Origin of the sequence: Shewanella sp. HL-SH8, assembly GCF_051165765.1 — a bacterium.
In the GTDB taxonomy this organism is placed as follows: Bacteria; Pseudomonadota; Gammaproteobacteria; order Enterobacterales; family Shewanellaceae; genus Shewanella; species Shewanella glacialimarina.
The window spans coordinates 2,112,400-2,170,070 of record NZ_CP195039.1 but is presented as its reverse complement, the minus strand read 5'-3'; the positions used below and the strand labels follow the sequence as shown (position 1 = coordinate 2,170,070).

General features: G+C 40.7%; 44 protein-coding genes and 1 tRNA gene (2 of these 45 only partly in view). 27 read left to right on the top strand and 18 right to left on the bottom strand.

Features of this window, described 5'->3' with window-relative positions; all coding sequences use genetic code 11:
* Both ACRWQN_RS09610 and ylqF read left to right on the top strand, forming a co-directional pair.
* Positions 1–334, top strand: the 3' end of a protein-coding gene (locus tag ACRWQN_RS09610; RefSeq protein ID WP_434937451.1) for an isopenicillin N synthase family dioxygenase. 506 nt of this gene lie to the left of the window's left edge; only the last 334 of its 840 coding nucleotides appear in the window; the start codon falls outside the window, past its left edge; its stop codon occupies positions 332–334.
* A 104-nt stretch (positions 335–438) separates the two neighbouring features.
* Positions 439–1,380: a ribosome biogenesis GTPase YlqF gene (gene ylqF / locus ACRWQN_RS09605; RefSeq protein WP_434925914.1), complete on the top strand. Its 942-nt coding sequence runs from the start codon at positions 439–441 to the stop codon at positions 1,378–1,380.
* Positions 1,381–1,505: 125 nt separating this feature from the next.
* Here the strand turns inward: ylqF and ACRWQN_RS09600 are convergent, their stop codons facing one another.
* Positions 1,506–1,997, bottom strand: coding sequence for a low molecular weight protein-tyrosine-phosphatase (locus ACRWQN_RS09600; protein ID WP_434937449.1), 492 nt, complete (start codon positions 1,995–1,997; stop codon positions 1,506–1,508).
* A 50-nt stretch (positions 1,998–2,047) separates the two neighbouring features.
* A complete protein-coding gene (locus tag ACRWQN_RS09595) occupies positions 2,048–2,983 on the bottom strand; it encodes a DNA ligase (protein ID WP_434925912.1) in 936 nt (311 codons plus the stop codon).
* Between the two features lie 127 nt (positions 2,984–3,110).
* Here ACRWQN_RS09595 and ACRWQN_RS09590 point away from each other — a divergent pair, with 127 nt between their 5' ends.
* Entirely contained in the window at positions 3,111–3,482 is a 372-nt protein-coding gene (locus ACRWQN_RS09590; protein ID WP_434925911.1) for a diacylglycerol kinase, read from the top strand.
* Positions 3,483–3,551: 69 nt separating this feature from the next.
* Here ACRWQN_RS09590 and ACRWQN_RS09585 read toward each other — a convergent pair whose 3' ends face one another.
* Positions 3,552–4,412, bottom strand: coding sequence for a LysR family transcriptional regulator (locus tag ACRWQN_RS09585; protein WP_434929924.1), 861 nt, complete (start codon positions 4,410–4,412; stop codon positions 3,552–3,554).
* Between the two features lie 106 nt (positions 4,413–4,518).
* Here ACRWQN_RS09585 and ACRWQN_RS09580 point away from each other — a divergent pair, with 106 nt between their 5' ends.
* The 3 genes from ACRWQN_RS09580 to ACRWQN_RS09570 all read left to right on the top strand — a co-directional run bounded on the left by ACRWQN_RS09580 (position 4,519) and on the right by ACRWQN_RS09570 (position 7,470).
* Complete coding sequence (locus tag ACRWQN_RS09580) at positions 4,519–4,956, top strand: DUF413 domain-containing protein (protein ID WP_434925909.1); 438 nt, start codon at positions 4,519–4,521, stop codon at positions 4,954–4,956.
* Positions 4,957–5,411: 455 nt separating this feature from the next.
* Positions 5,412–6,332 (top strand): hypothetical protein, encoded by a 921-nt coding sequence (locus ACRWQN_RS09575; protein ID WP_434937447.1) that lies wholly within the window; start codon positions 5,412–5,414, stop codon positions 6,330–6,332.
* Between the two features lie 112 nt (positions 6,333–6,444).
* Positions 6,445–7,470, top strand: a complete 1,026-nt coding sequence (locus ACRWQN_RS09570) for a GGDEF domain-containing protein (protein ID WP_226410199.1) — start codon at positions 6,445–6,447, stop codon at positions 7,468–7,470.
* A gap of 12 nt (positions 7,471–7,482) precedes the next feature.
* Here the strand turns inward: ACRWQN_RS09570 and ACRWQN_RS09565 are convergent, their stop codons facing one another.
* The 3 genes from ACRWQN_RS09565 to pdsO all read right to left on the bottom strand — a co-directional run bounded on the left by ACRWQN_RS09565 (position 7,483) and on the right by pdsO (position 11,057).
* On the bottom strand, positions 7,483–8,109 hold the full coding sequence (locus tag ACRWQN_RS09565; protein WP_434937445.1) for a class GN sortase: 627 nt from the start codon (positions 8,107–8,109) through the stop codon (positions 7,483–7,485).
* Between the two features lie 4 nt (positions 8,110–8,113).
* Positions 8,114–10,249 (bottom strand): marine proteobacterial sortase target protein, encoded by a 2,136-nt coding sequence (locus ACRWQN_RS09560; RefSeq protein ID WP_434937443.1) that lies wholly within the window; start codon positions 10,247–10,249, stop codon positions 8,114–8,116.
* Positions 10,250–10,316: 67 nt separating this feature from the next.
* The gene (gene pdsO / locus ACRWQN_RS09555) at positions 10,317–11,057 is read right to left on the bottom strand and encodes a sortase-associated OmpA-like protein PdsO (protein WP_434925904.1); all 741 of its coding nucleotides are present in this window, start codon (positions 11,055–11,057) and stop codon (positions 10,317–10,319) included.
* A 221-nt stretch (positions 11,058–11,278) separates the two neighbouring features.
* Between pdsO and pdsR the strand changes: the two genes are divergently transcribed.
* The 3 genes from pdsR to ACRWQN_RS09540 all read left to right on the top strand — a co-directional run bounded on the left by pdsR (position 11,279) and on the right by ACRWQN_RS09540 (position 15,492).
* Entirely contained in the window at positions 11,279–11,968 is a 690-nt protein-coding gene (pdsR, locus tag ACRWQN_RS09550; protein ID WP_434937441.1) for a proteobacterial dedicated sortase system response regulator, read from the top strand.
* A 5-nt stretch (positions 11,969–11,973) separates the two neighbouring features.
* A complete protein-coding gene (gene pdsS / locus ACRWQN_RS09545) occupies positions 11,974–14,199 on the top strand; it encodes a proteobacterial dedicated sortase system histidine kinase (protein ID WP_434940573.1) in 2,226 nt (741 codons plus the stop codon).
* Between the two features lie 102 nt (positions 14,200–14,301).
* Positions 14,302–15,492: a cystathionine beta-lyase gene (locus ACRWQN_RS09540; protein ID WP_434940631.1), complete on the top strand. Its 1,191-nt coding sequence runs from the start codon at positions 14,302–14,304 to the stop codon at positions 15,490–15,492.
* A gap of 92 nt (positions 15,493–15,584) precedes the next feature.
* Here ACRWQN_RS09540 and ACRWQN_RS09535 read toward each other — a convergent pair whose 3' ends face one another.
* The 4 genes from ACRWQN_RS09535 to topA form a co-directional block, all read right to left on the bottom strand.
* The gene (locus tag ACRWQN_RS09535; RefSeq protein ID WP_434929931.1) at positions 15,585–16,064 is read right to left on the bottom strand and encodes a CreA family protein; all 480 of its coding nucleotides are present in this window, start codon (positions 16,062–16,064) and stop codon (positions 15,585–15,587) included.
* A complete protein-coding gene (yegD, locus tag ACRWQN_RS09530; protein ID WP_434940572.1) occupies positions 16,064–17,461 on the bottom strand; it encodes a molecular chaperone in 1,398 nt (465 codons plus the stop codon). The genes ACRWQN_RS09535 and yegD overlap by 1 nt, the downstream gene beginning before the upstream one ends.
* Positions 17,462–17,798: 337 nt before the next feature.
* Positions 17,799–18,512 (bottom strand): substrate-binding periplasmic protein, encoded by a 714-nt coding sequence (locus ACRWQN_RS09525; RefSeq protein WP_434940571.1) that lies wholly within the window; start codon positions 18,510–18,512, stop codon positions 17,799–17,801.
* A 150-nt stretch (positions 18,513–18,662) separates the two neighbouring features.
* Positions 18,663–21,308, bottom strand: coding sequence for a type I DNA topoisomerase (gene topA / locus ACRWQN_RS09520; RefSeq protein WP_434940570.1), 2,646 nt, complete (start codon positions 21,306–21,308; stop codon positions 18,663–18,665).
* A gap of 358 nt (positions 21,309–21,666) precedes the next feature.
* Between topA and astB the strand changes: the two genes are divergently transcribed.
* On the top strand, positions 21,667–23,001 hold the full coding sequence (astB, locus tag ACRWQN_RS09515; protein WP_434940569.1) for an N-succinylarginine dihydrolase: 1,335 nt from the start codon (positions 21,667–21,669) through the stop codon (positions 22,999–23,001).
* Between the two features lie 169 nt (positions 23,002–23,170).
* Here astB and ACRWQN_RS09510 read toward each other — a convergent pair whose 3' ends face one another.
* The gene (locus ACRWQN_RS09510) at positions 23,171–25,642 is read right to left on the bottom strand and encodes a hypothetical protein (protein WP_434940568.1); all 2,472 of its coding nucleotides are present in this window, start codon (positions 25,640–25,642) and stop codon (positions 23,171–23,173) included.
* Positions 25,643–25,866: 224 nt separating this feature from the next.
* Here ACRWQN_RS09510 and ACRWQN_RS09505 point away from each other — a divergent pair, with 224 nt between their 5' ends.
* The 4 genes from ACRWQN_RS09505 (at position 25,867) to ACRWQN_RS09490 (ending at position 30,083) form a co-directional block, all read left to right on the top strand.
* On the top strand, positions 25,867–27,195 hold the full coding sequence (locus ACRWQN_RS09505) for a dicarboxylate/amino acid:cation symporter (RefSeq protein ID WP_434940567.1): 1,329 nt from the start codon (positions 25,867–25,869) through the stop codon (positions 27,193–27,195).
* Between the two features lie 126 nt (positions 27,196–27,321).
* Positions 27,322–27,993 carry a LysE family transporter gene (locus tag ACRWQN_RS09500; protein WP_434940566.1) on the top strand — a complete coding sequence of 224 codons (672 nt, stop codon included), beginning with the start codon at positions 27,322–27,324 and terminating at the stop codon, positions 27,991–27,993.
* 72 nt (positions 27,994–28,065) lie between these two features.
* A complete protein-coding gene (locus ACRWQN_RS09495) occupies positions 28,066–28,740 on the top strand; it encodes a response regulator (protein ID WP_434940565.1) in 675 nt (224 codons plus the stop codon).
* On the top strand, positions 28,731–30,083 hold the full coding sequence (locus tag ACRWQN_RS09490; RefSeq protein ID WP_434940564.1) for an ATP-binding protein: 1,353 nt from the start codon (positions 28,731–28,733) through the stop codon (positions 30,081–30,083). Before ACRWQN_RS09495 ends, ACRWQN_RS09490 begins: the two co-directional genes overlap by 10 nt.
* Positions 30,084–30,105: 22 nt before the next feature.
* Here the strand turns inward: ACRWQN_RS09490 and ACRWQN_RS09485 are convergent, their stop codons facing one another.
* The gene (locus ACRWQN_RS09485; protein ID WP_434940563.1) at positions 30,106–30,819 is read right to left on the bottom strand and encodes a 2OG-Fe(II) oxygenase; all 714 of its coding nucleotides are present in this window, start codon (positions 30,817–30,819) and stop codon (positions 30,106–30,108) included.
* A 141-nt stretch (positions 30,820–30,960) separates the two neighbouring features.
* On the opposite strand from ACRWQN_RS09485, the gene ACRWQN_RS09480 reads away from it, so the two are divergent.
* On the top strand, positions 30,961–32,214 hold the full coding sequence (locus ACRWQN_RS09480; protein ID WP_434940562.1) for an HD-GYP domain-containing protein: 1,254 nt from the start codon (positions 30,961–30,963) through the stop codon (positions 32,212–32,214).
* 76 nt (positions 32,215–32,290) lie between these two features.
* Here the strand turns inward: ACRWQN_RS09480 and corA are convergent, their stop codons facing one another.
* Together corA and yejK are read right to left on the bottom strand one after the other, a co-directional pair.
* Positions 32,291–33,238: a magnesium/cobalt transporter CorA gene (corA, locus tag ACRWQN_RS09475; RefSeq protein ID WP_434925893.1), complete on the bottom strand. Its 948-nt coding sequence runs from the start codon at positions 33,236–33,238 to the stop codon at positions 32,291–32,293.
* A gap of 269 nt (positions 33,239–33,507) precedes the next feature.
* Positions 33,508–34,536 (bottom strand): nucleoid-associated protein YejK, encoded by a 1,029-nt coding sequence (gene yejK, locus ACRWQN_RS09470; RefSeq protein ID WP_226410217.1) that lies wholly within the window; start codon positions 34,534–34,536, stop codon positions 33,508–33,510.
* A gap of 152 nt (positions 34,537–34,688) precedes the next feature.
* Here yejK and ACRWQN_RS09465 point away from each other — a divergent pair, with 152 nt between their 5' ends.
* From ACRWQN_RS09465 to ACRWQN_RS09455, 3 genes are all read left to right on the top strand, one after another.
* A complete protein-coding gene (locus ACRWQN_RS09465) occupies positions 34,689–34,901 on the top strand; it encodes a YejL family protein (RefSeq protein WP_226410218.1) in 213 nt (70 codons plus the stop codon).
* Positions 34,902–34,970: 69 nt separating this feature from the next.
* Positions 34,971–36,758 (top strand): DUF3413 domain-containing protein, encoded by a 1,788-nt coding sequence (locus tag ACRWQN_RS09460; protein WP_434940561.1) that lies wholly within the window; start codon positions 34,971–34,973, stop codon positions 36,756–36,758.
* 180 nt (positions 36,759–36,938) lie between these two features.
* Positions 36,939–37,015, top strand: a tRNA-Pro gene (locus ACRWQN_RS09455).
* Between the two features lie 325 nt (positions 37,016–37,340).
* On the opposite strand, the gene ACRWQN_RS09450 is transcribed toward ACRWQN_RS09455, so the two are convergent.
* Entirely contained in the window at positions 37,341–38,162 is an 822-nt protein-coding gene (locus ACRWQN_RS09450) for a hypothetical protein (protein WP_434940560.1), read from the bottom strand.
* Positions 38,163–38,590: 428 nt separating this feature from the next.
* Positions 38,591–39,094 carry a hypothetical protein gene (locus ACRWQN_RS09445; RefSeq protein ID WP_434940559.1) on the bottom strand — a complete coding sequence of 168 codons (504 nt, stop codon included), beginning with the start codon at positions 39,092–39,094 and terminating at the stop codon, positions 38,591–38,593.
* A gap of 855 nt (positions 39,095–39,949) precedes the next feature.
* On the opposite strand from ACRWQN_RS09445, the gene ACRWQN_RS09440 reads away from it, so the two are divergent.
* Complete coding sequence (locus tag ACRWQN_RS09440; RefSeq protein ID WP_434940558.1) at positions 39,950–40,294, top strand: hypothetical protein; 345 nt, start codon at positions 39,950–39,952, stop codon at positions 40,292–40,294.
* Between the two features lie 40 nt (positions 40,295–40,334).
* Here the strand turns inward: ACRWQN_RS09440 and msrQ are convergent, their stop codons facing one another.
* Both msrQ and msrP read right to left on the bottom strand, forming a co-directional pair.
* On the bottom strand, positions 40,335–40,940 hold the full coding sequence (gene msrQ, locus ACRWQN_RS09435) for a protein-methionine-sulfoxide reductase heme-binding subunit MsrQ (RefSeq protein WP_434940557.1): 606 nt from the start codon (positions 40,938–40,940) through the stop codon (positions 40,335–40,337).
* Positions 40,940–41,974, bottom strand: a complete 1,035-nt coding sequence (msrP, locus tag ACRWQN_RS09430; protein WP_434940556.1) for a protein-methionine-sulfoxide reductase catalytic subunit MsrP — start codon at positions 41,972–41,974, stop codon at positions 40,940–40,942. Before msrP ends, msrQ begins: the two co-directional genes overlap by 1 nt.
* Before the next feature lie 179 nt (positions 41,975–42,153).
* Between msrP and rmuC the strand changes: the two genes are divergently transcribed.
* The 8 genes from rmuC to recD all read left to right on the top strand — a co-directional run.
* A complete protein-coding gene (gene rmuC, locus ACRWQN_RS09425) occupies positions 42,154–43,644 on the top strand; it encodes a DNA recombination protein RmuC (protein WP_434925883.1) in 1,491 nt (496 codons plus the stop codon).
* Between the two features lie 125 nt (positions 43,645–43,769).
* A complete protein-coding gene (locus tag ACRWQN_RS09420) occupies positions 43,770–45,713 on the top strand; it encodes a transglycosylase SLT domain-containing protein (RefSeq protein ID WP_434940555.1) in 1,944 nt (647 codons plus the stop codon).
* An 88-nt stretch (positions 45,714–45,801) separates the two neighbouring features.
* Complete coding sequence (locus tag ACRWQN_RS09415) at positions 45,802–46,713, top strand: AAA family ATPase (protein WP_434940554.1); 912 nt, start codon at positions 45,802–45,804, stop codon at positions 46,711–46,713.
* An 11-nt stretch (positions 46,714–46,724) separates the two neighbouring features.
* A complete protein-coding gene (locus ACRWQN_RS09410; RefSeq protein WP_226410227.1) occupies positions 46,725–47,810 on the top strand; it encodes a DUF58 domain-containing protein in 1,086 nt (361 codons plus the stop codon).
* Positions 47,800–49,866 (top strand): transglutaminaseTgpA domain-containing protein, encoded by a 2,067-nt coding sequence (locus ACRWQN_RS09405; RefSeq protein WP_434940553.1) that lies wholly within the window; start codon positions 47,800–47,802, stop codon positions 49,864–49,866. Before ACRWQN_RS09410 ends, ACRWQN_RS09405 begins: the two co-directional genes overlap by 11 nt.
* 75 nt (positions 49,867–49,941) lie before the next feature.
* Positions 49,942–53,550: an exodeoxyribonuclease V subunit gamma gene (recC, locus tag ACRWQN_RS09400; protein WP_434940552.1), complete on the top strand. Its 3,609-nt coding sequence runs from the start codon at positions 49,942–49,944 to the stop codon at positions 53,548–53,550.
* A gap of 87 nt (positions 53,551–53,637) precedes the next feature.
* Entirely contained in the window at positions 53,638–57,447 is a 3,810-nt protein-coding gene (locus ACRWQN_RS09395) for a UvrD-helicase domain-containing protein (protein ID WP_434940630.1), read from the top strand.
* Between the two features lies 1 nt (position 57,448).
* Positions 57,449–57,671: the beginning of an exodeoxyribonuclease V subunit alpha gene (recD, locus tag ACRWQN_RS09390; protein WP_434940551.1), read on the top strand. 1,976 nt of this gene lie beyond the right edge of the window; 223 of the gene's 2,199 nt are visible here — the first part of the coding sequence; the start codon lies at positions 57,449–57,451; its stop codon lies off the right edge, out of view.

Sequence of the window (57,671 nt, the reverse complement as noted above, 5' to 3'; positions counted from 1 at the left end):
CGCTGCAGCACATGAGGATATCAACCTTATTACCGTTTTACCGGCTGCAAATGAACCCGGTTTACAGGTTAAGAATAAGCAAGGCGAATGGGTGGATGTACCCAGCGACTTTGGTAATATCATCATCAATATTGGCGATATGTTACAAGAGGCCTCAGGGGGATATTTTCCATCCACATCACACCGAGTAATAAACCCACAAGGAGCTGACAAAACTAAGTCACGTATTTCACTGCCTTTGTTTCTTCATCCTAATCCGGAAGTGGTGCTGTCTGAGCGGCACACCGCTGACAGTTATTTAATGGAAAGGTTGCGTGAATTAGGCGTAATTTAAACAATTAAGCTTCCACAAAGCGCCTTAAGGCGCTTTTTTTATGCTTTTCATTTGGGTTCAAGGTACAATATTGGCATTGTTACTCAGTAGTAAAAGGCAACATCATGGCAATTCAGTGGTATCCAGGACACATGCACAAAGCACGCAAAGAGATTGAAGAGGTTATGCCTCAAGTCGATTTGGTGATTGAAGTGCTAGATGCCCGCATTCCTTATAGTAGTGAAAACCCCATGGTGACTCAGTTACGTGGTGGGAAGCCCTGTATTAAACTGCTGAACAAATCAGATTTAGCCGACCCCAAAGTGACCGAACAATGGATTGAATACTTGGAACGCGAGCAAGGCGTAAAGGCATCTGCCATTACGACATTGCAACCCGCTATGGTCAGAATGATCCCCGATTTATGCCGTAAATTAGTCCCACATCGGGATATTATTGAAAAAGATATTCGTACCATGATTATGGGTATTCCTAACGTGGGTAAGTCTACTATTATTAATACGTTAGCTGGACGGGTTATTGCAAAAACAGGTAATGAACCCGCGGTGACTAAAAAACAACAACGCATTAACTTACGCAACGGTATTGTATTATCTGATACTCCAGGGATTTTATGGCCGAAAGTGGACAATGAAGCAAGTAGTTATCGATTAGCGGTAACAGGTGCGATTAAAGATACCGCTATGGAATACGAAGATGTGGCAATGTTTGCAGCAGAGTATTTATTAAAAGCCTATCCAGAACTAATTTGCGAGCGTTATAAAATTGATAATCTACCAAACTCTGATTTTGAGTTATTGGAAGAGATTGGCCGTAAACGCGGTGCATTACGTCCTGGTGGACGTATCGACTTACATAAAGCATCAGAACTGTTATTACACGAATTCCGTTCAGGGAAAATTGGCTTACTGAGTTTAGAAACGCCAGCAATGATCGAAATAGAAAAAGTGGAAGTTGAACGTATTATTGCTCAAAAAGAAGCTGACAGATTGAAAAAACTAGAACTGAGTAAACTTAAACAATCTGGTAAACGTCACCAAGGGTAATTATTATTCACCACCCTATTAAAGTTAGTTAAATAAAAAAGCATGAATTTCATGCTTTTTTTATTAGCTAATCCAATAATTATCGATTGTATTAGCTAATAAAAACGTATGACCGACTGTGTTGTTTATTTTTTTGCAATAAGCTTAGCCAAAGCGCTCAAGCTATTTTCAAGTAAATCTATCACCAGCTCAAATCCATTGTCACCGCCATAATATGGATCAGGTACATCTTTGATATTTTTAAGGTCTTTGACACCTGTGTCACCAAACGCAAGTATCATCGATAATTTATGTTGATATTGCTTTGGACAGCGTGTCACAAGATCTTTCATATTAGCGGCATCAGCAGCAAGAATAAGGTCAAAATCAGCAAAGTCTTGCTCAGTAACCTGCCGTGCGCGAATACCACTAAAATCTATCCCACGAGCCTTACCGGCTTTCACACTGCGGGGATCAGGTGAGTTACCTTGGTGATAGGCTATCGTACCTGCTGAATCTATTTTTATATCTAGTTGACATTGCTTAGCTTTCTGTCTAAAAACAGCCTCTGCGGTTGGCGAGCGACATATATTACCCATGCAGACAAATAACACTGACTTTACTTCTGTGATCACCATTAGGTTACCTTTCCAATACTGATACTAATAATAATTAAAACCACAGAAACTTACGGTTCTTTAGGTTCATCATCTCTTACCCGCCAAAAGCTTGCAAATCTTGGCACCCCATTTTTAGTAAAGCCAATATGATGATAACTTATCAATGTGCCTATGGAAGGTGGTTTTTGACGTTGAAGGTCACTAAAACCAGTACCAATATCAAACACAATTCCATTTGGCATTTTCACCGTTAATGCGCCCATCACGCCGGTATACTTGCCTTTGCCATCAGTATGCCCAATGACTATAGCGTCAGCATCACTTTTAAGTTTTAATTTTAATATGTTATCTGTACGACCTGTAACGTAAGTAGCTTGTTTTCGATGTAACATTAAACCTTCAGCCCCTTGAGCAACAACACGCTTTAAACGCTGATATAATTCATGTTCGGAAGATATAGTTTCCTGTTCTATTGCTTCTAAATATTCAGATTTAGCGGCAATGACTTGTAATTGCTGATATCGATGCTCAAAAGTTAATTCTGACAAAGGCAAATCAAATAACATCAACTTTACTTTATGCCAGGCAGCATCTGATTCAGCCTGCCTAACCAGACCAGATATAGCTTCAAATTGTCCACGACCGATCCATAACTCGCCCTCCAATACGGTATTAGGAAAATCCTTAATAAACCAAGCAGGAGGATTAATTAACCTGCCACTTTTAGTCAGTAGCTGTTTCCCATCCCAATACCCTCTTACACCATCTAATTTTTCACTAACAAGGTAATCCTCAATGTGGATATTCCCCGTTAATGACTTAGCTAATTGTATTTGCGGTTTAGGTATTACTTCCTCAGCTTGAGCATCACTAGAAACAAAATGCATGATTAACACACTAATCATAATCAGATAATAACCGAGTAAATTGTAGTTTGTGGCAGTGTGTTTTAAATTTACTTGCTGGTTATTGATGGCGGTTATACAAATCAAAAATTTATTCATGAGCAGTCCTTTGCATGACCAAACTGGTTACAAAAGTTAACCAACATTGAATACTTGATTAACAAATATAAAGAAGAATGGCATAATCAGTAAAGAATTTAGTGTAGTACATAAAACGTAGGCTTGAATGAAACCTAAAAATAATCACGGATTTAAACGCGTTATTAGAGCAACAGGCTTTTCCATACAGGGATTTAAAGCAGCATTTAGGGATGAGGCAGCATTTAGGCAAGAGCTCGCATTAGCAGCAATTCTGCTCCCTGTAGCATTGCTCATAGACGTCAGCACATTAGAACGCTTAATGCTAATATTAGGCGTTTTTTTAGTGCTAATTGTAGAGTTACTCAACTCAGCTATTGAAGCCGTAGTTGACCGTTTTGGCGGTGAAATGCATCCTTTAAGCGGTCAAGCCAAAGATATCGCTTCAGCAGCTGTTTTTCTCAGTTTACTATTTTGTGGGATATGCTGGGCCGTTATTATTGGCCCATTAATTTGGTAATCATTCCAGTCTTAAAAAAGGCAGGAAGCACAAGTTACATTGAATTTAACTTGCTTATTTCTGCCTTGGTTAAGTTGGCGCTACAGGCCCTTTAGCTTGTAACAGCTTTAGCGCCTTTTCAATTTGCTCTCTTCGTTCATTGCCAGTCCAAAAAGCACCATATACGCTGCGTTCAATCGTAGCGGCTTGCTCAACTAAAAATACTTGCTTTGATGCTAAATACGGCTCAATAAATGAGTACGGTAAAAATGCACTGCCGCCATTGTTAAGCAAAAAGTCGAGCGCCATTCTTGCCGAGCTGGTATGAAGAGCCGGAACCGGTAGCATTGTAAAAGTCTGTGCATGGGCAATATTAAACGCTGTCCCCCAATCTACTTTAATATAATTTATCGTGTCTATATTACTTAATGTCATCCCCGCTTGATGGCAAACTAAACACAAACTCACATCCATTAACTTAACTATGTCTACCTCTTCTAATTTTGGGGTATCAAAACTAATCGCGATGTCGATACTTCGCTCAATCAGTTGTCGAGTCATAGCTTGAGGAGTAATCACCTCCGTGCGAAGTGATACTCCGGGTAATCCTTGATGTAAAGGCTGGAAGAAGTATTGTAAATAAGTATCCCAAATATTATGCCCTGTACCCAAGGTTAGTTGTAACAAGTTATCTTGGTGCAAACTAACATCTTGTTTCGCCCTTTCCCACGCTATTAGCACGGCTTCAGCATGGCCCAGCATTCTTTCTCCTGCTGGGGTTGGGTGAATATTATTGCGAACACGGTCGAATAACTCCACACCAAGCAAGGTTTCTAATTGCTTAACCCTAAAACTGACCGCACTTCGAGTTAAAAAAAGATTTTCAGCCGCTTTACCGAAATGCCGTGTCTTTGAAACCTCAAGAAAGGTCTTTAATAAATCCGTGTCCATAAAAATTCTTCACCGAAATGGATAAAATATTTTGATTTAAAAAAATTTCAAGCTGGCCAATACTCCAATTGAAATCTTTATTCACTTAATCTTATAGGTAAATGCCATGTCACAGCAATCATATACACATGTAGCTGCCAGTATTGACACTATAGCCAATGGCACAGCTAGCTTTGTAAGCAACAAACGTTTCTACGATGATGTTAATTTCCCAAAAGGGTTTAAACGTTGTGGAGACTTTACCAACAAGGAAGCTGAATTACTTGAGCAACATGGTCAAGCACTGAAAAATTTATCTGAAGGAACACAACTGCCTTGTTCACCAGATGAAGACCAATTTGTTAAAGCGACCCAAGGGTTAATGCCACCGACGACACCAATCGAATTACTCTGGTCTAAATACACTAGATTAGCCAAAGGTAAGCCATTTTATGCTGTTGTTGGCACCATTCATAACCCAGGCCAATCTGCCAAAGTTGAAATTGAAATCGACTTCGATGAGGTAAGCGATGATGAAGAAGAAACATCAACTGCCGAAGACTAAATAGCGCCTAAAGGCTGAATATTTAAACTTATTAAAAATAAAGGAGCTTTAAGCTCCTTTATTTTTTGTCAAGCCAGCCAATTTTTAAATAATCAGTTTTTTAAATACCTACAAATCATCCTAATATTGATATTTAACTCTCGACTTGCAGTCGATAAAAACAGCATAAAACAGGCCGTAGTTTACATTTTTCATCCTCTACACAAGAAAACTTTGATTTAACGCAACTTTAATGAAACAAAGTTTTTACATTTGCTTACATGATGCTAATATCATGAGTGTGTTCTAGTGACAGCATTTCTGCCACACACACTTAGTCATGCTACTCGTGAATCTTTAGTTACTACATTTTCTTCTGTCGACGCGTATTTAGAAGAAACATCTAACGAGTAATCAATGCATATTGCCACCAATGAGCAATAACTATAAAAAGAATAAATGCGGAGTTTTTATTTATGTTCAAAACTTTGATGTCGTGTGCGGTGCTGTTTATAGCAAACCCAGTATTTGCCGATGATAATAACGTCATCACTCCAGAACAAGTTAATGTTTTGCCAGATTCATTCACTATAAATATTGGTGGATTATATGCAAATTCTGACTCGTACATGGTAGTAACTAACCCTCGTACAGGGGGCACATTTCCATTAGATTTTGAAAATGACTTAAACCTTAAAGAAAAACAGTTTTTACCTTTTATTGAATTAGCCTACACATTCAATCAAAGACATAATATTTATTTAGACTATAAATCTTTACACCGCACAGCCCAATCTCCTGAAATTGCAAAAGACTTTCAGTTCACATTGCCCGATTCAGATATTACCTATGATGTTGAAGCTGGTATCAGCTTAAAATCAACTTTAGACATTGATATTTTACGTCTAGGTTATGGTTATGATATTTGGCAGGGTGAGAACTATACAATAGGTGCTTCTGTCGGTTTACACACCATGTTTATTAAAACGGCTTTTGAAGGTGAAATAGGAATATGTGTTCCCAACACTCAGCTTGAGCAATATTGCGGTGAAACAATAACCACCCCTAGAGTTGTAGATAAAAGCTTAACAGCACCATTACCAAACTTTGGTGTTTATGGTGACTATGAATTTTCACCTAGTTGGGTATTTAAAGCTTATGCACAGTACTTCTCGCTAAAATATAACGATATAGCAGGTTCATTGGTAGATGTTCGAGCGGTAGTAGAAGCTGAATTAAATGAAGATTGGTCATTAATTGCAGGCTTTAATTATTATGAAATTGATGTAGATTATAAGCAAACATTAACCGCCTTGGACCAAGACTTTTATATTGCCGACTACAAAATTAACTACAGCTTTACTGGACCAATGATTTCAGTACAGTACACCTTCTAAATCAAGAATTAAAAAATCAAAAGCATCATTAGATGCTTTTTTTTTGCGTTACACACCGCAATATTACTGCTATATTTTTATTATCATTATTATAGATAATTAGAGGGTTAAGATGTCGACCACGCTTTTACAGCTTGCTGCAGCTAACTTAAAAAAAGCCGTGCCTTTAATGCTTAAGTATCAAATTCCCACCACGCCAATTAATTATGCGTTATGGTATGCCTATGTTGGAGAGAAAAATCCACAGTTGAATGCCGAACTTGATAATGCAATTAAGCAAAATCAAACCTGCTCCCCTGTTACCAGTGAATTACTATTTCGTAAGCACGTAGCAGATCCCGTAGAGCTTGATGTACGTGATATGCGTAAAAACCTCGATGCCATGGTATGTGACTTATCGCAATCTTTAAAAGACACCAATTCAGATACTGAATCATTTCAAGCACAGATTAATAAAGACTTTACGCGTTTAGCCGATCTTGAAAACCAAGGTTTTTCATTAGAGCAAGTTATCGGTGTTGTGCGTAATATAGTCAAAGAATCTGAAAACATTCGCTCCAGTACGGTCAGTTTTACCCAGCAATTACAAAAAGCCCAATCGGAAATTGATACACTTAAAACACGTTTGGCTGAGTCAGAGAAAGATGTGCTTTATGATGCGTTAACTAATGTACTCAATCGTCGTGCTTTTAATGAAGATATCAATGCCCAAATTGAGTTGGCACCAGAAGGCTGTTGTCTTATTTTAATTGATATTGATCACTTCAAAAAATTTAACGACTCTTTTGGCCACCAACTAGGTGATCTTGTTTTGAAAACAGTGGCAAAGCGTGTACAAGAAGCTTGTCGTGACGGTATTAAGCTGTATCGATTTGGCGGTGAAGAGTTTGCTATTATCGTGCCTAAAAGCCAGCTAAGAGTTGCTCGTCATCTTGCTGAGGCTATTCGCCGTGCGATAGAAAAACTCAGTGTAAAAGATAGACGCAGTGAGAAAGTAATTGATTCTATCACCGCATCTTTTGGTGTATCAGAATGGAAACCCAAGCAAGATGTCGGTCAACTAATAGAAGCGACTGACAAATTGCTTTATGAAGCCAAGCGACTAGGTCGCAACCGTGTTATGCCAATATCTAACTAATAGTTAGCTAAATTAAATCAAGCTTGACGGACTTATTGATACAGCCTTTGCCTCTACAATGTAACGAAGGTCTGCATCACCGCTCAATTTATCAAATGGGTAGCAGGTTATTAAGGTTAACCGGCGGTCATCTGTCATGGCCATTTCATCAACTTGGGTTTCGTGTACCACTCGTAAATCGGTCACCTGATAACGAGTGTACTGACCCTGGGCATCTTGTAACTCGATAGTATCTCCCAATACTAAATGCTTTAGCTTCAGAAAATGGCTGTCTCGATGCCCTGCAATAATGGTATTCCCCTGCTCACCTACATTAGCCCCACCTAAATATAAACCAGGGCCAAATGCCAATGTTCTGCCTGATATTCCCGCCAAAACATAGATATCTTGTTTATCTAGTTTGTGCTGCCGGTCAATGAAACGTATTTTTGCTACCGGATGAGTATCAGCCCAAGACCAAGGTTTATGCGGCTTGTTATCAAACAAGGTTTGTACGAATGCACGCTCAATCAAATACTGAGCAAAATGAGCTTTAGCTTGCATGTAGCCTCCCTTTATAATCATTGCTGACGCTATAATTAGCAGAGTAAAAAAAATTATCCATCGCAAGTTAATTGTTCTTGTTAATCTAACTAACATAATGTTATTCCACACTATTTAGGATGAGCCTTTGCGCAGGCAGTAAGCCTTTTAGCCATAGACCATAAAGTAAGGTTAATGCTAGTAAGCTCATTCCGATAAGCAACCATAAACGACTCGCTGTCGCAGTTTGTGGTAACACACCTTGCTGACTCGCACTTGCTTGCCACCCAGCAGGTAATAACGTCGATAATTGATGCTCAGACTTGTCAGAGTGATATGGATTAACCGGAGTAACATCAACCGCCAATAAACTGGTTTGGCTACTGACTAAATGATATTGCATGGCCAACGCTTCAACTTGCTTGGCCACTTTTTGACGATTCGCATGACTTTGGCTTAGCTCTAATGCGGTTATTTGTGTATTAGCCCACAGTAAATCAATTCCCACGGCTGCACGGCTCTGATTGAAATCCAGTTGTTGTTGCCAATATTGGCCATTAATATGGCCTGAAATAATCACTGGCTGTAATTGATCAGCAGGCATTTTAAAACTGACTGTAACGGGATCGCTATGATAAACATCATCAATCTGTGCAGGCCAATAATCCGGTACGCTACCATCAAGGTTATATAATTCAACATCGGTTAACATCGGCTGATTTATTTTGGTCAAAAGCTGGGATATTTTCTGCTCTACCTCCTCTAACTTACCTATATAAGTAAAAGTCCCTCGTCCGACTCTGGCTGCCCTTGTCATAAAGTGTGAATTAGGCGCCGAGCCAATCCCGACCGTAAACAGTCTTGAATCTTGTAACTGATAGCTAATTTGTTCAAATAACTGTGCCTCATTTGATACCGCACCATCCGTCATAAATATGACCTGCCTTAGGCTTCCTGCTTTAGCGTTAATGCTGGAGATCAATGCCCTATCTAATGCTGGTGCCATTTCGGTGCCACCATCTGCATTTAAAGAACCAATGAATCGCTTTGCTTGTTCTAAATACAAACTATTCGCTGGTTTTGCATCACTGAATAATGCACTGACATCAGAATTAAATTCGATAATATTGAAACTGTCGGTTGGTTTAAGTCCTGTTAAGGCAATATTCAACGCCTGCTTGGCTTGAATGATTGACTCCCCAGCCATTGAACCAGAGGTATCTATAACAAGGATTAATTCTCGACTAATTTGCTGCTGAGCTTTTAAAGTCAATGTGGGCGGAAATAACATAGCCATCGCATAAATATCTTTTGGCTGGTCAAGATTGACGTCAGCATTAGCTTTATCTTGATAGGTTTTACCCGTTTGAAAAAAAACCGTGGCAGCCACTTCATCACCAACACTTGTTTGCCATTGTAGGACAAAGTCACGGTCTAACGGCACTTTGCCCTGCAAGCTTACATTGGTTTTTCGTCCATTTTGATGTTGTTGTATATCGTGATAAGGACTATTTAATTCGGTAATATCAAAACCACCATCTATATCGATATCTATCGATACCTTATGGCTTGCTGATGCATTTTGTCCCTCAGTATTACGCTGCACATTTAGAGGTTCAAGCATGGGCGATATTAGCTCTTTAGTTTCAGAAAATGTACTGCGTTGAAAATCCGGTCGATAACGCGGCGCAACCACTAACGGAAAGCGCAGACTAAACAAACCATCCTGATAACTGATTGTTTGCAGATAAGTAATTTCAACGGTTACTTGCTGTAACGGACCAATATTAGCCAATTGAGTGGTAAACACATTGGTGCGTTGCTGACTGACTAAACTCGCCTGCTTGCCTTGTTTTTTAGCCTGCTCAAATTGTTGTTTAGCCTGTTGCTTTGGTTTAATAACACCTTCAATTATCCGGTCGCCAATCAGTAAACTCATCCCATCAACCGCTGAATTTTCAGGTAAAGGAAATACATACTTAGCATGAATCCAGCTGTCTTCAACATTATTAAATATCTGCTTCACCGTCACCCTATTCACTAATCCTGACACTGTCATTTCAACTTGAGTATCTAGGGCAAATATCTGTTTATGCTGACTATTAATCTGGTAGCTAATCAGACCTTGAGTGATTTCATCAGCCTCATTTGTGATAGTTCGATTCGAGTATGTATCTTGTGATGCTAGGCTCAAATAGGGAAAGCTGAAATAACATACACTGACTAAATACAACCAAAAGGGCAATTTTACAAACATAACATCTCCTTCGCGGCATGGTATTCATGCCGCTAACTAAGTCCATAAAGTGGAACAAACGGTTAAATTAATTGGCGGCTAATTGCGCACTTTCTGGAATAAGCGTTAATGTTACTCGGCGATCGAAAAAATCATTTTCAAAATTCTGATCTGGATGCATTGGCGCGCTGGCACCATAGGCCTGACCTTGTAAACGTGACTTATCAATTCCTTGCGCCACAATGTAGTTGGTCACTTCAATTAAGCGCTGCTCTGATAACGCCTGATTAAAATCATCATTCCCACGGCGATCGGCAAAGCCCATTAAATCAACATTCAGCTCAGGCATTGATGCCATCATGTAAGCCACATTATCTAACTGTTGCTTAAACAAAGGTTCAATGAGGCTTGAACCGGTTTTAAATTGCACATTCATTCCCACACCTAATTCAGCTAAGGTTTGCTTTTGATGCGCTTGAAGTCGAGCAAGCTCTGATTTCACCTCTTCTAAGGACTGTTGTTGTTGGTTCATTTGTGCAATTTTTTGGCTAGTCTCATTAATTTCATATTGCTGCTGCGATAATAAAGATTGTTGTGCTTCAATCTCAGAATCATCACCGACAGACTTACCAATTAATGAGCCTGTTAATGCGCCAATAAAAGCACCAATGGGTCCACCAACCACGGCACCCAATATAATGCCTGAGCTTAAGCCAACAAGTTCTTCAGTATTTTCACGTTCTGGTATTGTGTTGCTTTGAGCGCCATAGCTTATGTTACTAAACAGTACTGATGAGATAACGGCGATAGCGACTAGTTGCTTTTTCATAATGACATTCCTGTTTTTAATATTGATAAATGAGTTGTTCGACATGAGTCCTCGACTCGATGAAACTATTAAACAACACAGAAATGGCTATTTATGGGTTTAAAAATGGCAATCTTATGTTCAATTGTGGCAACAAAATGGCAATTGATTTGGAAGCCTTTAACCCGTTATAAATTGCTGTATAGTCACAACAATAAACAGATTATGGAATTAGCTGATTAATGAAACGCATCGCGATTGTTGAAGATGAAGCCGCTATCCGCGACAACTACAAAGAAGTGCTACAGCAACAAGGCTACAGTGTACAAGCCTACCCTAACCGTCCAACGGCTATGTTAGCCTTCAATGCTCGCCTGCCCGATTTAGCCATCATTGATATTGGCCTTGGAGGTGAAATTGATGGCGGCTTTACTCTATGCCAATCCTTACGCGCCATGTCGAGTAGCTTGCCGATTATCTTTCTTACCGCACGAAGTGGCGATTTTGATACTGTTTGTGGTCTAAGGTTAGGCGCTGATGACTATCTAACCAAGGATGTCAGTTTCCCGCATTTATTGGCGCGTATTGCCGCATTATTTCGCCGTTCAGAATTAATCGGTTCAAGCCCGATTGAAGATAATCTAATGACACGCAATCACTTGCAAATTGACGGCAATCGCATACAGGTCACTTGGAAGTTACAGCCGATTGAATTGACCGTTACCGAGTTTTGGATGGTACACGCCATGGCTAAACACCCAGGACATGTCCGCAGCCGTCAGGATTTAATGCAAGAAGCGAAAATTTATGTCGATGACAGCACCATTACGTCCCATGTAAAGCGGATCAGAAAGAAGTTTTTAGCCATAGACAGTGAATTTGACTGTATCGATACTGTATATGGTATGGGTTATCGCTGGGACAGCTTGTAAGGAAGATGTTCAATATGTATTTGCCATTAGGCCTAAGGGCTAAAGTGATTATACTGTCACTATTTTTACTCTGCCTACCTTGGCTTGGGTATGAATATGTATGGGAAATGGAAAAGTACTTGCGCCATGGACAAGAGAAAACCTTAGAAGGTACCACTCAAGCGTTGGCAACAGCACTTCATGAACGCCCTAAACTGTTTGATAATCAAGCCAGCTTTTTAACCCAAGTCCAAAAGGGCCGCGACTTGTATGCTTATCCATTATCGGGCCCAATTCAACTTGACGGAAAGTTAGAAGACTGGCAATTGTACAGTCACCGTAAGTTATATTATGGAAAAGAACACATTGTTTATCAAAAAAATGCACAACAAGACATAGACCTTAACTTTACCCATATGGTGGGTAAATATGCTGGTTATCTTTATGGCTTTTTTGAGGTTAATGACTCCCAAGTTATTTATCGCAGTAAAAATAGCTTAAGGGTCGACAGGAACGATCACTTAGTGATTGCTACGCTTGCGCCCGATAATTTATTTAGGCGCTATGTCATTGCCAATACCAAGGATGGCTGGTTAAGCGCTTATCAGTTACCTCAAGATCCAACACAATCAATGCCGGTCATCCCTGAGAATCGTATTCAAGGCCAATGGCAGAAAACCCCTAATGGATACAATATTGAGTTTCGTATTCCGTTAGACATGATTGGCAGTAAACTCGGATTCGCTATTCATAATGTGGATGACAATGAGACGCGCAATTTAATTAATATTGTCGGCACTTCAGCCACCAACTCGGTAGCAGAATTAGGCACAGTTCTGGTGCCTTCGCCTGAAATAGAAAGTATTGTTAAAGGTATGGGCCACAACAGCTCACGCATTTGGGTGGTCGATAATCATGGCAGAGTGTTAGCGCGTTCAGGTGATATTCGCACATCAAGTAATACCTGGGATGCTGATTTAGATGACGCCCAGACTGAAAGCTCTTGGGCACACTTCCATAAACAATACTTATTACCCTTATATTATAAAATTCTCACTAGACCGCCACAGGACTTTATCGATTCATTACAGGACTCAACTGAATTAAGTGGTAGCCATATTGAAAATGCCCTAGTAGGTAAACAGGCTTCAACCTGGCGATTAACCCCAGACAGTAAAGCGGTCGTATTAGCGGCTGCGAGCCCTATTTGGATTGATGACAAGGTGATGGGGGCTGTTATAGCCGAAGAAACTACTCACGGTATCCGTAGCTTGCGTAATCGGGCACTGGAAAAGCTATTTAACGTTATTCTTACGATTATGAGCATGGGTACATTAGCATTATTCATTTTTGCATCGAGCATCTCTAGTCGTATTCGCCGCTTACGAGATCAGGCGGAATTAGCTATAGACAGCCAGGGACGTGTCAGAAATCAAATCACTCCGTCAAGAAATCGAGATGAAATAGGTGATTTATCACGAAGCTTTGCCAATATTGTCGGCAGACTCGGTCAATATACTCACTATTTAGAAAACATGTCATCGCGGCTATCACATGAACTTCGTACCCCTGTTGCAGTTGTTCGAAGCTCTTTAGAGCACCTCAGCAATCAAAACCTAGATCAAGCAAGTCAAAAATATGTCAATAGGGCGCAGGATGGTGTCAATCGATTACATCTGATTTTAAATAACTTAACTGAGGCAACTAATCTCGAAGCCAGCTTATCACATGCTGAACGCAGCACATTTCCCTTAAAAAAGGTTATCGGTGGCTGTATGCAAGGTTATCAGATGACCTACCCAGAGCAGCGTTTTAACGTATTTATTGAAGATAAACTTATGTTGTGTAATGGCGTTCCAGAATACATTGCCCAATTAATGGATAAACTCATTAGTAATGCCATTGAATTTAGCCAGCCAGATAGTGCTATTAGTGTCAGCTTAAATCAATATCATAAACAGGCGATTCTAAAAATAACTAATATCGGACCAAAATTACCTGAAAACATGAGCGAGCAGATTTTTGAATCTATGGTGTCAATAAGGCCACAAATTCCCACCAACAAACCCCATCTTGGTTTAGGCTTGTATATTGCAAGATTAGTAACTGATTTTCACCATGGCACCATTAAAGCGAGCAATGTCAGCTGTGTAATAGAAGATGACATTAACAAAACGACACTTCAAGCGGATGAGATACATCAAAGTGGCGTTGAGTTTTGTTTAACATTACCCATAGTGGAAACGACATAAGCCATTTTGCCTATGTAGCCGATATTATCTATCTCTCGCCTCTTTCATTTAGCCGTATAGATGTTAGGATGGCTAAATAGGTTTTTAGTGGATGAATTAATAATGAATAAACACGGTAAACAAGCAACCCAAATAGTCAGTTTAGGTCGAGATAAAAAATACACTAAAGGCATTATTAATCCGCCGGTATTTAGAGCATCTACAGTGGTGTTTGACACCATGGATGACATGCGTTTTGCCATTAAAAATAAGACCAATGGCGAGTTATTCTATGGTCGTCGTGGTACGCCAACCCATTTTGCCTTTCAAGAAGCCATTGCAGAACTTGAAGGCGGCTTTGGCACGGCGTTATATCCATCCGGTGCAGGAGCGATTAGTGCGGCACTATTATCATTTTTAAAAAGTGGCGATCACTTATTAATGGTCGACACCGCCTATGAACCCACACGTGATTTATGCGACAAAATGCTCGCCGGATTTGGCATCGAAACGAGCTATTATGATCCTATGATTGGTGCAGGCATACGTGATCTCATTCGCCCAAATACTAAGGTACTCTTCCTTGAGTCGCCAGGGTCGATCACCATGGAAGTACAAGATGTGCCGACGCTGAGTCGCATCGCCCATGAACATAATATCGTTGTGATGCTGGATAATACTTGGGCTTCACCGATTAATTCTAGACCATTCGAAATGGGTGTGGATATCTCTATTCAAGCGGCGACTAAATACATTGTCGGTCATTCAGATGTGATGATGGGTACCGCAACGGCAAACGAGGTTCACTGGCCACAATTACGTGAAAACAGCTATTTAATGGGACAAACAACTTCGCCAGATGATGTATTTTTAGCGGCCAGAGGGTTACGTACCCTAGGAGTCCGTATGGCCCAGCACCATAAAAATGGACTTGAAGTCGCCAATTGGTTAGCAAAGCGTCCCGAGGTTGACCATGTCAGACATCCTGCTTTTGAAACATGCCCAGGTCATGAATTCTTTAAGCGTGACTTTACCAGCGCGAATGGCTTATTTTCATTTGTTTTAAAAGATGGCGATCTTAGAAGCATTACCGCTTTTGTCGAAAACATGCAGCATTTTAAAATGGGCTTTTCGTGGGGCGGCTTTGAAAGCTTAATTTTGGGTGTTTTCGGTATTGATAAAATAAGATCTGCAACCCAATGGGATAGCAGTAAGCCACTTATTCGTTTACATATCGGCTTGGAGGACTCAGAGGATTTAATTGCCGATCTTGAACGTGCTTTTGAACGTTACAATCAGGCTATCGCTAAGTAACCACTGCTCGAGATAATAAACGCTTATAAAATAGGCCGCACAAATATTGATATTGGTGCGGCCTATTTTGTCATTCTACATAAGTGTGGACACTAATTTTGACTATCAACCTTCAATGCATTCCATGCCTGCGTTCCATAAAGCGGCACAGTTGATAAAGCATGCTTATGGCTGCCGTTAGTTTCTTTAGTGGAATAAGATAAATACAATAAAGTTTGATTTTCTTTATCCAAAATACGTCTCACTTTTAAGCTTTTAAATAAAATACTTAACGACTCTTTAAAGACCACTTCACCGCCTTTACTGGTATCTATGTCTGCTAAATCATTTGCTGAAATAGGTCCAGTTTGACGACAACTAATGCTCATATCTGAAGGGTCGGCAAAATCTAAATCTGCTTTAATGCGACTAATATGACAAGTCACTCCTGGTATTTTAGGGTCATGTTTTGCATCAATAATCACATCTTTAGTGGTAAATAATCCTAAACTGACCTTACCGACATCGTCACTGCAGCTCATCATTAATCCACTGAGTGCGACTAAAGCGACTAATTTCACGTTAATATTCATTAAGCTTCCTTAAAATATTGTTGCGCCATACGAGTTAACCCTGCGGTAACAGAACCAAAGTGATCCCCCACCACCACTTGTGCTTGAGGATACACTTTAGCAATTTGTTTGTATATTGCAGGGCTTCTTGCCGTACCGCCAGTAATATAAACAATATCAGGGCTTTCTAACGCCTTACCCTGATCATCAAGACTATTCATAGCCTGGCGCATTAATTGACTGACTTTATCCAGTGACGGCGCAATGGCTTGCTCAAATAGCTCGACACTGACGTCGATAGTTAACTGTTTTTCCACAAATGACAATTCAGCTTTATGAACGGGTGAATCGGTTAACGCCACTTTAGCGATCTCCGCTTGGCGCACAACCTGAAAACTCATCTGATTTTTTTGAATGGTCAATAAACGCTGCAGTAATTCAGGTTGCTCGGCACCATTGATCAAGGTTTCGATTAATCTCTTGCTGGATAAATGATAGAAATCACGCTGGGCGCTAATATCATTCACGGCAACGGCATTCCAAAATAAATTTGAAGGTATAGGCTTACCATCTAACATAGCACTGCCACTGCCAAAACTTGGCATAAAGCCTTGCATAGCAAGCGCAATATCAAGGTCATTACCGCCGATACGCTGTCCGCTGTGCCCCAAACAGTCTTGATCTCGCTGTATGTTACTCATTAATTCAGGGCCCATTTTTACTAACGAGCAATCTGTAGTACCACCACCAACGCCGACAACTAATACATTGGCAGGTTTGTTAAGGGTTGATTCAAAATCCATTCCAGCGGCAAGCGGCTCAAATAGAAAACCCACCGAGGTAAAACCGGCTCTTTTAGCCGCTAAGGTTAAAATGGCCTCAGCTTGTTGATTACTTTGTTCGCCGCCAATACCTTGAAAGTTAACTGGGCGGCCAATCATGGCATGGGTAGCCGTATTTAAGCCTTTAGCAGTTAACTGTTGATCTATACGTTGTTTAACGTGTTGCATCATCAAGGTAACAATATCTTCAAACAAAGCCACTTGTTCAGCTCTCAGTCCTGTAGCCCCCAGAAAAGACTTGGGTGAACGGACATAAAAACCTTCCTCAGGCATTTCAAGATAAGCATCAATAGCGGCCTGACCGACAAACACTGTAGGTTCATCAATCAATAAATCGAGTTCATGTCGAATTATTTTCGCCCGCATTAATTGTGAACTGCGTAAATGAGAAAATTCAGCTTTCAAGGCTTCAGGCAAACCATTATAAACAGCCTCAGCTATCAGCTCACGATCCATGGCATAGAGCGTAGAGGGTAAATAATTAGAATTTTCACTAAGGGGTATTAACTCTATTTTCTCATTGATCCAAGCACCAATTGAACAATTAGCACTGCCATAATCGAAACCCACTATCATGAATAAACTCGCTTAAAAAAATCAAACGAACAAACTACCACATTCACACCGAAAATGGATATTTTTTAGTTTGAAGATAGATTGAGTGGTGGATTTTAAAACATTAACAGGATCTAAATATAACGAGGAAGGAAGACTGGCGTAAGTCGATAACATTGTATCTATCTAGGTAGGCAAATATCGCTCTTGGCATTTGTGCTGATAACCAAGGTGAGTTAAGCGCCAACTAAATAGCCATAAACAAAATATTCCACTGCAAACAATAATAATACTGTTTACTAGAAAGTTAAGTTGCGGGATAACATGACTTAACCGCTGAACAATCAATTGATGATAATTAGTTTGGCTGAGGAAGCAGTAATTGATATTGCTCTTTACATGCTTGATTAATATAGACGCCAACTTGAGCCTCTAAAATGGGCGTGTTGGAGAATTGAAAGTCTTGGCTATTTATTTCAGGGTGATTAAATAAGTAATCAGGGAATTGGTTAGAAAAAACTAAGTCCACTCGCTTATGTTTAAGCATTTTAAACCCCTGTTCAACCGATTCAATAGGCACCATATTAAGGCCGGCATTAATAAATTGCCGATGAAAATCCCCTTCTCGTTTGTAGCGCATAATGGCTAAACTTTTTCCTTTCAGCTCAGATAAGTCATCCCAAGAAAATGGCGTATTCTCCTTCAGACGAAATAAACCTAACACAACTTTCTGTTGGCTCAACGGCACAAAATAAGCTTGTTGAGACTCAGGAGGCGGAAAAAAGCTCAAACACCAACGGCCAGATTGAACTTGCAGCTGCGCTCTGGCCGGAGGTAAAAATAATGGTTTGACCTTAAAATCATAATGGCCGGAAATAAGTTGGCTTAATAATGAAAAGTTAATGCCATGGTCGTCGACATCCATGGTGGTGAAAGGTGGATAATCAACCGCAATGACCTCATGTTCACCGATACTTTGAGCAATGTTAACTTCATCATTAACAACCGTGTTTTGCGCCATTACTTGTAGGCTGACAGACAACACCAAAGAACCTAGTATACTTTGTAACATCACTTAAACCTTACTGATAAACGCCGAACAACCAGCATAGCTTAGTTGAATATAGCCATTTTTCATAGCTAGCGCATAAATTCATAAATACTTAACAAACAAAAACGCCATCATAATGATGGCGTTTGTAAACTAAACAATATTAAACAACTACTTTTTAGCTTTTTTCTTAGGTGACTTTGTCGACTCACTCACCCACTTGCCGCCAATAAACTTAGCAGACCAACCAGTTGCTTTACCGTCAACGTCGGTAGCAACATATTGCTCTTTCGTTTTACGGCTAAATCTGACAGAGGCTTTGTTGCCGTCATCATCTTCAACTGGGGCATCGGCTAAAAAGGCGTACTTGTCCCATAATAACTCACGATATTGCACCAGCTCTTCAACAAGCGGCGCACGGGTTTCACGGGATTTAGGGAAGGTACTTGCCGCTAAAAATATTCCAGCAGCGCCATCACGTAACACAAAGTGCGCATCAGACTTAGTACATTTAAGTTCCGGTAAGAAGATAGGATCTTCTTTTGGAGGCGCAGCTTCACCACTTCTTAACAGTTTACGGGTATTTTTACATTCGGTATTGGTACAACCAAAATATTTACCAAAACGGCCATTTTTAAGTTCCATATCATGACTGCAACGATCACATTCAATCAAAGGACCTTCATAGCCTTTTATTTTAAACTGACCTTTTTCAATCTCGTAACCATCACAGCTTGGGTTATTACCACAAACATGCAGTTTACGTGATTCGTCAATTAAATAGCTGTCCATTGCGGTGCCACACTTACCACAACGGTGCTTGGCACGAAGCGCATCGGTTTCAGCATCTTCATTATCACTAATGGCTTCATCGCCAGGTGTTAAGTTGACCGTTGTCTTACAGCGCTCTTTGGGCGGTAAAGCATAGCCACTACAACCTAAGAATACGCCTGTAGACCCAGTGCGAATACCCATTTTACGTTGGCAGGTTGGACACTCAATATCAGTCAAAACCGGATCATTTAGGCGCATACCGCCTTCATCCGGATCCATTTCTGCCATCAATAATTGCTTAGTAAAATCACCATAGAAACCATCAAGCACTTTTTTCCAATCTAGCTTGCCCTGAGCAACATCATCAAGGGTTTGTTCCATACTGGCGGTAAAGTCATAGCTCATTAAATCTTTAAAGCTTTCAACTAAACGTTCACTGACAATTTCGCCCATTTTTTCTGCGAAGAAACGGCGATTATCTACTCGCACATAACCACGGTCTTGAATAGTTGAAATAATAGTCGCGTAAGTTGAAGGTCGACCAATACCACGCTTCTCTAACTCTTTGACTAATGATGCTTCACCGTAACGAGCAGGTGGTTTAGTAAAGTGTTGTTTGGGTAAAAGTTGATCAAGCGTCAGTACATCACCCACTTCCACTATGGGCAATGTGCTAGTGTCTTCGTTTTTCTTACTCATTGGTGGTTGCACACGAGTCCAGCCGTCAAAGCGTAATGTACGACCACTGGCTTTTAATTCGTAATCACCGGCAACCACAGTCAAACGTGTTGCATCATATTGAGCAGGAGTCATTTGACACGCCACAAATTGACGCCAAATTAATTCATAAAGACGTTGAGCATCACGCTCCATATCCGTCATCGACGCAGATTGGACATCCACATTTGAAGGACGAATAGCTTCATGCGCCTCTTGGGCACCTTCTTTGCTACCATAACGTATAGGATCTGCAGGTAAATACTTGGCACCAAACTCTTTACCAATCATCTCGCGTACATTTTCTACCGCTTCTTGGCTCAGGTTGGTTGAATCGGTACGCATATAAGTAATATGCCCCGCTTCATACAAACGCTGCGCCATCATCATGGTTTTTTTCACGCCATAACCCAAACGCGTGCTTGCCGCTTGTTGCAATGTAGACGTGATATAAGGTGCTGAAGGTTTGCTTGATGTAGCTTTGTCTTCGCGATTAGAAACCTTGTAAGAAGCTCCTTTTAACGCATCAACGGCAACTTTGGCTTGAGCTTCACTAATGGGTTCAAATGCTGCGGATTGAAATTTCAACACCTGCATTTTCAATTGTTCAGCTTTGCTGGTATTTAAGTCAGCATGGATGTCCCAAAACTCTTCAGGTACAAACGCTTTAATCTCACTTTCTCGCTCAACCACTAATCTCACGGCAACAGATTGCACTCGACCAGCAGATAATCCACGTGCGACTTTTTTCCACAACAGCGGCGATACCATAAAACCCACAACACGGTCGAGGAAACGACGTGCTTGTTGGGCATTAACCATATTAGTGTCTAATGTAGATGGCTTACTAAAAGCATCTTGAATTGCAGACTGAGTGATTTCATTAAATACCACTCGTTGATACCGTGAAGCATCACCACCGATAATTTCCTGTAAATGCCAGGCGATAGCTTCCCCTTCACGGTCCAAATCGGTTGCGAGATAGATTTGGTCAGCGGACTCTGCAAGTGCTTTTAATTCTTTTACTACCTTTTCTTTACCCGGTAATACGGCATATTTCGCTGCCCAGCCTTTTTCAGGGTTAATTCCCATACGGCCAACAAGTGCTTGTTTATCTCTAGCCTGCTTATATATAGCTTTGGCTTCAGGTGACATCTTACGGACTTCTGCAGCAGTTTTAGCTGGAGGAGTGCCATCAGACGTGGACGAAGTCGGTAAATCACGTATGTGACCTACACTCGACTTAACGATGAAATCTTTACCAAGATACTTATTAATTGTCTTGGCTTTAGCCGGCGATTCGACAATAACTAACGATTTACCCATAGTTTGATTTGCGCCAAATAGTCTCAGAAAATAACAAAATTGATTCCATATATAGAGTGTTGCGACAAGACTTTCAAGTAAATCTGCTTTTTATGTGCGTTTATGAGCAATTTTCCAGCCAAAAATAAAAAAAATGAAAAATAATATGCGTTTTTTAAAACTAATTTCTCAATAAAACACTTTTGAGAGCAACTTGAGTGCATTTTTAGTCAAAAAAGCCTAATTGAACAAAAACCAAACAGCTTGTTAACCCGCTTAGCTTGCGTATACTTGCGGTAATTTAGTTATTTCTTACATGCAAATTTAATGTTATTTCCATGTCGAAATCTTAATAACAATAATCAATGAAGGATTAGCCATGAAGCAATTTGAAGCAAATTTTGATGGATTAGTGGGACCAACTCATAACTACGCCGGTTTATCATTTGGTAATGTGGCATCATATTCTAATGCCGCACAAGCCTCTAATCCCAAAGCTGCAGCCAAACAAGGGCTATTAAAAGCTAAAGCTCTTGCAGATTTAGGCATGGTGCAAGGTGTGTTAGCTCCTCAAGAGCGCCCAGACCTTTATACACTGCGTAGAATTGGTTTTAGCGGAACTGATTCAGAAGTAATACAAAAAGCTGCTGAGCAAGCTCCTGCTTTGCTGAACGCTTGTTGCAGCGCCTCAAGTATGTGGACGGCCAATGCGGCAACGGTCTCACCTTCCGCCGATACCCGTGATGGTAAAGTGCACTTTACCCCGGCTAACCTGGTGGATAAATTACACCGAAGTATTGAACCACTAACCACAGGAAGCATATTAAAGGCGACATTTAATAACGATCGTCACTTCAAACATCATCTGCACTTGCCAGAACATGCTAACTTTGGTGATGAAGGTGCGGCTAATCACACTCGTTTATGCAGTGATTACGGTAAAGCGGGTGTGGAGCTATTCGTCTATGGCCAAAGTGCAACCAATCCCAATGCACCAAAACCAAATAAGTATCCTGCACGTCAAACATTAGAAGCATCACAAGCTGTTGCGCGTTTGCACCAACTTGAAGATGAAAGTTGTGTTTTCATCCAACAAAATCCAGATGTGATTGATCAAGGTGTATTTCACAACGATGTGATTTCAGTCGGCAACCAGAATGTGCTGTTTTACCATGAACAGGCATTTTTAAATACTGAGGCAAAATTTGCTGAAATTCGTCAAAAAATGAATTCAGAAGTACACTTTATTAAAGTGTCTACCGATCAAGTCTCTATTGATGATGCGGTTAAAAGCTACTTATTTAACACTCAAATTATCACCTTACCTAATGGTGAAATGGCGATTATTGCGCCGACTAACTGCCAAGAAAACCCTGCTGTATTCGCGTATTTAAATCAACTTGTTACCTTGGGCACTCCAATTACACAGGTCAAATACTTTGATGTAAAACAAAGTATGCAAAACGGCGGTGGACCGGCATGTCTTCGTCTTCGCGTGGCGATGAATGAGCTAGAGATTGAAGCGGTTAATCAACACACAATCATGAATGACAGCTTGTTTACACGTTTAAACTCTTGGGTTGATAAACATTACCGCGATAGCCTAACCGTTGCAGATTTAGCAGACCCACAATTGATCATTGAATCTCGCACTTCATTAGATGAATTAACCCAAATATTGAAACTGGGTAGTGTGTATCAGTTCCAGAAGTAATTTTTCTACTCGCCTTATCAAAATGGCCATCGTAATTAGCGATGGCCATTTTTTATTGCAAGGTAATTTTGAACATACACAAATGTAGATCGATTTATGCAAAATATCTTTTTCTCGAATAAATAAAAAAGGCGCTGTAAGCGCCCTTTTTATTTATAGTTAATCCATATTACAGAATGCTCACTCCGATTGAAACGACTTCAGTCACTAGGCCATTAGGTGTTTCAACCTCAACCAGGAATACACCAGAGTTAGGCTCATCTTCACCTTTAATCGTTACACCAAAGTCACGACCACCATTATAATTGCTGCTTGGCCACACATACTCACTTGCACTAACCACTGAACCCGCAGACGTTTTAAATCTTACAATAGAGCCTGCTGGCATTTGTTGGTTATGTAAGTCAGAGATAGTAAAGAATACCGAAGCTGACCCCTTACCAACGATAGTAATATTGCCACCAAGGTGTTGACCATCACGATCATCGATTAAAATTTGACTACGTTCCGTAGCGTATGCAGTACTGCCTGACATTACCATCACTAGGCTACGACGCACATAAAGTGATTTTGAGTTGTTCACACCATCAGCACAGCCTGCATGCGCAGAAGATGAACATAATACGCCGTTATACAATCCATCTTTAACATCAAACGTACCATTAGCATTAAAATCAACTAACTCTTCTAATGCTCCACCACTTTGTCCGCCAGCTTGTTGAGGATTGAATAGGGTATCTTCGTTGTAGTCATTAAACGCATCATTCAGATCAAACGGTTGCCCTGTTACATCAACACCATTTCTAAACTCAGTAAGTTCACTAGCATCGAATCGACCATTACCATTTAAATCAGGGAAAGACTCTTCACCAATAGCCGTGGCGGTAATGGTTGCACGCCCACCGTATTTTTGGCCGTAAATATTACCGTATACATTTAATGCAGCATCATAAGCTAAAGCTGAATTAGGGTTACGGAACATAGCGCCAGTACCATTAATTAACACTTCACCTTCTGGTCGCGGTAATTGACTGGTCCATTTTACAGAACATGCCCCTTTTACCGTTTGGCATGCATCTTCAATAGAGCCGCCTTCAGTGGTGAATGACACTGTTGTTCCATCAGGAACCGGGTTATTAAATGCATCGGCCATGCGTGCAGTTACAGTTACTTCCGTGCCGTCAATATCCCAACCTTCAGCATTAACAAACTCAGCAGAAAGTGAAAAACTGTCTTGATCTGGAATACCTGTAGACACAATTAACTGCTTTGATTGACTTGATATAGCTGGCACAGCACCATTTTCAACTTTTGCAGTCACACGTAATGATGTCGCCACAGTACCAGTATTCACAACCGTTTGAACAATGCCTAAATTGTTTGTTGTTGCTATAACAGGTGTAATAGCAACACCACCAACCGCAGTATTCAATGAAAATGATACCGATTGGTTGCTAACAGGATTACTATTTTTATCTAACACTCTAAATTTAACGGTTGAAGACTCAATACCACCGGTACCTAAAATGCTAATATTTTCAGGCACTGCTGATACAAATGAAATACTGCCGACATCTGCTTGTAATACATTAATAGTACCTACCGCAGATAAGCTTATGCCACCCGCATTAGCTGTGACGTTTATTTGATCTTCACCAACACAACCTTGTGCCAAATAAGTTGAAGTAGCAACACCATTACTTGAAGAAACAGGTGAGCTTAATTCTGCTTGAGCAGGATTTTTGGTCGCACAAGTCGATGAAAAATTCACATCAACAGGTTGATTAAAAGGTTGACCTAAGTCGTCTTGAATTCTTACCGTAATGGTTGCTGTACCGCCAGCAGACAAATTAGTAGTACTCACTTCCGCTTGGCCAGCAACAAATGTTGTACCAGAGCCGCTGCCCATAACAACATTAGTTGCACCAACAACCACAATAGTTTTGCCTACTTCGTTAGTGGGCAAGGTAGCACGCACTTCACCAGCACCTAATGAGCTGCCAGCATATATATCAACAGTCGCTTTACCTTCAGCATTTGTGACCGCTGTTTTTATTGGAAGATCTCCAATATCTGTATCAAAAGTCACAATAGTCGGCTTAGAAATACCAGTAACCGTAGCCGTTAATTTTCCTGGAGAAAGTGTACTAATGGTTTGAACTGTTGCACCAGCTGAGTTGGTCAATACAAGTGAAACTTGCGAACCACCACCAGCTTCACCGCCGTCACCGACCATAGTGATATTTACAGAAGCAGTTTCACCAGAAGTAATAGTTGCGGTAACAGTTGCACCTGTATTTACAGAAGCGGTATCAAGTTTGATTTTTGCAACACCATCGGCATTGGTAGACACTTGTCCCGTTGCCGGAGAAAAAGTACCGTAGCTGTCATCGTTTAATTCAAAACTGACTAAAGTACTAATGGGCTGACCTTTAGAGTCAGTAACCGTAGCGGTAATGTTTGCTGGTTCAGCGACAGACACTTGAGTATTATCAATAGATAATGCTACTGAAATAGTGACAGGGGATGTGCCACCGTCGCCACCACCACTACCGTCATCAGTAATGCCGCCACCGCCACCACAGGCGAAGAGTAAAAACGAACAAATTAACGTTATATAGACTTTAATTGCTGACCGCATTGTCAGGCTCCCTGTTACATTAAAATAATACTTATGATTTATAATAGTTACCTATTGGGTAATAATACACAAATATCTGATAACTATGCCACAACATGGTCGTTTTAATCGGTACATTTTGGTATAAACTTTAACTTTCATACCATTTCATAACTAAAGCTTTCCTGCTACGCTTTAGTCCATCAGCCAAACAATACTTAAAAAAATAATTGGAAGGAAAGATTGTGAGCAATAAAAAACAGCTCGGACTAACAAGTAAAATTTTAATCGGCATGGGTACAGGTATTATATTAGGCCTACTTTTAAGAAACCTCTTCCCCGACAGCTTATTTATTAAAGACTACATTACTGAAGGTTTATTGCACGTTTTAGGTGCTATTTTTATCTCCAGCTTAAAAATGCTTGTTGTTCCATTGGTGTTTGTGTCATTGGTGTGCGGTACTTGCTCATTAAGTGATCCCTCCAAACTTGGCCGATTAGGCGGAAAAACCATTTCGTTCTACCTATTCACGACCGCTATTGCGCTGACTATTTCTATCGTGGCTGCCATTTTAGTTCATCCCGGTAATGCCAGCTTAGTCAGTTCTACTATGGAATATACCGTAAAAGAAGCCCCAAGCTTGTCAGAAGTCATTATCAATATTGTGCCAGATAACCCTATTCAGGCGATGACTCAAGGTAACATGCTGCAAATCATCTTGTTTGCGGTCATCTTTGGTTTTGCGATATCGCATATTGGTGAGCGTGGTGAACGTGTTGCTCGCTTCTTTAACGACATCAACGAAGTGATCATGCGCGTTGTTACCTTGGTGATGCAGTTAGCACCCTATGGTGTTTTCGCTTTAATGGCAAAATTAAGCTTAACACTGGGAATGGAGACATTTGGCAGTGTGGTCAAATATTTCCTACTTGTTGTTGTGGTCCTACTCATTCAAGGATTAGTTGTATATCCCATTCTACTAAAAGTATTCTCTGGCTTAAGTCCACTGATGTTTTTACGTAAAATGAGAGATGTGCAGTTGTTTGCTTTTAGCACCGCAAGTTCAAACGCTACCTTACCAGTAACCATTGAAGCCTGTGAACATCGCATGGGAGTAGATAATAAAATTGCTTCATTTACATTGCCGTTAGGCGCCACCATTAATATGGATGGTACTGCGATAATGCAAGGTGTCGCGACAGTATTTATCGCCCAGGTCTTTGGCATAGAATTAAGCTTAACTGATTATGCCATGGTCGTTGTAACCGCAACGTTAGCGTCAATTGGTACAGCTGGAGTTCCTGGTGTTGGACTTATCATGCTTGCAATGGTGCTAAATCAAGTAGGCTTGCCAGTAGAAGGTATTGCATTAATCATTGGTGTAGACCGCTTGCTTGATATGATAAGAACTGCTGTTAATGTCACCGGTGATACGGTTGCCACTGTGATAATTGCAAAGTCTGAGGATGCATTCAATGAAGATATCTTTAATGACTCTCAAGCAGGTAAAGCAGCTACCAGTTTTGAAGAACAAGTATTGAATACCAAGGCAGCATCAAAAACCTCAGTATAATTGCATTATTAGCTCAATTTATTTTTCAACTATTTAAAGGCGCATTGATTGCGCCTTTTTTATTTTTCCTTTATAAATAACCTCAGATCGGGATAATAAACAAAATTTTATTTATCAGGAATTTAAATGGATTTCACCTTACTTGCTAGCTTGGCTGCTATTCATATTATCGCCTTAATCAGTCCAGGCCCTGACTTTGCCATTATCGTTAAAATGGCCAGTCAACAAAGTAGACAAGCAGCTGTCGCTTGTGCGCTCGGCATTGCCATCGCCATTTTAATTCATACATTATTATCATTATTGGGCATTAGTTTAATGATCCGCCAGTCACCTCTGGCCTATACCTTAGTGCAATGTATTGGGGTAAGTTATTTAGCCTGGATGGGATTTCAAGCGCTAAAGTCAGCGTTAAGTCGCTTTAAATCAATAGCAGGGTCAACCGAACAACCAACGCAAGCATCTGCTGCAGATAAACACAACACTGTCAGTTTCGGAATATTTAAAGGCTTTAAAATAGGATTGCTGACTAATTTACTCAATCCCAAAGCATTGATTTTCTTTATTACCTTATTCACAGTCTTGATCACACCAGAGGTAAATTTAATAACCAAAATTGCAGCAACCACGCTATTATTCTCTTTGTCACTTATCTGGTTTAGCTTATTAGCGTTGGTGTTATCTAAGCCACTCATTCAAGCCAAATTATTAAGTGTGAGTCACATTATTGATTTGCTAGTTGGTATTATTTTTATCGGTGTTTCGGCGACTATTGCTGTGAGTTTAATTAACGATTTTTAAAGTCTGCACTAAGCAATAAATAGTCAGAAAGTGAAGTACTTACACATTAGCATTTAGCATCAGGAGCTAACTATGCGAATTTTAGTGATTGAAGACGACCCTATTTTATCTCATCACTTAAATGTTCAATTGAGCGAACTGGGTAATCAGATCCAAATTGCCGCGACGGCTCAAGAAGGCTTTTATCAAGCGACTAATTACCCGATTGACATCGCTATTGTTGATTTAGGTTTGCCCGATCAGGACGGCATCAGTTTAATAAAGTCGATGAGAGACGCCAAAGTTACCGCTCCTATTCTGATCCTCACAGCCAGAATAAATTGGCAAGATAAAGTCGAAGGCCTCAATGCCGGTGCTGATGATTATTTAGTAAAACCCTTTCAAAAAGAAGAGTTAATTGCTCGGCTTGATGCATTGGTACGTCGCAGTGCAGGATTTGTAAAGTCGGTAATTAGCTGTGGCACACTGTCGGTGGATTTAGCCAGTAAACAAGTGTCTCTTAATGATTGTCATTTAGACATTACTGCGTTTGAATACCACATATTAGAATACCTGATGCGCCACAACCATGAAGTAGTTGGCAAACAGCGCTTATTAGATGTGGTTTATGCCGATAAAGAAGGCGACCCTAACACAATTGAAGTGATGGTAAGCCGTTTAAGAAAAAAGTTAGCTCACGGCGGTATCGAAGATGCCATCATGACAATACGTGGCCAAGGATATAAATTCAATTTACCATGCAACTAATGTTAAAACCGCAGAAACGTTTACTCACCAGGATGTTTGTGACCTCCTTAAGCATTATTGCCTTAGTGGGGTTTGGATTTGCCTGGCTAGTAACATTATTGAATGCCCAAAATCGTTATACTCAGATCACCGCCGACTATATTGCAGAGCTGCCAGTCATTGCCGCAGAATTTCGCGAAAACAATTTAGTCCCCATTACCGAAGCACAAGATAACGACAACATTGAAACCAGCTACATAATGGCCACCTGTAACGAGCAATATACCGGCTTATGGCGTTCTGAACTGGCTAAAGATTTATCCTTGACTAACATTTGTGAAAAATACAACCTCATCAAAGACGACTCGCAAGCCTACTTTCTTGAATTTGAAGGCTTGCACACATACCTAGTCTTTAAACTCAGCACCTTAATTGAGGGCAAGCAGTTCCATCTGTTAATACTTCAAGATGCTGAAGCCATGAAAAAAGAACTGCAAAAGTTTAATCGTCTCACTTATTTCAGGCTTGCTATTGTATTAGGTGCAGCATTTTTCTTACTGATTAGCGCCGCTTATTGGGGTATGTTGCCACTAAAGCAACTAAAACAAGAGTTACTCAAACTTAAGCAGGGCAAACAGCAAAATCTGTCGAATGACTATCCTGTCGAGTTACAAGAAATTACCCAATCATTAAACCAACTGCTGGATCAAAATCAGCAACGCCAAACTCGCTATCAAAATGCCATGAATGACTTAGCCCACAGTTTGAAAACTCGGCTAGCAGCCAGTATCGCGCTAATTGACGACACCTCTTTAAATTCGCAGGAAAAAGAGCGGCAAATCTTAACCCAAATAGAAGACATGGATCATTTGGTTAAGTACCAGTTAAAACGCGCCATGATGGGCAGACAAGGTTTGTTAAAAGAACACTCTGATATCAAGCCGATACTTGATCAGCTTGTATTAATGTTGTCAAAATTATATCAAAGGAAAAACATTAACTTCATTGTCCACTGCCCTAATGACTTAGCCTTTCCAGTCAGTAAAGGTGATTTAATGGAGCTGTGCGGCAATTTGATTGAGAACGCCGCTAAATTCTGCATTAGTACTATCGAAATTACAGCCCAGCAGCACGACGGCTTGCTGAGGTTACAAGTCGATGACGATGGCCCAGGTGTTGAAGAGGGCTACAAACAAAAAATCTTTCAACGGGGAGTTCGCGCCGATACACAACATAACGGCCAAGGCATCGGCTTAGCCGTTTGTTTTGAGCTTGTTAGCAGTTACGCTGGTACCTTTGAAATACAAACCAGTTATTTAGAGGGCGCTTCATTTATTATCGAATTACCGGTTACTAACCAATAAACCAAGTACCTGTTGATGACCGTTATGTTTTAGCTGAACTTGGCGCAACTGCGCCATACAAGTTTTCTGCACGATTAAACATAATCCATGATGTTGCGATAAATTTATCGCTACTCAAGGGGATATTACCGCGATGACTATGGGTAAAGCTTGCAGGTGCTATAACCATGGTTCCTTTTTGGGGTTTTATTTTTTGTTGTTGGTAATAAAACTCAGTTTCTCCGCCCTCTTCTACATCATTTAAATAGAACATATAAAGGACAACTCGATGTAAGGCTTCGTTGTGACCTTCCTGGGGGAATTGTTCTGAATGCCAATGGGGATAACCACCTTTCCCTTGCTGGTAGTGCTGGATATTAATCGTGCCACTACGGAATAAATAGCGCACAATTGCGTTAACTTTATCAGCACCTAATTTTTCAAAATTTTCCGGTTGCAGTGCCACCGGCTGGCCATTTTCATCATTTACGGAGACTGACACAGCTCCCATCAATGCTAATGCGTACTTTTTGAAGTAATCAACACTATTGGCCAGTGTTAACTGCAGTAATTCATTGCGTAACTCGGCTAAATCAGCGTGTTGATCTAACATAAGATCACGACTAAACTTTTTACTGAGATCAACGCCATTACCAGTAACGCCTTGGATCACACTAGGATGATGTTTTACCGCATCGATCAACTTATCACATAATTCATCACTAATCGCATTGGGGTATACTTCAATAAAGTCCATAATTCACTGCTTAATTTTTAAAGTTAATGTTAATATGCTGCATGTAACTTACCTATTTGTAAAGTCTGAGTAAGTTTTATTCTATCTAACGTTTAACCATATTTATCTATGAATTTGACCTGAGCCTAATCACCCACTTTTATGAAAAAAAATGTCAAAATAGCAGTTTCAGAACTTAAAGTTGGTGTTTACGTTAGCTTGCCTATCTCGTGGAAAGATCATCCTTTTTTATTCAGTAAATTCAAAGTTACCTCACAAACTCAAATTGAGTTGATAAAATCATTAGGCGTAAAAGATGTCTTTTACGATCCTGAACGAAGCGATATTCAACCTGTTACAACGGATAACCCTTCGGATTTAGAAGCGGTCGATGAGGCCTCACTTGATACCATTAAACAAGATATGCTCGATTACAAATCAGAACGTATCGATAAGCAGCAAAAACTAAAGCGCAATATCAAAAAAACTGAAAAGCAATTTGAGCGTTCAGTGTCAATGATGCACTCAATGGTCGGTAAAATTGCTAGTCGTCCACTTAATGCTGTCAGTGAGGCTAAAGATCTCATCAGTAACCTTACTAATCTGTTACTGGATGAAGATAACCTTGCGTTACACTTAATGGAAAATGCCAACCCTAAAGATATTATCCACCACCATTCGTTAAATGTGTCTATGGTGTGTATGTTAATGGCGAAAGAACTTGGCTGGAGCCGAGAAGAAATTGAGTTGTTGGGTATTGGCTGTTTATTTCATGATATTGGGAAATTAAAAATCCCCTCAAATATCTTAAATAAAGTAGTGCCATTATCAACACCAGAAGAAAACCTAGTCAAACAGCACCCATTAATGAGTATTAACTTTTTAAAATTAGCTGACACTTTTCCGGAAGAAGCTAAACCGATGATAACCCATCATCATGAGTATTTAGATGGCAGTGGCAGCCCGCAAGGGCTAAAAGCGGATCAGCTGGATAAGTTTGCTCAACTGATTGCGGTGGTCAATACATACGATAATTTATGTAACGGCAGTCATTTAGTTAAAGCTAAAACCCCCAGCGTCGCCCTAGGCTTATTGTATAAAAACTATAAAAATAAGTTGAATGCAGAATACGTACAAAAATTAATAAAAATGCTAGGAATTTATCCACCAGGTAGCATTGTAGAACTGTCAAATGGCCATTTTGGCTTAGTTATGTCGGTAAATTTAAATAACATTTTATTTCCGTCAATCGTTGCATATGACCCCATAGTTCCTATAGCGCAATCGCCAATCATTGAGTTAGAAAAAGAAGGCATGAGTATTGTAAGAAGTCTTCCAGCCGCAGCTTTACCCGAAAAAATTCATAAGTATTTAAATCCAAGAGAAACCATTAGCTACGCATTTGGTCAAGGCTAATAAACGCAGTATAAAAACCAATAAATACAAAAATGGGCAGTGTTAAACTGCCCATTTTGTCAAACTTGCGCAAATGCTATAGCCAGCCTTTTTGTTTAAAAAAGAAGTACGTACCTGCTGCACTGGCAAACATTAACCCCACCGCCATCGGATAACCTAAACGCCAATCTAACTCTGGCATCAAAGCAAAGTTCATTCCATAGCTACTAGCAATCAAGGTTGGGGGTAAAAACACCACCGCCGATACCGAGAAAATTTTAATAATTTTATTCTGTTGCAGACCACTGAAACCCATAGCAGCATCAAGCAAAAATTTTAATTTATCGAAAATAAACTGGCTGTGTGGCATTAAAGATTCAATATCCGATAACATTTCACGAATGTCTTTCAGGTTCTCATCGGACAAATTCTGTCGGTAATAACGTTGTAAATAGCGCAATGAACGCTGGGTATCAAGTAAACTTAAGCGAATTTTGCCATTGGAGTCTTCTTGTAAAGTGATTTGTTTAAATACGGCATCCAGTTCTTCGTCATTAAAAACCTGCTCACTCAAATTGTCCAGTACGCTATACACGTCTTCAATCAAATCAGATAGATAATCAACTTTAAGGGTGAATAACTCTAATAATAAGCCTTCAGGGGTTTCGGTATCTAGGCGGCCTAAACGCATATAATTACGCAGTAAACGGATTAAGCCGATATCTTCTTCACGTATGGTTAATAGAAAATGCTGACGTAAATTAAATGAAACGTTGACCGCTCTGACATCAGAGCCAACCCGTTGTGGAAATAGCGAGTTAATATGCAAACCATCTTGGTTTTGGAAAAATCGAGCGGATGCCTCAATTTCTTTGATATCTTCCTGGTCGGACACTTCCTCAGCAGAAAATCGACTCAACCAATCACGTTGTTCACTATCTGGTTTATATAAATCCAGCCAGAGAATATTATCCGGCAAAGAGTCTTCAATAGAAAGTTCAGTAATTGTGAGCTGATGATTTTTGTAGGCGTAAGCGGTAATCATAGAAGTCCCCCATTTACACACGGTTAACACCATTGTGTTACCCTGCAGGATGTTGGTAAAAACTGGCGCTAGTTTACTAATTTAAAAGCTAATGAAAAGTAAAAAGTACAATTAATACCCATTTATATTGCTATATGGTCTCAAAGTGGTGTTTTTAGCCTTTAATACCTAAAAAAAGCGCCTGTGGTAGGCGCTTAATTTTAAAATGCTGCTTTTATACTCAAATCTGCCAATATGCTTGACACATCAGTCTTAAGTACAATATCAGACTATTCACCCTTTAATCGACGATCTAACTGATCTTTTAAATTAGCCGGAACACCTTTTATTAAAAGGGTGTCTGATATTGGGTCATAAATAACTCTCTCACCTAAATGGCCACCATCAAAACTTAAAGTCACGCCACCACCAGTACCAGAAAACTTTTTCAAACTGCGCAAACTGGCTTTATCTGCGGGAAATTCATCATCTAATTCATAATTGCCACCACAGGCAAAATCATAAAATGATTCCATGCCTTGATCAGCCAGTTCATCACCCAAATCTTTCACTTCAATGTCGGCACCAACATCGGCACGTTCAGCGCAGTATTCAAACACCTTGTCGCGACATTGTTGACGTTCATCTTTGGTTAATTCACTGCCAGCGACAAAGTCTTCAACCGCATGAATCAAGGTTTTGTTCTGTGCTTTTGTATTTACGCCTTCAACACAACCCATAAAATCTAAAAAGAAATCAGCCACTTTACGGCCTGCTCTGCCGCGAATAAATGAGATATATTTCTTTGAGGCTTTATCGGCCTGCAATTCGGTTAAATCAATGCGCGCAGCTAATTGAATATTGTTTAAATCTAAATGATTATTCTGTGACAGCTCCATATCATCTAACACTGTCATTGATGACTTAGCACTAAGCAGCGCAACAAACAGATAATCACTGGCCATGGCGGAATAACATGACATCAATAAAAAACCGCCCTGGGAGAAGTCATACTTGGTTAATTCTTGCTGAAGTAACTTACTGGCACTCACGGTAAAATCAACAAAGCCTGACTGACCTTCACGGTATGATTGAAGTGCATTAGCAAACGCATCATTAGCATCGCCATCTTCATTTGGCACACCAAAATAGCCAAAACCTTTACCTGCTTTACTTGAATAGGTTTGATGTAATTCTTCCAGCATAGCCTCAACAGCTTTACTATTTAATAAAGGTTGCGGACGTAATCGGCAGGCCATTTGCCCCTGACTGTCGAGTGAGATTTCATGAATAATGGCTTGTTCGATATTAATCGTCATAAATGCGATAACCTTTGGTGAGTCAAATATTGCTAAGAAGACTGAGCATGATATAACGATTTTAATCATGAAGGTATAGAAAACATGAGGCGAGCTTGATTGAAATCCGTTATCATATACAACAATTGAGAACTTATTTAGACAAGAAAAACATGGCCATTAAATCAAAATACAGCAACACCCAAGTAGAAGCCTTAATCAGTGAGATGTTAGCGCTATTAAACAAACATCAAGCCCCTACCGATTTAAGCTTAATGGTATTAGGCAACTGCGTCTCTCATTTATTAGAAAAGAAAGTCCCAACAGAATCACGTCAAATGGTTGCGGAGCAGTTTGCTAAGGCACTTACTCAGTCCATTAAATAATGCATTGAAAGTGAGTTAACAGACCTTGTTAGCTATCGATAATCTATCTAAGAAGGGATCCATTAAGGCATGATCGAGCGCAGAAAGCAGATGACACGAGATAAAGTCTCGCGCCTGGTAAATTGGGGGCATTGGTTTGCCTTTTTCAATGGCTTGCTCGCCATGATTATTGGTTCCCGTTATATTGGCAGTGTCGGCCAACCAGACTCCATTATAAGTTGGGGCTATCTTGCGTTAAGTACCATAGGGCATTACACATTTTTAGCCTTTATTGTGTACGTAATTTTTATCTTCCCAGTCAGTATCATCTTACCCTACTCCAAAATTCTACGAGGATATGCCGCCTTTGTAGCCTCAATGGCTTTGTATATTCTGCTCTACGACACGATTATTTATGATGACTACGGTATTCATCTCAGCCCGTTTGCATTTGATTTAGCCTGGCAAGATTTAAATGCCTTACTGCATAGCACCTCTTATATCGTCACCCCCATTGTCATTATCGTTATTGAACTCACCGCGGCCAACTTTATCTGGAAGCGAATCGATAAAATTCAAAAGAAACAATGGGGCAATAAAGTGGTGCTATTTGTTGGCGCCTGTTTTATTAGTAGCCACTTAATTCATATTTGGGCTGATGCCGCCAATATTACCGACATCACTCGTTTTGATGACGCCTATCCGGTTTCATATCCAGCAACAGCCAGAACCTTTATGGAATCACACGGGGTTGATGGCAACAAAGTGACCAGTGAGATTGCTCCGCAAACGCCGAATTTGCATTACCCCATTGAACCACTGCAGTGTCAGGCTGACACGCCAACCAATGTGCTAGTCATTGCTATTGATAGCTTACAAGCCGCAATGATTGATGATGTCACCATGCCTTTTTTAAGCCAGTACACCCGCGAGTCACTTAACTTTACCCAGCATTATACCGGCGGCACTCAATTTAAAAGCAGTATGTTTACCTTAATGTATGGTTTACAAGGCAATTATAGCGACAAGCAAGATTTTGGGGTTATGTCACCCGTCATGAACCAGGAATTAATTCGCCAGGGTTATCAGCTAGGACTATTTACCGCCCGCTCACAGGCTGAATTAGCATCAACCGGCGCTATGTTTAAAGGGTTTCAACCCCATATCAGTGTCAGTGAAGATGGCAGTGCCACAACCGATATTCAAAATATTACAGCCCTTAATCAATGGCAACACAATCAAACCCAACCCTGGTTTGCAGTACTTAACCTATCTGCACCACAAGATTACGATACACCCGTTGGCTTTTTGGGCATTGAAACCATAAAAGCGCCAACGTCATTAAAATCGGCACAAAAGGTGCTGTTTAACCAATATCGCCAGTCTTTAAAGTTTATTGATAATCAGCTTAGTCAGTTGTTGCCTCAAATAGATGACAATACCATAGTGTTTATTACTGGCACCCACGGCCAAGTTTTCACCAGCAGTATTGAAGATGCAAGGCGCGATTTGTCTCCTGACAATGTTAAAGTGCCATTAATCATCCACTGGCCTAACATTACCCCCAGTGAGATTCATTATCGCACCAGCCACTACGGTATTGCGCCAACGATTTTAAGCAAAGTATTGGGCTGTACAACAGCCAGTGAGAAATACAGTTCTGGCAGAAGTTTATTAGAGCCTAACCAAGAATCTTGGGTATATATTGGTAATAGCCGTGAATTTGCGATTTATCAAAAGAATGAGATAACCGTTCTAGGCCGATATGGAAAGTACCGTATATACGATGCTAAATTTGAACGACGTCTTAACAAGAAAATGAGTGCGCCAGAGTTGATTCAAGTGATGCGTGAAGGTCGCCGATTATATCAAAACTAGCTAATGGCATTTAACGCGAAGCCGTCCTTCTAATAGCGTCAAATGAGTTAACTTGAATAGAATATAATCAGTCAATAAATGCTGATTAACTAAGTGCTTGCGCCGAGCCCGTTCAATTGATACAGTGCTTGCTCACTAAGTTTACCCCACTAATTTGAAGCTTAGTAATGCAACAACATTCGGTATGTAGCGCAGCTCGGTAGCGCACTTCGCTGGGGGTGAAGGGGTCGGAGGTTCGAATCCTCTCATACCGACCAAATTAAAAAAGCCAGCTTAATCGCTGGCTTTTTGCTTTTCTGACATACAAGTTAAGGCGAGTTACTGTTATGAACTTTACGTCAAAGGTATAAATAATCGTGGGTGGCCATGTTTCGTGTTTTTAGCAAGATTGGCAGAGAAACAAGCCCGTTTACGCTAAAAACCACCGCTAAACGCCCATAAAAATGGCTGCATCAAGTAGCCAATCAGAGTTGGGGCAATTTTTTTGGTACCAACGCCGCATTAAGCGGACTAAAATAGTGGGTTAAAATGTGTAGGGAAGCGAAACCTAACACACTGTTTTAGTATCGTTTAAATGCCTTGCTATGTTCGTTTTAATAAAGATGGATGGGCTTCATTTACTCTGGCCAAATAAAGGCTTTTATCCTGATAGCCTAGTTTATTAGCTTTATCCAAAATTACCATCCCACGATAACAGACCTCTCCAATCAAATTAATAATAGTTGGCCAATTATCAAATAGTTTAACTTCTGACACATTTATCAGATGATCAATTTTTGCCAAGTAATGTCTCAAGTGAACAATTGAATTGATCTCGTGCATTGGAAGAATATTTGAATAAATAAGAATCTTATCTATTGCAAATTCTATATCTATTTGAGTTAGCTTTAATTCACCAACAACAATACCTTTTGAAATATGCTTTCTTAATGGGCCAACATAGTCGGGATTTGAAAGGTGAATCATATTTCCATATTTAAAGGAAAGCTCTGTAGCTCCCGAACGAGGAGATTTCTGTATAAAATAGTTCTCAATTTCAAATTCAGCTTCAAACTTGATAATAAGATCATTTACGCATTTAGCTAGGCTGTGATAATCACAGTATAAAGTCTCATATGCAAACCTCTCTCTAGATTTTTTAGGAATATACACATCTAAATACCAAACTGAAAAACCAATTAGATAACCACTAGACAAGGTAAAAAGGATTTCCCCATACCCTTTATTTTTTTCAAATATAGGAGAGAGATAATTTAGCATTTCAGGTAACGGGACTGTTGATTCCTTAATAAGAAAGTAAATGCAAACAAAAAACAAAAAAATTATAAATTTATCTCTATTCTCGATATACGCTTTATGCTTCTTAAAAAATTTATTTTTTCTAAAAATTCGAGAAATTTTCAATTTGGAATACTTCCTTATAAGTCGGCATAACTGATTAAGAACATAACATTTTAGTATTTGTCCGTTGCACTGTTTGCATGGCACAAACCGCTTGTTAGATTTGGCCTATGCCGAGTCAAGGTTAATGGATACACGTTATGCTATAGGAATTTGCTTTTTTTGATGCAGGCTAGGGGCTGCAGAGCAGTTTTGAAATAATTATGAGGCTTGGTTTGTACGTATTTCATTGCAACTCCCTTGTCATAATTGTGTTCCATCACATCTTTTTAAAGTCTAACTGATTCAATGAGGTTAATACACTCGATTGAGTCAACATTTGGCTCCGCGCAGAGGCTTGGCATCAAGCGGACAAAAATATTGGGGTGAAATGTGTAGAGAAGCGGAACCTAACCAACTGTTTTAGTTCCGTTTGAAATTCTTGATATGTGCTAAAACTGGTAACCAACTTGAAAGAATCCGCCGAAGCTATGTTCGAATTCAGCATTAGTAGCATGAACAGAGACACCAAAAGTTGTGCCTGATTTATTTATACCATTCATAAAGTAGGTATAACTTACACCAGCACCATAAATATCACTTTCATGATTATAATACTCTACACCTTCTGTAGTTGTTGTATAACTAGAGTAAGACTCTTGACCGACTAAGCTTATATAAACACCAAAACCGTGCTTATTCGAGTTAGCACCAAATAGATTCGTTTTAATCCAGCCAGCACCAAAGCCACAAGTCGAGCCACTAATAGTGCTGTACTCAACACAACCTGCTGATATGTACTTTAAATCATTTTCAGATACAAATGAAAAATTTGTTCCAATACCACTATACATAGCGCCCAAGCCTAGACCGATAGAGTAATCCGTATCTTGACTATTCTCTTCAGCGAAACAATTAAGGGAGATAAGAGGCAGCAGTAAAGCTAATTTTTTCAAGGTATTTCCTTATATTTTGAGAATAAAAAATGCCGGCCTAGCATTTGCACATAACCTGTAAGTGATAATTCCGATAAGCATTCTGAAAAGCCAACCAAAACCAAACATCTATATCACTTTAGTTATCAATAATTTCAGCAAATTATCAGATTTCACATTTCGAATCAATCACTCTTTAGTCTAGCTGAAACCGAGAGTGATATGGCTCATTGAGTAAATAATTTTTTAAACAAAAGCGCTTTAATTCAATGTACTAGAGTTTTTATTAAGATAAAAACCAAGAGTTTTGTGTCAAAGAAATCTAACCTCAGAATATATACGGCAGTAACATTTTTATCTTGGAAAATAAAAAGATCGAGGGTGATAAAAAGTTGGTGTTTGAGGGGGGCAAAGCTATGCGAACTTTAAAGAAACTCTGAAAGGGATATAACTAGACATATTCAATTACTTAAATACGGCCTTACTACCTTGATACTGATTGGTTTTGATAGTTTAAATAGGGTTAATAAAACAACACAAGCCGCTAAATTTTTCATATGCTGTGAAGCTCTGCGCTTTCCTCCGCAGTGAGTCGAGCTAGAAGGACCTTTGATTTAAGCCCCTGCAAACCGAGTTTCATCGCCCTCAACACCTGTTTCTTTAATGCTATAACGCAATACATGCCTTTAATAAGGGTTAAATCATCTTGTCTGATACAACGGCTATGATTTGTCATCTGGATCTGTTTGCTAGTTAATCTTCGCGCGATATTTTGTGGTCGCTATGGTGGCGTGAATCTATTAAATGTGAACAGGCAAACATAATGCCGTTTTGATAGGGCGTAGAATGAGGCAAAATTGATGTTGGAGGTTATTTATGTGGTGGAGAGTGTTGATTATTTCAATCGCTTATTGGTTAATTGGCGCGCATTTTCTTCGGTTTAACCATATTGAACTGGCCATTATTGCTGCAACTTTACCCTGTTTAATGTTTGTAAAACATGCCGTTGTCTCACGACTGTTACAGTTAGGTTTAGTGCTGGGCTGTATTTTTGTTTGGGGAGTATCAACGGTTGATTTTGTGCAAATGCGTCTAACGATGGATGCCCCCTGGCTTAGGCTGGCTAGCATTATGGCTGGTGTGGTGGCTTTTACGTTATTCGCCGCCTATTGCTGTAATGGCTTAACCAGAAAAAACAAAGGACTACACTTATATTATTAATCACCCCACATAAAATGCGAGGCGATGTATTTCACAAAAGTTACTGCTGCGACGGCAAGTATTTCGCTAGCTTTTGCTTGCGTAAGTAAACTAACGCCAAACAAATCACAATATAAATACTGGGTTCAATAATTTCAGATTTAACCGACCAGTAAAAATGCACTGGTGCTAGTAAAGCGACTAGATAAACCCAGTTATGCAGTTGTTGCCAGCGCTTGCCCATTTTCTTCTTAACCGCCATAAACGAGGTCACGCTCAGTAGTAGCAAAATACTATAGGCTAACGCGCCAACCAAAATGTAAGGTCGTTTGATCACTTCTTCGAGTAAAAAGCCCCAGGCGAACAATAAATCTAAGCTGATAAATGCGCTGATATGTAATGTTACATAGGCAAATACATATAAGCCAATTAAGCGCCGAGTTTGTAATAACAGCCCTTGTTTGAGGTATTTTGCCAAAGGTGAAACCACCAAGGCTGCCAGCAGACTATTTAAAGCCCCCATGCCGGTAAAATGAATAATGTATTGCACAGGGTCGCCGCCAGCATTGTCACTTAATACCAAATATACCAAGTACAACATCGGCAAGATGAAGGCGATGTGTAAACCGCCTTTTAACCACCACAAACCCCGTGAAGTGATCCGCATTAATAATATTTCCTTAAATCGAGGTTTTTATATAAATCGGCAACCGTGTCAGCATAACCATTAAACATTTGCGTAGGAATGCGTTTAGCTGAAAATAAGCCACCCTCACCTATGCTTCGCTCCGATGCCTGTGACCATCTTGGGTGATCAACTTGTGGGTTAACATTGGCATAAAAACCATACTCATTAGACGCGAGCTGATTCCAACTGGTGGGTGGTTGCTTGTCCATAACCCGAATTTTCACAATCGATTTAATGCTTTTAAAGCCGTATTTCCACGGTACAACTAAACGAACAGGCGCACCATTTTGCGGTGGCAGCGTTTTGCCATATAAACCGACCGCTAGAAATGCCAATGGGTTCATTGCTTCAGCCATAGTTAGCCCTTCAACATAAGGGTAATGAATACCCCCGCCCATTAAGCGACTTTTCTGCCCGGGCATTTGATCTGGGTCAAACAAGGTTTCAAATGCAACATGGGTTGCGGATGATTTCACGCCTGCTTCTTTTAATAAACTGGCGAGTGAAAAACCGACCCAGGGCACCACCATAGACCATGCTTCAACACAGCGTAATCGATAGGTTCGCTCTTCTAATGCAAAGCGTTTAGTTAAATCATCTAAATCTAAGGTAATTGGCTTGTCTACTAACCCTTCAATTTGCAGTGACCAGGGGTTGACCTTAAATTGTTGTGCGTTTTCAAAAGGGTCTTGTTTACTGGTGCCAAACTCATAAAAATTATTATGGCGGGTGATTTTATCTTCTGGGGTTAAGGTGTCTGGTATAACAAATGCTTTAGGTTGGGCAAATTGCAATGGTGAGGTGGTAAATGGAGGCGTTGATTTACTGCTGCCAAAATCAAATAAACCGGCTTGTACATATCCTGGAATACTGGCACCTAATGCACCCAGCCCTAGGGCTTTAACAATATTGCGTCTGTTTTTAAAAACAGACTCAGGTGTCACTTGATTATCCGGTAAATCCCATGCCGATTGGCGTTTTATTCCCCTGGTAAAGCGTGTTTTATTCACCATGTTATTCCCTCAATACTGTATTACAACTACCCATTAGACAGGTTAATACGCGATAAAATTTCATTTCGATTCAAAAATAAACGAATCACTGAAAAAACATTAAATTGTTCACCATAATACTTGCAGGCCAAACTTTTGCATGCGAATCTTATCGCGTTTCTATTTCAAAGGGTTAGGTTATGCCATTCGTTGTTGATTTCACACCGCCACAAATAGCCGCCATGGTTGCTATAGGGTTATTAAGTTTTTTAATAGGTGCATTACTTAACCAAAGGTTGACCCGTCAACGTTGGGAACAATTAAAACAAAAATACGAAGCTGAAGCGACTTTGGCTTTGATAGAGCAGCAACGTCAGGTTGTTCAAATCCAAGATATCCTCGATGATAAAATTGATAACTTAAATCATCTCCAGTCTAAGCTGGAATCTTATATTAGCCAACTTGCTAGAGCGCAGGCGCAAGTTGAGCGTATTCCTCACTTAGAGCAACAATTAGAAGACAGCCATCGAAAAATATTAGAGTCACAACTTAATCTGTCAAAATCTAATGCCATGCAGCAAACCATCATGGCTAAAAGCGAAGCCGAAAATAAAGCATTAGAAGATAAAATCAATTTACTGGAAGTGGCTGAAGAAAGATTAAAAGTTCAGTTTGAAAACCTTGCCAATCGTATTTTTGAGCAAAAAAGTGAAAGTTTCAAACAACAAAATGTCACTCAAATTGACGGCGTTCTAGGCCCGCTTAAACAGCAGTTAGATGGATTTAGGCAACAAATTCAACAGTCGTATAATCATGAACAATCTGAGCGCAGTGCATTAAAACATCAATTAAACCATTTACGTGAGCTCAATTTAAAAATGAGCCAAGATGCCATCAATCTGACCAAAGCACTTAAAGGTGACAATAAACAGCAAGGTAATTGGGGCGAAGTCATTCTTGAAAGAGTATTACAAGAAAGTGGCCTACGTGAAGGACATGAATACGACACCCAGCAAGATTTAAAGAATGATGATGGTAAACGATTTAAACCCGATGTGATTGTTCATTTACCCGATAACAAAGATGTGGTGATTGATGCCAAGATGTCGTTGGTTGCGTATGAGCGCTACTTTAACAATGATGATGAAGATATTCGCCAGCAAGCGTTAAAAGATCATGCCCTATCCATTCGGATGCATATCAAGGGACTCAGTCAAAAGGATTACCATAAACTACATGGACTAAAAAGCTTAGATTATGTGCTAATGTTTATCCCTGTTGAACCGGCATTTTTACTGGCAATAGAGTACGACCCTAGCCTAATTAATTTTGCCCTAGAGCAAAATATTATGCTGGTTAGTCCAACCAATTTATTAGTCGCTTTGCGGACCATTAATAACATATGGCGCTACGAGCATCAGAATCAACATGCACAAACCATTGCTAAGCAAGCGGCTAAAATATATGACAAATTGTGCAGTTATATTGATGACATGGACAAACTAGGACGTGCGCTTGAGACTGCTGATAAAAGTTATCAGCAAGCAATGGCTAAATTATCTTCGGGTAAAGGCAACTTAATACGCCAGGCGCATACCTTACAATGCCTGGGGGTCGACTCTAGCAAGCAGATTGGTAAGCAAATACTTAACCGCGCACTCGATGAGTCATTAGACAAAACTGAAGGATAAAATGGCAAAATTAATCATCAGTTAATTATTTACTTTAATACTGTTGATGTTTTAGCAATTTAACGAAAAACTTATTTTAAAAACTTTATCGCAAACGATGTACTGAGGCGGAGATTCTCATTTAAATGCGTACTACATGGATTAATACATGTTCACCTAAACGACTAACAACCTTACTCGTTGTCACAGCGCTGACTATTTTATCTAGCACCCCTGCTAATGCCTACACGGCTAAACAGCAGCAATATCTTGATGCGAAAAAAGCCTTAGACAGCGGACAAACCAGCCGTTATCAACAACTCAGAAAACAGCTAGGTGATTATCCATTAGCCATTTATCTTGATTATCACACCAGTATTGATGACATTGTGCGTATGCCGGGCAATAAAGCCTTTAGTGCCATCGAGCAGTTCAATACTATGCCTTTGTATAATTCAGCTCGATATCGTTATTTGATGAACGCTGGTAATACCCAGCGCTGGCAAGACTTTTTAGCTATCTCACCGACAACGCCTAATGACATGCGTTTACAGTGCTATTTTTTACGTGCGCAATTAGCAACGGGTGATAAAACTGCTGCATACAAAGGCGCGGATCGACTATGGCTGCATGGTCAGTCTAGACCTAAAGAATGTGATCCTTTATTTACTCAGTGGGCCAAAGATGGCTACCGTACCCAGGAATTAGTCTGGGGAAGAATGCTGCTCAGTTTTGATGCAGGACAAACAGGTTTATTAAGTTATTTAAGCCAAAAAGTCAGTAAACATCGTAACGATGCTGAACTGCTATTAAAGGTATACAAAGACCCTAATATATTAAGAAATACCAAACTTTTTAGCAGCTCCAAACCTATTGTGAGTGATATTGTCGATGCAGGCTTAAGAAAACTTGCCAGAAAAAATCTTAAACAAGCCACCAAACTTTACGTTAAATATCAAAAAGCGGGTCGATTCAGTGAGGCCAAAGATCGTCAATTAAATCATTATCTTGTCAGGCGTGGATTGATTTACCAAGAAGAAGCATTAATCGATCATATTGATACTATGTTACCGCTATTGGCATCTGATGACTTATATGAAATGCGCCTTCGCTGGGCTATCCGCCAGCAGGATTTTAATACCGTAAACATTTACCTAGCGCAATTAAGTCAGCAAGGTAAAGAGCATTCTCGCTGGCAATATTGGCAAGCCCGCATGAATGACCAACAGGATACTAAAAAAGCACAGGATAACTATTTAGTGTTGTCTCAACAACGGGATTTTTACGGTTTTAATGCCGCCAAAGTGATCAATAAACCTTTGTCATTTAATGATGACAACTTAACATCAAACAAAGTATTACGCGCAAAGTTATTAGATGACCCCGGAATGTCTAGAGTTATAGAGCTAAGGGCCATTGATAAGTATTTAGATTCGCGTACTGAGTGGATATATCTAATGCGTCGCCATGATAAAGCCATGACAGCTGAATATGGACTTTATGCGCTTGAGCAAGGCTGGTATGACTTAAGTGTTGAGTCAAGTATTCAAGGGCAACAATGGAACGCATTAAATCTGCGTTTTCCTAATGCCGCCAATGAAGAATTTGTTAATGCCAGCAAAAAGTATAAAGTCGATATTAATGAAATTAGGGCTATTTCACGCCGTGAAAGTGCGTTTAATTACTATGCAACCTCAGGTGTGGGTGCCAGGGGGTTAATGCAATTAATGCCTGCCACAGCAAAACAAACAGCACAAAAGAACAAAATTCCCTTTAACGACGTAAAAGACTTATATAAGCCAAGCGTTAACGTCATGTTAGGCAGTGCCTACTATGCCGAGTTATTAAAGCAATTCAATAATAATCGAGTATTGGCAACAGCTGCATATAACGCAGGGCCTGGTAGTGTAAAACGTTGGTTAAAAGCGTCTAATGGATCATTAGATGCGATGAGCTTTATTGAAACCATCCCATACACTGAAACCCGTGAATATGTTCAAGCGGTATTAAGTTATCGAATGATTTATTTACAACAAGATAACCCTAAAGCCGATATGTTTACCAAACAAGAACTGAATTACGCTTATTAAGTCTCCGTTTGAGTTGACGACCAACCTGCCGTCAACTCAAACGCTAAAAAGGGCGATTAAATCAATATTAAAATAAAGAGGATTAACTGTGTCCCATACCACAATCAAACAGCTAATAAGCCAACTTGAACAAGTTTTGCTTGGCAAGCCGATGCAGATAAAATTAGCGGTTGCGTGTATTTTAGCCAAGGGACATCTGCTTATTGAAGATTTACCTGGTATGGGCAAAACCAGTTTGTCACACGGTGTTGCCACGAGTTTAGGCATGAGTTACCAACGAATACAATTTACCAGTGACATGTTACCCGCTGATATTTTAGGGGTATCTATTTTTGATCAAAACCTGCAAAAGTTTGAGTTTCATAAAGGACCGATATTTAATCAAATGTTGCTTGCCGATGAAATAAATCGCGCCAGTCCGAAAACCCAAAGTGCGCTGCTAGAAGCCATGGCAGAACAACAGATTACTCAAGATGGCCATACCTACCCTCTGCCTAATCCCTTTTTTGTTATTGCCACCCAAAACCCACAGGATCAGTCTGGTACGTTTCCTCTGCCCGAGTCCCAACTAGACCGCTTTATGATGCGGATATCGATTGGTTACCCAAGCGCAGAAGCTGAAATGGCCATGCTAAAAAATCAACATCACGGTCATAAGCGTCCACCATTAAAGCAATGTTTAACCTCTGCCGAGTTAATGGATCTACAAGCAGAAGTTAATCAGGTTTCAGCGTCCGATGCGGTACTTAAATATTTATTAGCACTTATTGATATGTCCCGTCAGCAAAACCAAGCAAGTGGATTATCACCTCGCGCAAGCTTAGCCCTACTGCAAGCAGCAAAAGCTTGGGCTGTCATTGAACAGCGAAACTATCTGGTGCCCGAAGATATTCAAGCGGTATTTCATGCAGTGGCAGAGCACCGAATAAGCGCACATGGCCAATTTCAAGCTAAGGCCTTGTCTGATACGCTGCTTGCCAGCGTTAATCCCATTCTTTAATGGTTTTTAAAATGTTTAGCCGCAAAAGTCGTCAAGATAACACTCACCTCCCTGAGCGGCAAAGCTGGGTAATGCGGCTTGTGCCCAATTCTGCTAAAAAAAAGTGGTCCAGATGGATAAGCCGTAGATTACCGCCACAACAAAGAGTCACATTGAGCCACAAAGGTATTTTCATCCTGCCCAGCGCATTTGGTTTAGCTTGGTTAGCACTTATCGTCCTACTGTACTTATTTGGCACCAACTACCAAAACAACTTAGTGATCGGACTTAGCTTATTACTGGCAAGCGTTTTTCATACCTGTATTCTTTACAGCTACAAAAATTTAGCGGGATTAACTTTTAACGCTATCACTCCAGCAGATGCTTACGCCGAACAAACGCATGCTTTCCCGATAATGCTGACCGGACATACCAAACAAAAACACCCTGATACGACTCATCAACAAATTTGCCTGCAATTTAGTGGCCAGCGCCATGTGCGCTTGGCACAAACTGAAGAACAATCGATTGCAACAGTGCAATATGCACACCCAAAGCGTGGCTTATTAACCCCTGGACGTATTAAGGTATGGTCACATTTTCCGTTAGGGCTATTTAAAGCATGGTCGTATGTTGATCTCGATTTGCACCAAGTTATTTTTGCAAAACCACTCGAATGCGACATTCATTTAACCAGTCAAAGCCGTGATGATAATAATGACATCAGTCATGGCAGAATTCGCCCTGGGGTTGATGACTACACAGGATTACGCGGCTATGTAATGGGCGAGTCTTTAAAACAAGTAGCATGGAAACAATGGGCCCAGGGCAAAGGCATGCTAACTAAAGAATTTAATGAACCTGAAGGCTCACCGGTATGGTTGTCACTTGATGATACCCAAGGGCATGATTTAGAACAAAAGCTAGGTAAACTATGCTGGCAAGTGAATTATCTCACTCAAAAAAATCAAGTGTTTGGCTTACTACTCAACCACAACACCTTAGGTCAAAGTAGTGGTGAAAGCCATCGAATAGCGTGCCAAAAAGCCATTGCCATGTACCGCCCAAGTTTCAATATTAATATTGATAAAAAACCAGGAGGCGATGATGCAGGATAACTTTGACAGCATCATTAGCCGCAATACATTGTTTTGGTTATTAATAACCAACGTAGCGGTTTTAACGCCGCAGTTTTCACACGCAACACCTTGGACTATGGCCATTTGCGCCATTTGCTTTGTTTGGCGCATGGGAATTTATTACGGCAAAGTGGCAGCTCCGCCTAAATTATTGGTCAATACCCTCGCAATAGCTGCTGCGGTAACCTTAGGTTTGGTGTCATCGCAAATTGGATTGTTAAATGCGCTAATTAACCTGTTAATTTTGGGTTACGCTTTGAAATACATCGAAATGCGCCAACAAAGAGATGTTAAAGTGGTGGTATTAGTGGGCTACTTCATCATTGCGCTGACCTTGCTAGATCAACAAGCCATTATTAATACCTTACACTTAACCCTTGTCGCCATTATCAATACCAGCGTACTGGTAAGCGTTTATCAAGATAACAGAAAACCTTTAACTAACTTACGTTTTAGCTTAAAAATTATCCTTCAAAGTATCCCACTCGCGATATTACTGTTCGTGGTATTTCCTCGTTTAGGCCCGCTGTGGTTGATGCCCAATATGAAAGCGGCCAAAACTGGCTTATCGGATGAAATGTCATTTGGTGATATCAGTAAATTGACTCGCTCTGATGAACTTGCTTTTAGAGTCGGCTTTGATAATTCTGACGGCAGCACATTAGGCCCAAAAAATGCGGATCTCTATTGGCGCACATTAGTGATGGAAAGCTATGATGGTAAAACCTGGCGACAGGACTCGAATATAAAAGATCTACAGGGTCAATCACGTTACCAAAAATTCAATCGCGCTTTACCACAAGACGACAGTCAAAAGATTAATAAATTGGAGTATGTGGTCATCAGCGAACCAAGCCACCAGCGCTGGTTATACGGGCTTGACCAAGCCTTTAGTCAAGACAGTAATATTGTAGAATTGTCCGACTACAGTCTTTACGCCATGCGGCCAGTAGCCCAACGCCAAAGTTATCGTGTGGTGTCTTACCCTAATAGTGTGATGGATGAAAATTTAACGCCGAACATCCGCAGTATTAATTTAGCCTTACCCGAAAATGCCAACCCGCAAACCTGGCGTTTAGCACAACAATTTAGCCAGCAATACCCGCAGCCTAAAGCCCGTATTAACGCCATGATGAATTACTTTGCTGAGCAAGCGTATTACTACACGCTTAGCCCGCCCGTACTTGGTGATCAGCAAATTGATGACTTTTTATTTGAGAATCGTGCGGGGTTCTGTGCCCATTATGCATCTGCCTTGGTTTATTTAGCCCGTGCCAGTGGAATTCCCGCCCGTATGGTTACCGGATATCAAGGCGGCGAATACAACCCCAAAGCTGGCTATTACAGTATTTATCAATATATGGCCCACGCCTGGACCGAAGTGTGGTTTGAAGGTGAAGGCTGGCAGCGTTTTGACCCCACCGCCATGATTGCCCCACAACGTATTTTAGATGGCTTTGACGCCACATTTGACAGTCAATCTAGCTATTTGTTAGACAGCCCTTTTAGTAGCCTACGGATGAAGCAATACCCATGGTTAAACGATATACGTAATCAAATTGCCAGCATGGACTATTATTGGAGCGTGTGGGTGTTAGGCTTTGACGAGCAACGTAAACAGCAGGTATTGAAAAAGTTACTCGGTGATATCAGTACCAGTAAAATAGCCATCGCTATGTTGGTATCCATCCTTATCATCTTGTTATTTATTGCCTACTTTGCCGGGTTATTTGAATTTAAACCCAAACAAGATTTAATCATTCGCCGCTATAAAACCATTACCCAACTGTTGAGTGTAAAAGGCGCTTCTAGCCCACAACAACAGCCACCTTTAGCTTATGCGCAACAATTAGCACTTGAGCTAACTGAAATACAGCCGCAACTACTGCAGCAATTTAATCTATTTACCGATTGTTTTGTCGCATTAAAATACCAGCCACTTTCAGCGCCGCAATATAAACAAAACCTACGCCAATATACGCGCCTATATTGGTCATTAAGGCTTAAACTGCTAATGATTAAGCAATTGAAATAACATTGTAATATTAGTCGTTGATGCGAGCGAGCTAACCCCATAGAATGGCATAAGATGTTATATTGCGAGTGCCCTATGCTGTCATTAATTCAATCCAATCAAATGGAAGTTCTGTCTGAGCAACTAGCTAAAATGCTGGCAACCCCTTTGCCTAACACTAGCCTGCTGACAACCGAACAAGTGTTAGTACAAAGCCCTGGCATGTCGACATGGCTGCGTTTAGAAGTGGCTAAACATAACCACATAGCCGCAGCACTCACCTTCCCTTTGCCGTCGAGCTTTATTTGGCAACTTTGTCATCAATTACTGCCCAATGTACCAAAGGAAAACGCCTTTACCAAAGCGGCAATGACCTGGAAGTTGATGGATTTAATCCCAAGCTTGCTTGATGACGCAGATTACAGCCCTTTGCAGCACTATTTAAACAATGGCAACCTTGAGGGCGGGAATAACACCTCATCCAACTCACAAGATGCGATTAAGTTGTATCAACTTTCAAATCGTATTGCCGATATTTTTGACCAATATTTGGTTTATCGCCCAGATTGGATCCAGGCATGGGAAAACAACCAACCACTGACTGAAATTAATTCACGTTTTAACTTAGATGAAAACCAGTTATGGCAACCTAAGCTTTGGCGCGCATTAGTGCATTACAATCATACTGAACTAGAGGCGAGCCAATATCACCGCGCTAATTTACACCAGTCCTTACTGAATGCTTTAGCAGACACAACAACCAACATCAGTATGCTGCCTAGTCGGTTATTTGTATTTGGCATTTCGTCCATGCCACCACAAACATTAGAAGTTATTCATGCATTAGCGCAACGTATTGAAGTGGTTATGCTGGCACTCAGCCCTTGCCAGCACTATTGGGGCGATATTATCGACCCTAAAGTCAGGGCCAGAATGGCGTTAAAATACACCCACAAAAAACAACTCGCCGAAGATTGGGAAGACAAACTTGAGGTGGGTAATCCATTACTGGCTAATAATGGCAAAATGGGACGCGAGTTATTAGATTTGCTGTTGAGTTTACCCCCAGAAAACACTAATTTCAGTTATGACTGCTATGTCGAACCAACACCGAATAACCTATTGCACGGTGTTCAATACGATATTTTACAAATGGAAACCCTAGGGCAAGCTTTAGGGCCAGACGCCAGGTTATATCAGCAAATTGATAAACGCCGTTTACTTAAAAACAGTGACACCTCAATTACCCTGCGCAGCTGTCATAGTCCACTGCGGGAAGTAGAAACATTACACGATCATATCGCTAATTTATTAGACGCTAACCCGACTTTAGAGCCAAAAGACATTGTGGTCATGATGCCAGATGTTGCCGCCTACGCGCCTTATATTGATGCGGTATTTGGCACAGTTAACAGTCAATTTTACTCAAGCTTTCAACGCGCCAGTAAAGGGCCACAGCAATTAGCTGTTCCCTATGCCATTGCCGACCGTGGTGCCGCCCAGGAGTCGCCGTTAATTAATAGTTTTTTAACCTTACTGAACATCAATCAAAGCCGTTTTGGGTTAACAGAGGTGCTGTCTATTTTAGAAGTGCCGGCCATTTTAAGGCGCTTTGAATTAGATGAAGATGACTTTGATATTATTAAGCGTTGGCTTGACCATGCCAATGTGCGATGGGGACGAGATGCCAACAGTCGCACCCAATTAGGCTTACCCGCCTTTGGCCAAAACTCCTGGTCATTTGGCATCAAACGCTTAATTTTAGGTTATGCCCTTAATGACCAATCACCTATGTATCAAGGCATACTGCCAGTCAGTGGTGTTGAAGGCCAATCGGCACAAGCCTTGGGAAAATTGATGAACTTTTTGGAAGCGATTGACAATCATACCCATGCATTCTTTAAGCCCAGTTCAACCGCTGATAGATTAAGCCAAATAAACCAATTAATTGAAGACTTCTATCAAACTATCGACGATGAGCAGAGTCAAATACTCACCATCAGAAATGCGCTTGCCAGCTTATCAGATGAGCTTATCGAAGCAGGTCATCAAGCTCAGATTAATATTGAAGTACTCAAGCAATGGTTTAATCAAACCTTAAATGACTCACGCGTGGGCCAGCGCTACCTTGCTGGCAGTGTGAACTTTTGTACCTTAATGCCTATGCGCTCAATTCCGTTTAAAGTGGTCTGTTTACTGGGCATGAACGATGGCATTTACCCGCGAGTACAACATCCGGTCGGGTTTGATTTAATGGCTCACTTTGGCGCCCAAAAAGGCGACCGTTCGCGCAGATTAGATGACAGATACCTGTTTTTAGAAGCGCTACTTTCGGCGCGTGAGCAACTTTATGTCAGTTACATTGGTCACAGCGAGCGTGACAATGCTGAACGCATCCCCTCGATGCTGATTTCAGAGTTAATTGAGTTCTGCCAAATGAGTTATCTGCCAGAGCACTTATCAAGCAACACATTAACCGAGGATGATATTGAACTCATTGAGCAGGCCGTCAGCCAGCAACTTATTCAAGCTCAACCATTACAACCCTTTGATCATAAATTATTCACCCCAGATAGCCCGTTACAAAGCTATCATCAGCGTTGGTGTCCTCCGCCATTAGACCAACAATATGAACAACGGTTTTTCAATCCACAAAAACCGATTATTGCCGAAAAAGATGATCAACTCAGCCGCAGTAATCATAGCCATCAAAATCACGATAAAAGTGATGAACTGGAGCTGTCGGCATTAATTCGTTTCTTTCGCAATCCGGCGCAGTTTTTCTTCAACCGTAGCCTAAAAGTTGATTTAAACTTGAATTTACAAGCCGATGATAATGACGAACCGTTCAGTTTAGATGGTTTAGGCCGCTATAAATTGCAATCTAATCTTATCGATTCAGCCTTATGTCAAGTTAACAGCGATGTCGATATTGAACTACTTAACCAACTCAAAGCCAGTGGTAGTCTACCTATGGCGCCATTTGATGATATTTTATTATCGCAATATCAACGCGATATAGCCCCTTTAATTAATCGAATACATTTTTTACAAAATGAGCAAGCCAGCGAATCGATTAATATCGACTTAACTATGTCAGTCGACTCGGCGAACAATCAGCACTTAAGTCACATAAATTTGGTTGGACGCATCGATGATGTTAGCCCTAAAGGCTTAATCAATTATCGACCAGGCACAGCCCACGGCAGAGATTTAGTCCAGTGTTATATCCGCCATTTATGCCTTAATGCGCAAGGTATAATCAAGTACAGTTACTTGTTAGACATGGGCCATTTTCATTGCTTTGCCCCTATCGATGCCAAACAAGCGCAGATGCAGCTAGAGCATTTTGTGCAGACTTATCTTGATGGGCAACGTCAGCCATTATGCTTCCCGCCTCGTACCGCCTGGCTTTATGCACAAAACGATGGCACACATACTGAAAAACTGTTTGCCGCACAAAAACAATGGCGAGACGATCAGACTCAGCTCGGTGAAGGGTTAGAGCCCCATCATCAACGCTTATTCCGATTTCCTGATGATTTTAGTCAAACTACATTTGGCCAACTAGTGGATACCTTATTACAGCCGATGGTGAGCTTATATCATAAGGGTAAACTCGGTGAGCTAGATGACTTTATCAGTGGTGATGCGGTGACAAAACAAGTGGCTGAAATAGCCAACGCAGCTAATATTAGCCATTAACAATTAAATCATACAAAGTCGGTTTCAGCCGTTAATAAGATAAAAATGAACAGCGAGCACACAGGATTGGAGCAAAATATACCGCTTATGAATAACGCTAAATCAGCTAATATTACCGTGTCAGCGCTGGATGCACTCAATTTGCCTTTTGCAGGCTCTAGCCTGATTGAAGCCAGCGCGGGAACAGGCAAAACCTATACTATTTCAGGGTTATATTTGCGTTTATTGCTGGGTCATGGCGGACAAGCCCCTTTATTATGTGAACAAATTTTAGTGGTAACCTTTACCAATGCTGCCACAGAAGAGCTACGCGACCGAATACGTAAACGGATCCAAATTGCCTATAAACGCTTTTTAGGCGTCGCGACTGATGATCACTTTGTTGAGCAGCTTTATCAGCAGATCCCTGAAGATGAACGCGCCATTGCCCTAAAACGATTCGATTTGGCGCTTAAGTCACTCGACGAAGGCGCTATTTTCACTATTCATGGTTTTTGTCAGCGCATTTTGGCCGACATGGCATTTGAATCGTCATTGCTATTTGAATCAGAATTCACCTTAGACGACAGCGAATACTTACACCATGCCGTGCGCGACTTTTGGCGTGAAGCCTGTTATCCGCTGCCATTGTTTTTAGCCCAACAGATCAGTAATACTTTTGGCGAGCCGGAAAAACTCGCTCAAAAAGTACGTGCCTTACTAGGTGCAAGCCAAGCGATAGCATCCGATACACCGCCAGATTTCATCAAACTTTCAGAGTCATTAGTGCAAAGTCTACAGCGCTTTAAACTGCGCTGGCCTGCTGAACACCCGGCTATGCTAACACTGTTAATGGACTTGCCTTTAAACGGTCAACGCTTTGGTAAAAAAGCCGATGGTTATCCCAAGTTACTGCAACTGTTTGACGATTTAACCCACTGGGTGGCTTATGGCCAGGGTTTACCGCCGTTAAAGCCAATGGAGCAATTAGCGTTATCAGAACTGAGATTAAATAAAGGCGGTGAAATCCCCTCAGCGCAAGATGCGCCGCTACTGGATCATATCGAGCGCTTAATGGCGTTAATTACTGCCATTATTCCTGCATTTTTAGTCCGCGCCCAAGCCGACATTAAACAACGATTTGTGCAACAAAAGCATCAGCGTAATTTGATGACGCCCGATGACTTGTTAACTAGCCTGGCGCAAGCTCTGGAGCATAATCCTGACACCTTGCCTAACGCGATAGCAAAGCGCTTTCCAATTGCGCTAATCGATGAGTTTCAAGATACCGACCCATTACAATTTCAAATATTTAATACCGTATATCAAGCGCCACAAATTGATCCGCACAGCGCACAAGCAGACGGTTCACAAACGGGCGGCTCGGGCATTACCAAACCACAATCAGCCACGCCTAATAACGCCATAGGCATCTTGATGATTGGCGATCCCAAACAAGCCATTTATGCCTTTCGCGGTGCGGACATTTTTACTTATATTAACGCCCGTAATCAGACCGAAGCGCACTATAGTTTGGATACCAATTACCGCTCTTCAGCGCAATTAGTTAACGGTGTTAATCATTTTTTCAATCAGCATGACGATCCATTTATCAGCGATGCTATTCCCTATGATCCCGTCAAAACCCCTGTATCAGCACAAAAAAAGATATTGATTGAAGCGACTGAACAAACAGCGGCACTGCGGATAAAACTGCTTCAAGAAAACGAGCAAACTGGGCTAAACAAAACCACCGCTCGTCAATTGCTTGCCAATGATGCGGCCGCAGAAATAACCCGCTTACTGACAGAAGCACAGGCGGGCGAATGTGTTATCAATGGCGATGCATTAATTGCCAAAAATATTGCCGTATTGGTCAGGGACAGAAACGAAGCCGCTGTGATAAAAGCGGCCTTAAGTGCCCGCAACATTGGCGCGGTATTTTTAAGTCGCGATAGTGTGTTTGATACCAATGAAGCCAAAGAAACTGCCCTTATTCTGCGAGCATTAGCTAACCCCAAAGATGAGCGCGCCATTCGTGCCGCGCTGGCCACGGAATTAATAGGCTATAACGCCAATAAAATTCATCAATTTAATCAGGACGAGTCACTGCGTCAAAAGGTGTTGGACTTATTTGCTCACTGGCACCAGTTGTGGCTATCAAGCGGCATCATGCCTGCGCTACTTAGTCTGGCCAATGACACTAAACTAGTGCATCGACTATTAGCTAAGCCTGCCAACGCTATATCGTCCGAACCTGATATTGACAAAGATGCTAGCGTAAACTCAACAACAGATGACGATGAATTTATCAGTATTAGTGCAAGTGGCGAGCGCCGCTTAACCGACTTTCGTCACCTAGGTGAGTTACTGCAACAAAAGGCCACTGAGTTAGACGGTAGCAGTGCATTAATCAATTGGTTTGAACAACAGCTGCTCGGTACCCAAGGTCAAGATGAGCAACAGCTGCGTTTAGAAAGTGAGCAAAATCTGGTGCAAATTGTCACCATTCATAAATCAAAGGGTCTTGAGTATCCCATCTGTTTTGTGCCTTTTATCAGTCTCGCCAGAGGCGGTAATCGTCGTCCTGAGCCGATGCTATATCATAACCAGGGTAAATTAATTTGGGATATTTATGGCAGTGATGAAGGTTGGGAGCAATATAAACGTGAAACCCTAGCCGAAGACTTACGCCTATTATATGTGGCGTTAACCCGTCCAATTTATGCCTGTTATCTGTATATCGCCAATCAATCACGGCAATTAAAAGCCGGCATAAGCTCACAGCTGCATGAAACAGGCATAGGTTATTTATTAGGCATTACAGATAAGGATTGTGATGGCGAACAAATGGCAGCAAAAGTGGCTCAATTAGCCACAATTGATGCCATCAGTGTTAGCCAAGTGACTGACATTATCGACAATACGGTATTAGTCGACAATGTTGATACAAAACAAATCTATGCTGCCAAGCAAACCACTCGAAAACTTGGCTTACCTTGGCGAGTAGGCAGTTATTCTGGGTTAGTAAAACATCTTGCCCATGAAAAAACCGTTCCCGGCGCCGATGATGAAGACTTTAGTGAAGAAACACTTATTGAGGTTGAACTGCCTGCTGCACATATTTTAGACCGATTTAGCTTTGAGCGCGGTGCCAATGCCGGTAGCTTTATGCATTTAGTATTAGAGCTATTTGATTTCACCCAGGCAGACACTGAGCTGCAACCCGCCTTAATCAAAGCCATGCAGCAATACGGTTTTGATCAACAAGTTTGGTTGGTGCCTTTAACCTTGTGGTATCAACAAATCCTGGCCACACCCTTAGTGAAAACCTTTCTAAATACATCAAACCAAGCGGGCCAACATCCTATTTTTTTACAGGAATTAACCCCACAACAAACCATGGTAGAAATGGAGTTCTATATACCGATCACTGAACTGCATGCTGAAAAGCTTAATCGCTTATTAGGGCAATTTGGTTATGAGAATAACTTCAGCTTTGACACCTTAAAGGGCATGTTAAAAGGGTTTATTGATTTAACTTTCGAACATAAAGGTCAGTTCTATATTACAGATTATAAGTCCAACCACTTAGGCCACCAGCTGCAAGATTACAGCCAAACATCGATGGCTAAAGCCATCAATAGTCACAGATATAACTTACAGTACATACTTTATACGCTAGCCCTGCATCGATATTTACGCCTGCGGATGCCAAACTATGACTATCATCAGCATATTGGTGGCTGTTTTTACTTATTTCTCAGGGGTATGAGTCCTGATGCTGTTGGCTCAGGGGTCTTTTTTGATAAACCTGACGCCGCCCTTATCGACCAGTTGGATAAGTTATTTTCTCATCCTGAACTAGACACTCCAGCAAGCCAACACATCAGTCATAATAACGCGGAGAAGCGATAATATGTTAACCACCACGCTCCCCATGGCTCAATTGCTTAAACAGTGGCAACAAGCAAAATTGATCACCGCGTTAGACAGACACTTTGCCCTTGAGCTCGCCAATATTGAAAACATGGCTGCCTCTAGCGTTATGCCCACAAGCGATATCAATAGTGTTAATAATACCGATCCAGTTGACCAAGTAGACAGTGATTTATTGCTATTAATCTGCACCCTACTGAGTC

What these genes read in the sequence shown, in the direction of transcription:
- ACRWQN_RS09480 (WP_434940562.1), top strand. Translation starts at nt 30,961, where the DNA reads ATGAAAAAAAATGTCAAAATAGCAGTTTCAGAACTTAAAGTTGGTGTT.
- ACRWQN_RS09525 (WP_434940571.1), bottom strand. Translation starts at nt 18,512, where the DNA reads ATGTTACAAAGTATACTAGGTTCTTTGGTGTTGTCTGTCAGCCTACAA.
- topA (WP_434940570.1), bottom strand. Translation starts at nt 21,308, where the DNA reads ATGGGTAAATCGTTAGTTATTGTCGAATCGCCGGCTAAAGCCAAGACA.
- ACRWQN_RS09485 (WP_434940563.1), bottom strand. Translation starts at nt 30,819, where the DNA reads ATGGACTTTATTGAAGTATACCCCAATGCGATTAGTGATGAATTATGT.
- ACRWQN_RS09560 (WP_434937443.1), bottom strand. Translation starts at nt 10,249, where the DNA reads ATGTTTGTAAAATTGCCCTTTTGGTTGTATTTAGTCAGTGTATGTTAT.
- pdsS (WP_434940573.1), top strand. Translation starts at nt 11,974, where the DNA reads ATGTTCAATATGTATTTGCCATTAGGCCTAAGGGCTAAAGTGATTATA.
- ACRWQN_RS09600 (WP_434937449.1), bottom strand. Translation starts at nt 1,997, where the DNA reads ATGGTGATCACAGAAGTAAAGTCAGTGTTATTTGTCTGCATGGGTAAT.
- ACRWQN_RS09570 (WP_226410199.1), top strand. Translation starts at nt 6,445, where the DNA reads ATGTCGACCACGCTTTTACAGCTTGCTGCAGCTAACTTAAAAAAAGCC.
- ACRWQN_RS09500 (WP_434940566.1), top strand. Translation starts at nt 27,322, where the DNA reads ATGGATTTCACCTTACTTGCTAGCTTGGCTGCTATTCATATTATCGCC.
- rmuC (WP_434925883.1), top strand. Translation starts at nt 42,154, where the DNA reads ATGCCATTCGTTGTTGATTTCACACCGCCACAAATAGCCGCCATGGTT.
- ACRWQN_RS09410 (WP_226410227.1), top strand. Translation starts at nt 46,725, where the DNA reads ATGTTTAGCCGCAAAAGTCGTCAAGATAACACTCACCTCCCTGAGCGG.
- ACRWQN_RS09580 (WP_434925909.1), top strand. Translation starts at nt 4,519, where the DNA reads ATGTCACAGCAATCATATACACATGTAGCTGCCAGTATTGACACTATA.
- ACRWQN_RS09465 (WP_226410218.1), top strand. Translation starts at nt 34,689, where the DNA reads ATGGCCATTAAATCAAAATACAGCAACACCCAAGTAGAAGCCTTAATC.
- corA (WP_434925893.1), bottom strand. Translation starts at nt 33,238, where the DNA reads ATGATTACCGCTTACGCCTACAAAAATCATCAGCTCACAATTACTGAA.
- ACRWQN_RS09540 (WP_434940631.1), top strand. Translation starts at nt 14,302, where the DNA reads ATGAATAAACACGGTAAACAAGCAACCCAAATAGTCAGTTTAGGTCGA.
- ACRWQN_RS09510 (WP_434940568.1), bottom strand. Translation starts at nt 25,642, where the DNA reads ATGCGGTCAGCAATTAAAGTCTATATAACGTTAATTTGTTCGTTTTTA.
- ACRWQN_RS09405 (WP_434940553.1), top strand. Translation starts at nt 47,800, where the DNA reads ATGCAGGATAACTTTGACAGCATCATTAGCCGCAATACATTGTTTTGG.
- ACRWQN_RS09565 (WP_434937445.1), bottom strand. Translation starts at nt 8,109, where the DNA reads ATGTTAGTTAGATTAACAAGAACAATTAACTTGCGATGGATAATTTTT.
- ACRWQN_RS09535 (WP_434929931.1), bottom strand. Translation starts at nt 16,064, where the DNA reads ATGAATATTAACGTGAAATTAGTCGCTTTAGTCGCACTCAGTGGATTA.
- recC (WP_434940552.1), top strand. Translation starts at nt 49,942, where the DNA reads ATGCTGTCATTAATTCAATCCAATCAAATGGAAGTTCTGTCTGAGCAA.
- ACRWQN_RS09595 (WP_434925912.1), bottom strand. Translation starts at nt 2,983, where the DNA reads ATGAATAAATTTTTGATTTGTATAACCGCCATCAATAACCAGCAAGTA.
- ACRWQN_RS09495 (WP_434940565.1), top strand. Translation starts at nt 28,066, where the DNA reads ATGCGAATTTTAGTGATTGAAGACGACCCTATTTTATCTCATCACTTA.
- yejK (WP_226410217.1), bottom strand. Translation starts at nt 34,536, where the DNA reads ATGACGATTAATATCGAACAAGCCATTATTCATGAAATCTCACTCGAC.
- msrP (WP_434940556.1), bottom strand. Translation starts at nt 41,974, where the DNA reads ATGGTGAATAAAACACGCTTTACCAGGGGAATAAAACGCCAATCGGCA.
- pdsO (WP_434925904.1), bottom strand. Translation starts at nt 11,057, where the DNA reads ATGAAAAAGCAACTAGTCGCTATCGCCGTTATCTCATCAGTACTGTTT.
- msrQ (WP_434940557.1), bottom strand. Translation starts at nt 40,940, where the DNA reads ATGCGGATCACTTCACGGGGTTTGTGGTGGTTAAAAGGCGGTTTACAC.
- ACRWQN_RS09490 (WP_434940564.1), top strand. Translation starts at nt 28,731, where the DNA reads ATGCAACTAATGTTAAAACCGCAGAAACGTTTACTCACCAGGATGTTT.
- ACRWQN_RS09575 (WP_434937447.1), top strand. Translation starts at nt 5,412, where the DNA reads ATGTTCAAAACTTTGATGTCGTGTGCGGTGCTGTTTATAGCAAACCCA.
- pdsR (WP_434937441.1), top strand. Translation starts at nt 11,279, where the DNA reads ATGAAACGCATCGCGATTGTTGAAGATGAAGCCGCTATCCGCGACAAC.
- yegD (WP_434940572.1), bottom strand. Translation starts at nt 17,461, where the DNA reads ATGATAGTGGGTTTCGATTATGGCAGTGCTAATTGTTCAATTGGTGCT.
- ACRWQN_RS09585 (WP_434929924.1), bottom strand. Translation starts at nt 4,412, where the DNA reads ATGGACACGGATTTATTAAAGACCTTTCTTGAGGTTTCAAAGACACGG.
- ylqF (WP_434925914.1), top strand. Translation starts at nt 439, where the DNA reads ATGGCAATTCAGTGGTATCCAGGACACATGCACAAAGCACGCAAAGAG.
- ACRWQN_RS09420 (WP_434940555.1), top strand. Translation starts at nt 43,770, where the DNA reads ATGCGTACTACATGGATTAATACATGTTCACCTAAACGACTAACAACC.
- ACRWQN_RS09460 (WP_434940561.1), top strand. Translation starts at nt 34,971, where the DNA reads ATGATCGAGCGCAGAAAGCAGATGACACGAGATAAAGTCTCGCGCCTG.
- astB (WP_434940569.1), top strand. Translation starts at nt 21,667, where the DNA reads ATGAAGCAATTTGAAGCAAATTTTGATGGATTAGTGGGACCAACTCAT.
- ACRWQN_RS09440 (WP_434940558.1), top strand. Translation starts at nt 39,950, where the DNA reads ATGTGGTGGAGAGTGTTGATTATTTCAATCGCTTATTGGTTAATTGGC.
- ACRWQN_RS09395 (WP_434940630.1), top strand. Translation starts at nt 53,638, where the DNA reads ATGAATAACGCTAAATCAGCTAATATTACCGTGTCAGCGCTGGATGCA.
- ACRWQN_RS09590 (WP_434925911.1), top strand. Translation starts at nt 3,111, where the DNA reads ATGAAACCTAAAAATAATCACGGATTTAAACGCGTTATTAGAGCAACA.